At 44.7% G+C, this 57671-nt stretch carries 58 protein-coding genes and 2 tRNA genes (2 of these 60 running past the window's edge); 30 read left to right on the plus strand and 30 right to left on the minus strand.

Annotated elements, in window-relative coordinates; all coding sequences use genetic code 11:
- The 4 genes in view from AUJ82_02975 to AUJ82_02990 are tightly spaced (at most 39 nt apart) and all read right to left on the minus strand, a layout consistent with a single transcriptional unit that may run on beyond the window.
- Positions 1-874, minus strand: partial view of a 5'-3' exonuclease gene (locus tag AUJ82_02975; protein OIO60390.1) — the 5' portion only. The gene continues 5 nt to the left of window position 1, outside the view; the window shows 874 of its 879 coding nt (coding positions 1-874); the start codon lies at positions 872-874; its stop codon lies beyond the left edge, outside the window.
- Positions 875-913: 39 nt separating this feature from the next.
- Positions 914-2911, minus strand: coding sequence for a hypothetical protein (locus tag AUJ82_02980; GenBank protein ID OIO60391.1), 1998 nt, complete (start codon positions 2909-2911; stop codon positions 914-916).
- On the minus strand, positions 2898-4139 hold the full coding sequence (locus tag AUJ82_02985) for a hypothetical protein (protein ID OIO60392.1): 1242 nt from the start codon (positions 4137-4139) through the stop codon (positions 2898-2900). The genes AUJ82_02980 and AUJ82_02985 overlap by 14 nt, the downstream gene beginning before the upstream one ends.
- A gap of 4 nt (positions 4140-4143) precedes the next feature.
- Complete coding sequence (locus tag AUJ82_02990) at positions 4144-5610, minus strand: hypothetical protein (protein OIO60393.1); 1467 nt, start codon at positions 5608-5610, stop codon at positions 4144-4146.
- An 86-nt stretch (positions 5611-5696) separates the two neighbouring features.
- Here AUJ82_02990 and AUJ82_02995 point away from each other — a divergent pair, with 86 nt between their 5' ends.
- The 3 genes from AUJ82_02995 (at position 5697) to AUJ82_03005 (ending at position 9045) form a co-directional block, all read left to right on the plus strand.
- Positions 5697-7211: a glycine--tRNA ligase gene (locus AUJ82_02995; GenBank protein ID OIO60394.1), complete on the plus strand. Its 1515-nt coding sequence runs from the start codon at positions 5697-5699 to the stop codon at positions 7209-7211.
- A 157-nt stretch (positions 7212-7368) separates the two neighbouring features.
- On the plus strand, positions 7369-7866 hold the full coding sequence (locus AUJ82_03000) for a hypothetical protein (GenBank protein ID OIO60484.1): 498 nt from the start codon (positions 7369-7371) through the stop codon (positions 7864-7866).
- 84 nt (positions 7867-7950) lie between these two features.
- Positions 7951-9045 carry a DNA polymerase III subunit delta gene (locus AUJ82_03005; protein ID OIO60395.1) on the plus strand — a complete coding sequence of 365 codons (1095 nt, stop codon included), beginning with the start codon at positions 7951-7953 and terminating at the stop codon, positions 9043-9045.
- A gap of 23 nt (positions 9046-9068) precedes the next feature.
- Here AUJ82_03005 and AUJ82_03010 read toward each other — a convergent pair whose 3' ends face one another.
- From AUJ82_03010 to AUJ82_03035, 6 genes are all read right to left on the minus strand, one after another.
- A complete protein-coding gene (locus tag AUJ82_03010; GenBank protein OIO60396.1) occupies positions 9069-9647 on the minus strand; it encodes a hypothetical protein in 579 nt (192 codons plus the stop codon).
- A gap of 168 nt (positions 9648-9815) precedes the next feature.
- Positions 9816-10535 (minus strand): hypothetical protein, encoded by a 720-nt coding sequence (locus tag AUJ82_03015; protein ID OIO60397.1) that lies wholly within the window; start codon positions 10533-10535, stop codon positions 9816-9818.
- A gap of 204 nt (positions 10536-10739) precedes the next feature.
- Complete coding sequence (locus AUJ82_03020) at positions 10740-11657, minus strand: hypothetical protein (GenBank protein OIO60398.1); 918 nt, start codon at positions 11655-11657, stop codon at positions 10740-10742.
- A gap of 51 nt (positions 11658-11708) precedes the next feature.
- The gene (locus tag AUJ82_03025; GenBank protein ID OIO60399.1) at positions 11709-12728 is read right to left on the minus strand and encodes a tryptophan--tRNA ligase; all 1020 of its coding nucleotides are present in this window, start codon (positions 12726-12728) and stop codon (positions 11709-11711) included.
- Between the two features lie 108 nt (positions 12729-12836).
- Positions 12837-12913: transfer RNA gene (locus AUJ82_03030), tRNA-Pro, on the minus strand.
- 18 nt (positions 12914-12931) lie between these two features.
- A tRNA-Leu gene (locus tag AUJ82_03035) sits at positions 12932-13018 on the minus strand.
- Between the two features lie 154 nt (positions 13019-13172).
- On the opposite strand from AUJ82_03035, the gene AUJ82_03040 reads away from it, so the two are divergent.
- Positions 13173-13769, plus strand: a complete 597-nt coding sequence (locus tag AUJ82_03040; protein ID OIO60400.1) for a hypothetical protein — start codon at positions 13173-13175, stop codon at positions 13767-13769.
- A gap of 77 nt (positions 13770-13846) precedes the next feature.
- Here AUJ82_03040 and AUJ82_03045 read toward each other — a convergent pair whose 3' ends face one another.
- The 5 genes from AUJ82_03045 to AUJ82_03065 all read right to left on the minus strand — a co-directional run bounded on the left by AUJ82_03045 (position 13847) and on the right by AUJ82_03065 (position 19857).
- Entirely contained in the window at positions 13847-14788 is a 942-nt protein-coding gene (locus AUJ82_03045) for an EamA family transporter (protein OIO60485.1), read from the minus strand.
- A 174-nt stretch (positions 14789-14962) separates the two neighbouring features.
- Positions 14963-15436, minus strand: a complete 474-nt coding sequence (locus tag AUJ82_03050; GenBank protein OIO60401.1) for a hypothetical protein — start codon at positions 15434-15436, stop codon at positions 14963-14965.
- A 147-nt stretch (positions 15437-15583) separates the two neighbouring features.
- The gene (locus AUJ82_03055) at positions 15584-16375 is read right to left on the minus strand and encodes an acyl-[acyl-carrier-protein]--UDP-N-acetylglucosamine O-acyltransferase (protein OIO60402.1); all 792 of its coding nucleotides are present in this window, start codon (positions 16373-16375) and stop codon (positions 15584-15586) included.
- Positions 16368-17702, minus strand: coding sequence for a UDP-3-O-[3-hydroxymyristoyl] N-acetylglucosamine deacetylase (locus tag AUJ82_03060; protein OIO60403.1), 1335 nt, complete (start codon positions 17700-17702; stop codon positions 16368-16370). Before AUJ82_03060 ends, AUJ82_03055 begins: the two co-directional genes overlap by 8 nt.
- Positions 17703-17808: 106 nt before the next feature.
- Entirely contained in the window at positions 17809-19857 is a 2049-nt protein-coding gene (locus tag AUJ82_03065) for a hypothetical protein (GenBank protein OIO60404.1), read from the minus strand.
- Between the two features lie 251 nt (positions 19858-20108).
- Between AUJ82_03065 and AUJ82_03070 the strand changes: the two genes are divergently transcribed.
- The gene (locus AUJ82_03070; protein OIO60405.1) at positions 20109-20480 is read left to right on the plus strand and encodes a dUTPase; all 372 of its coding nucleotides are present in this window, start codon (positions 20109-20111) and stop codon (positions 20478-20480) included.
- A gap of 3 nt (positions 20481-20483) precedes the next feature.
- On the opposite strand, the gene AUJ82_03075 is transcribed toward AUJ82_03070, so the two are convergent.
- Positions 20484-22145, minus strand: a complete 1662-nt coding sequence (locus tag AUJ82_03075) for a hypothetical protein (protein OIO60406.1) — start codon at positions 22143-22145, stop codon at positions 20484-20486.
- Positions 22146-22160: 15 nt separating this feature from the next.
- Positions 22161-22511, minus strand: a complete 351-nt coding sequence (locus tag AUJ82_03080) for a hypothetical protein (GenBank protein OIO60407.1) — start codon at positions 22509-22511, stop codon at positions 22161-22163.
- Positions 22512-22643: 132 nt separating this feature from the next.
- Here AUJ82_03080 and AUJ82_03085 point away from each other — a divergent pair, with 132 nt between their 5' ends.
- On the plus strand, positions 22644-23270 hold the full coding sequence (locus tag AUJ82_03085; protein ID OIO60408.1) for a hypothetical protein: 627 nt from the start codon (positions 22644-22646) through the stop codon (positions 23268-23270).
- On the opposite strand, the gene AUJ82_03090 is transcribed toward AUJ82_03085, so the two are convergent.
- The 3 genes from AUJ82_03090 to AUJ82_03100 form a co-directional block, all read right to left on the minus strand.
- The gene (locus AUJ82_03090) at positions 23267-24286 is read right to left on the minus strand and encodes a hypothetical protein (protein OIO60409.1); all 1020 of its coding nucleotides are present in this window, start codon (positions 24284-24286) and stop codon (positions 23267-23269) included. The two genes, AUJ82_03085 and AUJ82_03090, sit on opposite strands and share 4 nt — an antisense overlap.
- Positions 24287-24423: 137 nt before the next feature.
- Positions 24424-25914, minus strand: a complete 1491-nt coding sequence (locus AUJ82_03095; protein ID OIO60410.1) for a phosphogluconate dehydrogenase (NADP(+)-dependent, decarboxylating) — start codon at positions 25912-25914, stop codon at positions 24424-24426.
- Positions 25915-25966: 52 nt separating this feature from the next.
- Entirely contained in the window at positions 25967-27010 is a 1044-nt protein-coding gene (locus tag AUJ82_03100) for a hypothetical protein (GenBank protein ID OIO60411.1), read from the minus strand.
- Positions 27011-27071: 61 nt separating this feature from the next.
- On the opposite strand from AUJ82_03100, the gene AUJ82_03105 reads away from it, so the two are divergent.
- The 6 genes from AUJ82_03105 to AUJ82_03130 all read left to right on the plus strand — a co-directional run bounded on the left by AUJ82_03105 (position 27072) and on the right by AUJ82_03130 (position 31462).
- Entirely contained in the window at positions 27072-27284 is a 213-nt protein-coding gene (locus AUJ82_03105) for a hypothetical protein (protein OIO60412.1), read from the plus strand.
- A 557-nt stretch (positions 27285-27841) separates the two neighbouring features.
- On the plus strand, positions 27842-28078 hold the full coding sequence (locus tag AUJ82_03110) for a hypothetical protein (GenBank protein ID OIO60413.1): 237 nt from the start codon (positions 27842-27844) through the stop codon (positions 28076-28078).
- 107 nt (positions 28079-28185) lie between these two features.
- A complete protein-coding gene (locus AUJ82_03115) occupies positions 28186-28755 on the plus strand; it encodes a hypothetical protein (protein OIO60414.1) in 570 nt (189 codons plus the stop codon).
- A gap of 141 nt (positions 28756-28896) precedes the next feature.
- A complete protein-coding gene (locus AUJ82_03120; GenBank protein OIO60486.1) occupies positions 28897-29730 on the plus strand; it encodes a nicotinate-nucleotide diphosphorylase (carboxylating) in 834 nt (277 codons plus the stop codon).
- On the plus strand, positions 29727-30725 hold the full coding sequence (locus AUJ82_03125) for a biotin--[acetyl-CoA-carboxylase] ligase (GenBank protein OIO60415.1): 999 nt from the start codon (positions 29727-29729) through the stop codon (positions 30723-30725). Before AUJ82_03120 ends, AUJ82_03125 begins: the two co-directional genes overlap by 4 nt.
- Positions 30722-31462, plus strand: a complete 741-nt coding sequence (locus AUJ82_03130) for a hypothetical protein (protein ID OIO60416.1) — start codon at positions 30722-30724, stop codon at positions 31460-31462. Before AUJ82_03125 ends, AUJ82_03130 begins: the two co-directional genes overlap by 4 nt.
- A 9-nt stretch (positions 31463-31471) precedes the next feature.
- On the opposite strand, the gene AUJ82_03135 is transcribed toward AUJ82_03130, so the two are convergent.
- From AUJ82_03135 to AUJ82_03155, 5 genes are all read right to left on the minus strand, one after another.
- Positions 31472-32758, minus strand: a complete 1287-nt coding sequence (locus tag AUJ82_03135; GenBank protein OIO60487.1) for a glutamate-5-semialdehyde dehydrogenase — start codon at positions 32756-32758, stop codon at positions 31472-31474.
- A 169-nt stretch (positions 32759-32927) separates the two neighbouring features.
- Complete coding sequence (locus AUJ82_03140) at positions 32928-33533, minus strand: phosphoserine phosphatase (GenBank protein OIO60417.1); 606 nt, start codon at positions 33531-33533, stop codon at positions 32928-32930.
- Positions 33530-34099 carry a hypothetical protein gene (locus tag AUJ82_03145; GenBank protein OIO60418.1) on the minus strand — a complete coding sequence of 190 codons (570 nt, stop codon included), beginning with the start codon at positions 34097-34099 and terminating at the stop codon, positions 33530-33532. The genes AUJ82_03140 and AUJ82_03145 overlap by 4 nt, the downstream gene beginning before the upstream one ends.
- 62 nt (positions 34100-34161) lie before the next feature.
- Positions 34162-34599: a type II 3-dehydroquinate dehydratase gene (locus AUJ82_03150; protein OIO60419.1), complete on the minus strand. Its 438-nt coding sequence runs from the start codon at positions 34597-34599 to the stop codon at positions 34162-34164.
- 5 nt (positions 34600-34604) lie between these two features.
- Complete coding sequence (locus tag AUJ82_03155) at positions 34605-35360, minus strand: Nif3-like dinuclear metal center hexameric protein (protein OIO60420.1); 756 nt, start codon at positions 35358-35360, stop codon at positions 34605-34607.
- 43 nt (positions 35361-35403) lie between these two features.
- Between AUJ82_03155 and AUJ82_03160 the strand changes: the two genes are divergently transcribed.
- From AUJ82_03160 to AUJ82_03170, 3 genes are all read left to right on the plus strand, one after another.
- Positions 35404-37251, plus strand: a complete 1848-nt coding sequence (locus tag AUJ82_03160) for a hypothetical protein (GenBank protein ID OIO60421.1) — start codon at positions 35404-35406, stop codon at positions 37249-37251.
- Between the two features lie 293 nt (positions 37252-37544).
- The gene (locus AUJ82_03165) at positions 37545-37934 is read left to right on the plus strand and encodes a dCMP deaminase (GenBank protein OIO60488.1); all 390 of its coding nucleotides are present in this window, start codon (positions 37545-37547) and stop codon (positions 37932-37934) included.
- Between the two features lie 16 nt (positions 37935-37950).
- Positions 37951-38514, plus strand: coding sequence for a hypothetical protein (locus AUJ82_03170; GenBank protein OIO60422.1), 564 nt, complete (start codon positions 37951-37953; stop codon positions 38512-38514).
- Positions 38515-38516: 2 nt separating this feature from the next.
- Here the strand turns inward: AUJ82_03170 and AUJ82_03175 are convergent, their stop codons facing one another.
- The 5 genes from AUJ82_03175 to AUJ82_03195 form a co-directional block, all read right to left on the minus strand.
- Positions 38517-41759, minus strand: coding sequence for a hypothetical protein (locus AUJ82_03175; protein ID OIO60423.1), 3243 nt, complete (start codon positions 41757-41759; stop codon positions 38517-38519).
- A gap of 87 nt (positions 41760-41846) precedes the next feature.
- On the minus strand, positions 41847-43775 hold the full coding sequence (locus AUJ82_03180) for a tRNA (guanosine(46)-N7)-methyltransferase TrmB (GenBank protein ID OIO60424.1): 1929 nt from the start codon (positions 43773-43775) through the stop codon (positions 41847-41849).
- A complete protein-coding gene (locus AUJ82_03185) occupies positions 43751-44725 on the minus strand; it encodes an o-succinylbenzoate synthase (GenBank protein OIO60425.1) in 975 nt (324 codons plus the stop codon). Before AUJ82_03185 ends, AUJ82_03180 begins: the two co-directional genes overlap by 25 nt.
- Before the next feature lie 12 nt (positions 44726-44737).
- Positions 44738-46615 (minus strand): tRNA uridine-5-carboxymethylaminomethyl(34) synthesis enzyme MnmG, encoded by a 1878-nt coding sequence (locus AUJ82_03190; GenBank protein OIO60426.1) that lies wholly within the window; start codon positions 46613-46615, stop codon positions 44738-44740.
- Positions 46612-47970, minus strand: coding sequence for a tRNA uridine-5-carboxymethylaminomethyl(34) synthesis GTPase MnmE (locus AUJ82_03195; protein OIO60427.1), 1359 nt, complete (start codon positions 47968-47970; stop codon positions 46612-46614). The genes AUJ82_03190 and AUJ82_03195 overlap by 4 nt, the downstream gene beginning before the upstream one ends.
- A 109-nt stretch (positions 47971-48079) precedes the next feature.
- Here AUJ82_03195 and AUJ82_03200 point away from each other — a divergent pair, with 109 nt between their 5' ends.
- From AUJ82_03200 to AUJ82_03270, 15 genes are all read left to right on the plus strand, one after another.
- Positions 48080-48853, plus strand: coding sequence for an exodeoxyribonuclease III (locus AUJ82_03200; GenBank protein OIO60428.1), 774 nt, complete (start codon positions 48080-48082; stop codon positions 48851-48853).
- Positions 48854-48856: 3 nt separating this feature from the next.
- Positions 48857-49159, plus strand: coding sequence for a hypothetical protein (locus tag AUJ82_03205; protein OIO60429.1), 303 nt, complete (start codon positions 48857-48859; stop codon positions 49157-49159).
- Positions 49160-49467: 308 nt separating this feature from the next.
- Positions 49468-49896, plus strand: coding sequence for a hypothetical protein (locus tag AUJ82_03210; protein OIO60430.1), 429 nt, complete (start codon positions 49468-49470; stop codon positions 49894-49896).
- Between the two features lie 5 nt (positions 49897-49901).
- A complete protein-coding gene (locus tag AUJ82_03215; protein ID OIO60431.1) occupies positions 49902-50117 on the plus strand; it encodes a hypothetical protein in 216 nt (71 codons plus the stop codon).
- Between the two features lie 3 nt (positions 50118-50120).
- Positions 50121-50396 carry a hypothetical protein gene (locus AUJ82_03220; protein ID OIO60432.1) on the plus strand — a complete coding sequence of 92 codons (276 nt, stop codon included), beginning with the start codon at positions 50121-50123 and terminating at the stop codon, positions 50394-50396.
- A 24-nt stretch (positions 50397-50420) separates the two neighbouring features.
- On the plus strand, positions 50421-50840 hold the full coding sequence (locus AUJ82_03225; protein ID OIO60433.1) for a hypothetical protein: 420 nt from the start codon (positions 50421-50423) through the stop codon (positions 50838-50840).
- Between the two features lie 250 nt (positions 50841-51090).
- A complete protein-coding gene (locus AUJ82_03230; GenBank protein ID OIO60434.1) occupies positions 51091-52461 on the plus strand; it encodes a hypothetical protein in 1371 nt (456 codons plus the stop codon).
- Positions 52458-53663 (plus strand): hypothetical protein, encoded by a 1206-nt coding sequence (locus AUJ82_03235; GenBank protein OIO60435.1) that lies wholly within the window; start codon positions 52458-52460, stop codon positions 53661-53663. Before AUJ82_03230 ends, AUJ82_03235 begins: the two co-directional genes overlap by 4 nt.
- A gap of 12 nt (positions 53664-53675) precedes the next feature.
- Entirely contained in the window at positions 53676-54299 is a 624-nt protein-coding gene (locus AUJ82_03240; protein ID OIO60436.1) for a hypothetical protein, read from the plus strand.
- Between the two features lie 20 nt (positions 54300-54319).
- Positions 54320-54769, plus strand: a complete 450-nt coding sequence (locus AUJ82_03245; GenBank protein OIO60437.1) for a hypothetical protein — start codon at positions 54320-54322, stop codon at positions 54767-54769.
- A gap of 25 nt (positions 54770-54794) precedes the next feature.
- Positions 54795-55721 carry a hypothetical protein gene (locus AUJ82_03250; protein OIO60438.1) on the plus strand — a complete coding sequence of 309 codons (927 nt, stop codon included), beginning with the start codon at positions 54795-54797 and terminating at the stop codon, positions 55719-55721.
- 76 nt (positions 55722-55797) lie between these two features.
- A complete protein-coding gene (locus AUJ82_03255; protein ID OIO60439.1) occupies positions 55798-56226 on the plus strand; it encodes a hypothetical protein in 429 nt (142 codons plus the stop codon).
- 1 nt (position 56227) lies between these two features.
- The gene (locus AUJ82_03260; protein ID OIO60440.1) at positions 56228-56701 is read left to right on the plus strand and encodes a hypothetical protein; all 474 of its coding nucleotides are present in this window, start codon (positions 56228-56230) and stop codon (positions 56699-56701) included.
- Positions 56685-57530, plus strand: a complete 846-nt coding sequence (locus AUJ82_03265; protein OIO60441.1) for a hypothetical protein — start codon at positions 56685-56687, stop codon at positions 57528-57530. The genes AUJ82_03260 and AUJ82_03265 overlap by 17 nt, the downstream gene beginning before the upstream one ends.
- An 8-nt stretch (positions 57531-57538) precedes the next feature.
- Positions 57539-57671, plus strand: the 5' portion of a protein-coding gene (locus tag AUJ82_03270; GenBank protein OIO60442.1) for a hypothetical protein. 269 nt of this gene lie beyond the right edge of the window; only the first 133 of its 402 coding nucleotides appear in the window; its start codon is at positions 57539-57541; its stop codon lies off the right edge, out of view.

Consider the following 57671-nt stretch of genomic DNA (forward strand, 5'->3'; position numbering starts at 1 on the left):
ATGACACGAGATGATAGCGTTTCAATGCTTCTTTTTCGGTCGTTGTCATGTGCATTTCTCGAATGATGGCAAGTAACTGATCCACGTTTGGCTGTATGCCGTTATCGAGCTCTACTTTATGGCTCGTGTTAAGCCGGATCATTTGAATGTTTTGGCGCAGTTTGTCTGCGTATTGAGGGACAATAAGCTGGAAACGTGCAGGGGTTAAATAATTAGCCTTTGCGATAATGTTTTCAATAGAGCCGTATTCTTGGATCCATTTTTGGGCCGTTTTTGGGCCCACTCCCGGAAGTCCTTCAATATTATCAGCGGCATCACCTATAAGGGCTAAGTAATCTACTATTTGATGCGTTTCAACGCCAAATTTTTTGGGTACACCGGCAACATCCAGCTTTCTCCAGCCTAGCTTGGGATTAGCGGTTGGTGGTGGAAGCAGTTGTTCTATATTGCTCGTCAGACACTGGGCGAAATCCTTGTCTGAGCTGACGATGTAGACAAAGTCCCCTTTTTTCGCAATTTCTTTGGCCGCAGCGCCCACGAGATCGTCTGCTTCAATACCATTTTCCTCAATGAGCGTATACCCTAGGGCTCGAGTAAGCTCTTTTAAATAAGGAATTTGTTGCTGAAGCGGCTCTGGCATCTCCGTCCTATGGGCTTTATAGGACGGGAGGAGTGCGAGGCGTTCCGTAGAGCCTCCAAGATCGAAAAATATGGCAACGTGGTCCGGTTTTTCCATGTCCTCTAATTTCCACATGGTACGTACCCAGCCATGGATAGCACCGGTTGGAAAACCATCCTTGCGGGTGAGCTCCGGTACCGCGTAATAACTGCGAAAAGCCATATTAAAGCCGTCAATTAATAACCATTTTGCCATGGGTCTATATAATCCTAATTTCTCTTTTTGGTAAACGCTTTAAAGCGCGCTGCCCGAAATTCGGCTGTTGAGGCCTTCGGGCGTGACGATTTTAGCATCTTGAAAAATAGCGTTTTGAGGAACATTTCTCAACTGCTGGTTTTCCAGCCCGCCGCCCGCGGAAACCATATTAGCAGTAACGAATATCAGCAAATTGCGCTTTTGGTTGGTTTCTCCTTTAGACCTAAATAGTCTGCCAACACCTGGGATATCTCCCAAAATAGGCACTTTGTCCCGAATGCTTTTGATTTCTTCTCGCGTAAGGCCGCCCATGACGACTGTTGCGCCATCGTGTATCGTGACTTCCGTTTCAATTTCTCGCGTAGAGAAAATGGGTTGGAAAAATCCGGACGGTACCTCAACCATATTCCTGGCGCCGGCAAGCGCGACACTCTTACCGCCATATTCTACGAATCCCTCAAATTCCGTTACCTTAGGATCCAATCGAAGTGTAATGTTACAGTTGTCATCCTCAACGGTAGGGGTAACTTCCATCTCAACGCCCACGTTCTTATCCACAAAATCTCTTGGTGTGCCCGCTGTAATCGTTACGCCTGCGGACGTATTGGCGGCATTGAGACCGGCCATGCCAACATCAGACTGTATGTCGCCATAGGACTGCGGATAACGAAGTACTTGGGCAACCGTTATTTTGGCTGTCTTACCGGAAAGAACCGTGACTTTCGGCGCACTCATGAGATCCGAGCCGGTGTGCTGCTCTAGTGCGTTGATTAATAGTCGTACTTGCCAGTCTTCTATGATTCCTAGAAGCCCTGCGGCGAGGGTTGTGTTTGTGCCCAAGTTGACCGAATTTGGAAACGTGGGCGGTGCATTGCGAATAATGTGTGGCTCGGATCGGCCATCGATTAAGATTTGGCCGGTGCCTGAACTGCTGCTCGTAGCGAAAGCATTTGAAAGGCTACGCAGATTGTTGGAGTCTCCTAAATACGTGCGGGCAAAACGCTCATTAGCGTAGTTATTTTGGTGAATGCTCCACTTGAATCCAAGTTCTTCTAGCGCGCCTTGTTGAACTTCTAGGAATTTTGCCTCGATTTCCACTTGTTTCGTTTGCTTATAGCGCACCAATATATTCCGCATTTTTTCCAGATTTCGCAGGGTATTGGTGGCTATGATTTGAGTGCCGTCAAAGGCAAATACGGCTCCTTCCGGTCCACCGGAAGCTTGTTCAAACGGCACACCGGCGCGGCCAAAGAAGTTTTTCAAGCCTTGCTCTTCTTCTAGTTGAGAGATTTCGGATGCTTTGCTGCTGCTTTTCTTTCCAATTAATTTTATGACCGTTGCGCGGCTGATTGGCAGAAAATCTGTATTTAAATGAATAATAGGCCCTTCGGCTTTTTGAACCGTGATGACATCCTCTTCAATATCATACTGGTAGTGAACGGATCGCGTGATCAGGTCCAGTGCCTTGCCTAGGCTTAAGTTACGCAGATGAATCGTAACTTTTGGGTCATCGGCAATGGCATTTAATAGCACAATATTAATGCCCTTAAGGCCGTCTGCGGGATCAAATTTTTCCGAAAGCTCGGATAAAGAAAGAATCACTTGGCTAAGGGGGGCGTTTTGAAACACAATTTTAGGGATAATGATTTGGGACATTTTCTCCAATAGCGGATTTCTTTCAATAATTTCGATCTCAGCTGTGGCGATAGGAATCGCTTTAGGCCTTTCCCAACTGATGTCTACTTCCTGAATCATTCCCGCGCGTGTTTCTATATAATCCTTGTCCGCGGGGTTTATCGCATCTTCAACGCGTTTCAAATACTTTTTCGCGGTTTCGTTTTCGGGGTCTATCTCGAGTGCCTGTGTTAAAGAATCTTTAGCCGCTAAATAATCACCGACTGAGTATTGTGCTCGTCCCCTAAATAGATACTTCTTTAGCTCTTGAGCATTCTCCTGCTCCTCTTCTGTTCCGTGGGCAAAAAGCCCCAGTGCAAAAATAAAAACACTTAGGGTTATGAGGGTTTTAGCTCTCTTCATATGTGGTATTAATTTTTTGGGCGATAAAAGTTTCGTTGTCTGCACGCGAATATGTCCCGTGAGATTGATTAGGCGTATAGGGTGCTACCTGATGTTCAAGATCGTTTTGCTCATCATAAAAAACTGCTATTTGGGGAACGGTGCTGGTGCTTTCTGCTCTTGTGAGATGCGAAAAGTAAAGATCGGTTCCAGCGATGCGATTGCCTTCCTTTAGGTAAAGTAATTCGTGAGTGGTATTTGATTGAATAATGACGGTCGCAGAATCGAAACTTAAAATATCTTCGCTCAGATACCCCATAAGCGTGTATTGGGAGTCCAAGGTATTGAAAGGGCTCTCGGGCGCTTCTTCATTATTAGAGACTCTTTTTTTTAGCAAAAAATAAGTTCCTGCGTCTTCATCTTTTGTGATTAACGGTGGGCTAAAGAAGTGATGCGTGGCGTGAATTGCTTTTTCTTTGTGGATAATCGAGGGGCTAATTTTTTTTGTAGTATTAAAATCGATACAGTTGATTAGGATAGAAAAAAGCGTATTATGCGGTTTGGTGACGACCTGTCCCCAGTCTTTGGGTAGCGAAAATGGCTCGTTGTCTATACTGGCGGGGAATGTCTTGATCTCTGAAATGATGCAGGGCATTTGCATCGCAGTCATCGTGTCAATAAACTGGACGGCTGTGTGAGTGTCTCCAGTAAATTGAATTTCTAAGGTCTCCTCATTCTTGATAAGGCTGCTCGCTTCACGATTTTTAGTGTCAGAGGAAGCTTTTTTTATATTAACGATTTCGGTGGGTTTGGCTCTTAATAGCGCTTGGCTTATTTGTGGAACACACCTCGCTAACCCTGTGTTTTCTTCTGTGATCAATGCAGCGTAGCTACCTATGAACTCGTTCCCTAAAAGAACATTTTCTTCGTTAGCGAGATCAAGAAGTCTATTCTTTTCCTTTTCAATCTGAAGCCAATTAACGCCAGAGGGCTCATGTGTATTTTTTTCTTCATCTGATTCACTGAAGAATTCAGCCACGTGGCGTGAAATTGTTTCATTTATCGAGTCTCTTTGCGCGCTATGGTCTGGGAAATTTTTTCTCTGAAGCACGGCTAACTCGGTTGATGCCTTGTGTAGGCTCGTATTCGTTTTAGTGAGCTTTTTGTAGTTATAGACCGTAATCGCACTGCTCGTAATGATCGCTAGGAGCAAGATGGCTGACAGTACTTTTTTGGTTAACGCTGTCATCGCACTAGTTCTGTAGGCCTACTCGAAGGGCTAATGTGGTGATTTCAGAATCGTGGCCTTCAATAGAAAGCGACAACAGAGATCCTTTACCAAATGCTCCTTCCATGTCGTCGGCCATTTTTTGGATAGTTGATAAATGTTCTTCCTTGGTCTTGCCTAACGAAAGCATTTTGGTGCGTAACAGAATCGCATTCTGTGCCGAGGGAGCCATTGTTAAGCTTTCAATCCAGGCAAATGGGTGTTTTTTGAAAATTTCTTCTAGCGAAGACATGCGTGATTTCCAGGAGCTTTTAGCGATTGCAAGCGCGGACCACTCTTTTTGTTCATCTGCAAGGGCTTGAAGCTCCGATTCTAGTTGAATAAAAACGGCCTCTTGCTGCTTGATTTTATCCATGCAGGCTTTCACATCATTTTCATTTTCTAAAGCCAGATCTAGGCGATTGCTCACCACTACTTGTATCGAAAAAACAATCACAAGAACCGCGGCCGCAGTTGCAATCCAAGTGTTATAAAAGCTTTTATTTGAACGGGCGTTTGGTGACGTTAAGTTGAAAAAAGCTGCTTCCTTGGTGAGTATGCTGGCTCCAATAAGTTTAGAAATAACGGTGTTTTTATTAACAAGTTCTAGCGTCTTTTTTAGGCACACGTTGCCGCCTTTTGAGAAATCAAAAGTGTTGTTCTCGTCATCCGTAATTTTATAAAGCTTATTCGGCAAAGGGTAGCCCGTGTGTTTTTGAAATTGATCGCGTATTCGTGAAAATTCATTTTCAGGATCAAGTGTTTGGCTTGGGTTAACTCCTTTCCTGGCATAAAAACCCCTTTTGTAGTTGATGGTTATAAGGGTTTCGTTCGGAGCAGTTCTTACGATAAGGCAATCTTCCTCTCCCATCACGTAACGTGTGCTGTAATAATCTAATAAGGAGGCGGGCAGGATACCGGCTAGGGTTATGCCTGATTTTTTAAAGCCATGGATGAAATCACGGGCAAGCGTTCGTTTAATAGCGTAAAAATGGACATCTTGCCAAGGCTCGCCTTCGTGCACACAGGTTTGCCCCAGGTAAACATCATCCAGTAGGTAGGGCAGTCGTTGTTGAATTTCGTGTTTCAGAATTGTTTTTTGATGGCGTGCTTGAACTTTGGGTACGCGCATCCATTTGAAAAACTCATATTCTAAGGGGAGTACTGCGTAAGTTTTTCCGGGCATGTTTAATTTACCCCAGTTGGCCTCAATGTATTGGGCGGCCATTTTTAACCAATCATCCGCAGTGGTCGCGAGGCTGTTAAATGGAATTTCCCGCCATGCCTCTACGCTCAAGCTACCTTTTGTGTTGTATACCGTTCCAATTCCTATAAAGGAAGGGTCGCAAATGAGGATATTTACTGTATCACGGAATAACATTAAGGGGGCGCTTGGGTTCGGGGAATGAGATAACTCAAAAATACTATCAGTAGGCACCCGGTACGCAAACATTTTCTAGATAGAGCCTTGCTGGGTAGCGAGACCAATGGGCTATTATCCTTGACCCCGAATGCCTTACGTTTCATCATAAAAGCCTTATGGATACCAATACACGTACAATGCCAACAATGGATAATATAGTAGCCTTATGCAAACGCCGCGGGTTCATTTTTCATTCTTCAGAGATTTACGGCGGTATAAACGGTTTTTTTGATTACGGTCCTATGGGCTCAGAGATGCGTCGTAATATTAAAAATGCTTGGTGGCAGGATATGATTCAGGAGCGGGATGATATGGTCGGACTGGATTCTTCCATTATCATGCACTCCAATGTATGGAAGGCTTCCGGCCACATCGAAGGATTTTCAGATCCTATGGTGGATTGCAAAGAGTCTAAATTGCGTTACCGCGCGGACCAATTATTCTTCGCTCCTGTCAGTGTAGATGATGATGTTATCGGTTACGTGAGTGTTCTGGAATCTGGCACGATGCAAGAAGAGGCAGACAAAGCCGCCGAAGCACTAAAGCGTAAGCTCGCTAAACAGGGATCATTGAAGGCGGTTGCCTTAAAACCGTTTACCGAAGCTAAGCCAGAGGAGTACGAGCTTGTCCCCTCCCCTGCTACGGGAAAACCGGGCTCATTGACGGCTCCTAGGGATTTTAATTTAATGTTTGAGACGAGTGTTGGCGCTATGCGTGACGAGTCTTCTATCGCCTATTTAAGACCAGAGACCGCTCAGGGTATTTTCGCGAATTTCAAAAACGTGGTTGATACAACTCGCGTGAAGGTGCCTTTTGGTATTGCCCAAATCGGTAAAGCTTTCCGCAATGAAATCACGCCGCGCAATTATATTTTCCGCTCTCGTGAATTTGAGCAAATGGAGATCGAATACTTCATTCCCCCACAAGATGATGCTTGGGAAAAGTTCCATCAGGAGTGGGTTGATGCGAGTATGGCTTGGCTCGTTAATATGGGCTTGGATCCTAAATTATTAGATAAAGAGGTACACTCAGTTGATAAACTAGCTCACTACGCAAAAGCTTGTACCGATATCGTGTTCCAGTTTCCTTTCGGAAAACAAGAACTCCAAGGCATCGCGGCTCGGGGTAACTATGACCTTATGCAGCACCAGGAGCATAGCGGTAAATCGCTTGAGTATTTTGATGAAATTACAAAAGAGCGCTACGTGCCGCATGTGATTGAGCCTTCTATCGGGGTGGATCGCCTCTTCCTGGCACTCATGTGCTCGGCTTACCAAGAGGATGAAATTGATGGCGAAAAACGCATCGTTCTAAAATTGCATCCGCGTGTCGCTCCTATCAAGGTGGGTATTTTCCCGTTATTGAAAAATAAACCGGAGCTCGTTGCCGTGGCGGAAAAGATATACCAGCAGCTGAGAAAGCGCTGGAATGTTGCTTATGACGCTTCTGGAGCGATTGGTCGCCGTTATCGCAGAATGGATGAAGTGGGTACGCCTTTTGGTGTCACCATAGACTTTGAAACCTTAGAGAATAATACCGTTACATTGCGTGATCGCGATACTACAAAGCAGGAGCGTATCAGCATTGATGACCTTTTGCCTTTCTTGCAAGCGCGTATTGATGGTGAATAGCTGTCATCTTTAAACGTACAAAACAATTTCGGAGGGGCCTTTTTAAGGCCTCTCTTTTATTTCATGAGCAGGAGTTGCGTTTGACGTATAGTAATAATTGTTTGTACTATAACGCTATCCCCTTCTCATGAAAGAAAACAAAAACCAAACAGACCTCTTGAATGACCTTCAATCCCTTAACGTAGGCGACTTAGCTAAAGATGTCTTTGAGCTTCTTGTTGCCAATCAAAAGAAGTTTGCAGTTGCTGAATCTTGTACGGGTGGGCAATTAAGTAACGTAATCACAAACATACCGGGTATTTCTGCTGTCTATGCGGGAGGGGTTTGTTCTTACATGAATGATATAAAAATCAATGTCTTGGGAGTGCCGGAAGATGTGATTGGTCAATTTGGCGCGGTCAGTGAAGAGACGGCTCTTGCAATGGCAACAGGGGTTGCCAGGCTTTTTCGTGTGGATTACGCGGTAAGTACTACCGGCTATGCAGGGCCGGAGGGTGGAGATGCTCGTAACCCCGTTGGTACGGTTTGTGTCGGGGTTTATTCTCCGAAATCCGAATATGTGCGGAAATTTAAGTTTTCGGGGAATCGGGAGGCGATCAAGGCCAGCGCGGTTAAAGCGGCTCTTGTCTTGTTAATTGAAGCACTGCAGGCGTGAGGAATTAGGGATAAATCTTTATCGTTTGCATTGGCGATGGGATGTTTTAGGATAACTCATTAAGTTTTTTAAATAGTTTATAATATGGCAAAATCGGCATGTGCGTTTATTTGTGGCAATGATGACTTCCTGGTCGATCGTGAGGCGGAGCGTATTTATAAGGAACATACCCAAGGTTCTGAGGGTTCTTTTTCAAACGAAACCATTAGCGGAAGCGTAAACAATATGTCCGATGTCGAGGCCATTGTGAAGCAAGTCCGCTTAGGCATGCAATCTATGTCTCTTTTTGGGGAAGATAAGGTGATATGGATTAAGGGGGTTAATTTTTTGGCAGATACCCCGACTGGTCGAGCCGAGGGTACGAAAACACTTGTGGAGGATCTTCAGCAATTGTTATCAAAAATCCCTGCCGGAGTCTTTGTCGTCATTTCAGCTTGCCCGGTAGACCGGCGAACGAAGCTTTTTAAATGGTTTAAGGATAATGCGGACTTCACCTACCTCGAGGAGCAAAAGAACAACGCGTCTGTCCATGAGGTCATCCAGTTGGAATGTAAAAAACTGGATATTAGTATCTCCGCGGAGGCCAAGGATATTTTGATCAATAAAGTGGGGGGGAGCACGCGCCTTGCTTGTAATGAGCTCCTTAAATTGGCTACTTATAATGGCGATGATAAAAATATCACACCGGCCATGGTGTTGGAGCTGGTGCCGGATTTTGGTGAAAGTGATTTTTTTGAGCCCGTGGAAGCCTTTTTCTCCGGTGACACTGCCTGGGCGTTGGATTCCCTCAATCGTTACTTTTTTAACAACAATGATGCTCGCCCTATTATAGCATCGTTGCAAAATCGTAATCGTTTGCTCATTCAGTTGAAAATCCTTTTAGAGGCACAAGAAATTCGATTTGATAACCGTGGTGGCTTGGATAAATCCGCTTTTGATCGTGCTAAGGACGCGTATGCCAAGTATTTTGATGGCACAGATGCAAAGAGCAGCTATAACGTGTTTACCCAAAATTTGTGGTACCTGGGTAAATTAGCTCAATCTACGCGGCAATTATCCATGAAAAGGTTGATCGATTTTCAGTCCGCTTTCCTTAAGGCCTTCGAGCAATTAATATCCTCGTCTGCGCCGCAAAAAACGATCCTGGAAACTCTCTTTTTAAGCTGTCTGGCTGAGTAATGAAGGGGTGCTCGCCGGTTATACTAAACGCGGAAGCCTTCAATCAATTGCTCAATTGTCTTAATCGTACGCGTTAAATAATCAATTTTAATGCGCGCGAGGTCGACAAGTTGCATGTATTGCTCGATAGACTCTGCGATATCATTCGCATCATCACCGTTACTCTTTAGGTAGATCTGGTTGCACTCAACTAAAAGGGGCTTGATCGTGTTATTGATGTAATCGATCACATCTTCGATCAATGTCATGTAAACAGGATCCTTTTCCAATTCAGCAGCTACCTTTTCGTATTGATCACCCATGATTATCCCTAAAAATTGAGCATTGGTGTGCGCGAAATCATTCACTGTGCGTAAGAACTTTTCATTACATTCCTGAAAACGGCTGATCTCGGGTACGATGCCATTACGCTTAAATTGTAAACTCTGGGATTCATCTCTAAATTGTAGGTTATTATCCCCTTGTGCTGCAGACTCTATGTTTGTTTTGGGGAGTGTCACGTCAAACGCATAAAGGAATGACAAATCTTGTCCACCTTGTGCTAATTTAGCCAATTCATCTGAGGTATTGTCGAATTTGATATTGAATCTTAAGTTTAACATAATTTTGACTGGGTTGTTTTGATAATTAATTTTAAAATTTAATTAAGATTTAATTATAACTAAATTATTAATAAAATTCAACTAAAATAAATTATAAGTTAATTATAAGTTCTTCGGCCAAACAAAAACCGCCCATTTCAGGGCGGTTTTTGTTTGAATTTTTTTAAGTTAGATTACAGCTACGTTCGCTTTTTCTGTTACCCAGTTGTAGACGAAATCCTCAAGGCTCTCGGAGCTATTGGGTCTGTAGACGAAATCCTCAAGGTTCTCGAAATCCTCAAGCTTCTCGGAGCTATCGGTTCTCTTGTCATATTCCTCATGCAATTTATGAAAATCAATGTTGTCAATGTTCACACCTTCATTCTGAGCCCTGGTTAATCCCTTTCGGATCTGTGTAGCTACACTGTCTTCTGTGAAGAAATTATAAATTGAAGAAAATATATCCGAGATAACAGATGAATTTTGCGTTCCCGTTTCGCTGTCTGTGGAAGTTTCTTCCCTATTCTCCTGAGGAGCATTTTTGCGGCAAAGTTCGTCGTATTTATTCTCACCAGTAGCCATTTTGTAGCCAATACAGGCTAGGGCTACGACCGCACCCGTAGCACCACCGGCCACCAATGCTCCCATTGGTCCTATAGTCAATCCCCCGATAACAGCAGCAATACCGCCTGCAGTAGCGCTTAATGTCGTGATTCTTAGCCCTGTATTGAGGCCTTCCGCTTCCGACCAGTTATAAATATCCTTTACGGCATTAGCTACCCTGCTATTTTGCATAGACTTCGTTAAGTCAGTGAGGGCTTTCCCGTTGAACAAATTGGCTATGCTCTTTGGAAGGCCTTGGAACATGAATGGATGATTGGTTTTTGTGTTAGATTGTGTTTTGTTCATAAAGTTAAATAATTAGTGATTCTTTACCTAAGTTATTATGAATTAATTATTAATATTTTCAACTTAAATATAAAACTAATTTAATTATAAGGCATTGACGCATTCGCTCACCCTATAATCGATCCTATTGCGCAAAAAAGAGCCAACCCATCACGGTTGGCCCTTAATAAAACGAAATCAATAATATAAAAACGGAAAACAGTGCTAGAATCGCACGTCTACTTCACGCTCTTCACCGGGAATGAGGCACAAGGGCTCTCCCGCGGCAGCAATTTCATCATTTTTATAGATGCGGAAGGTAACGGGCTCCTGAAGATTTGGCGCGGCCCATTGCCATTTGCCCATGCCTAAAAATTCCATGGGCATTCCTTTATCCCAGTTGAGTCCTCCGCCTTCGCCACGTATAAATGGTTTATTGCCAATCCCGAACATGCCGCGCGCTAGAACTTTGCTTAACTGGCCGCAGGCATCAACAACTGCCGTTGGGATATCTTCAGACTGGGCTGCATCATCTTCAAAGCGCTCTGCTTCTTCTGATTCCCCATCATTATATTCGGCCTCTTCGACAGTATCCGCTGCCTGGAAATCGATATCGATTAACGTTTGAACGTTTTCGTTTTGTGGCTCTGCTTCCCCGACGGAGCAATCCATATCCGCGTCGAGTTGAGGTGAACCGTTAGCCTCCTCTCTAGTGTCTACGAGACCGGCTTGCGCCTTCGGCGAGTGTTGAATGGTTCCCTCTAATACATCAACATAGCCGTCCAAGCGTTTCAGTAGGCCTTCCATATACATGGTAACCCGCTCATTACGTTTAACATGCTCATCCAAGGTGTTTTCCATGGCACGCATTTGGCTCATCAGGTACTCAACGCCTCTTGTCTGCATTTTAGCTCGGTCTTCAACTTCTTTCGCTTTCAGGCGTTCTCTCGCTTGGTGTTCAAGGACAAAGGGCATCGCGAAAAACATTGCGCCAAAAAGCACGCATAGGATGCTCCATAGTGCCATTCCGGCAGTTATAGGGCCGTTACCTTTAAAGGCAATGACACATGCCAGGAGGACTAAAAAGATATTGCCGAGGTAAAACGGCCATTTAGAGAGGGTTAGTTGCTTTTTCTTGCTCATCGTATTTAAACTGTTTGGGTTAATTTTATATAGTATTATTGTTAAAAGGGTTTAGCGGGCGCGTTCCAGGAATCCTGTCTTGCGATACACTTTGGCCAACATCTTGTAGGCTTTCTTTTGTGCTACTTCAGCACCGTCTTTTATAATGCTTTCCAGATGGGCTTTATCTTGTTTGAGCGTTTCATACTGCTTTTGTATGGGTGCCAAAAGCTCAATCACGGCTTCTGCAACCGCGGCCTTAAAGTCTCCGTACCCTTTCCCAACAAATTCTTGTTCGATGTCCGCAATGCTTCTGCCGGTTGCTAAGGACATGATCGTGAGTAAGTTGCTGACCCCGGGTTTATCGGCTGATTTCACTACCTCGGAGCCGGAATCTGTCACCGCGCCTAGGATTTTCTTGCGCAGTACATCGGGCTCATCCCACAGATAGATGACACCATGTTGATTTTTGTCAGACTTAGACATCTTACTCGTTGGATCTTGTAAGGACATGATTCGTGCCCCGTCTTCTGAAATGGCAGGCTCTGGCACTTTAAACGTGTCGGAATAATGGTTGTTAAACCGTTGCGCAAGATCTCTAGCGAGTTCTAGATGTTGCTTTTGGTCATCACCCACGGGCACAATGTCGGTATGGTATAGTAATATATCTGCGGCCATTAAAACCGGGTAAAATAAAAGACCGGCATTGATAAACGCACCCCCACCCTGGCGTTGAGATTTGTCCTTAAACTGGGTCATACGTTCTAATTGACCCAATGGGGTCATGCATCCCAGTACCCAGGCAAGCTCTGTATGTCCCGAGACATGTGATTGTACAAATATGGCGCATTTAGCTGGGTCTAACCCGCAGGCTATGTACTGGGCCACACAATCTAAGGTGTTTTTACGTAGTTCCGCCGCTTCTTGCGGAACGGTTATGGCATGCAAGTCCACAATGCCAAATAAACATTCGTTGTCATCTAAATACTCGGTCCAACGCCTAATAGCGCCTAAATAATTGCCTAAATGGAGTTTTCCTGTTGGCTGCGCGCATGTTAAAATAATTTTTTTGTCCTGTTTTCCGTCTGCCATAAAGCCCTTTATCGAATCAGTTTACTGTCTTACGGCATCCTATCAACGTTATTTTCTCCCCAAATTAGAAGTGAACTTGGGGGTGAAATGATTTTTCTTAAATTAAAATGGTCGGGCCGGTGAGATTCGAACTCACGACCCCTTGCACCCCATGCAAGTGCGCTACCAGGCTGCGCTACGGCCCGAACATAATAAAAAAGAAATGGTGCCCAAAGGGGGAGTCGAACCCCCACTCCCTCGCGGGAAGTGGATTTTGAGTCCACCGCGTCTGCCGATTCCGCCATCTGGGCATTTGAAGAGGTTCAAAGATCGCATTAATTTTTTTTAAACGCAAGCTTTGTCTTTCAAGAAGCAAAATTTTTTCGCCAGTACCCAATAGGCATCTTTTTATGTGGACATTTTTATTTAATTAGTTATAATTTATTAAAGTTAATATTAAATATTATGAAATTAATGAAATCACTTAAATATATATCTTTAACGGTCATAGCGTTTTCTGTTACGCTTTTTTCATTTGCGGGTGAAAAAACTTATACTGTGGGAGGCCATGCTGTATCGGTAAACGATCACTACCTGTCCGGCGCTATGCTGGTAGCATTACCTGCTCCTAAAATTGATAATTCCTGGTCTGCTATGGCAAAATTGCCGTATCAAGGCGTAACCGCTATGTTCAGTAGCATGCGCAGTCAATACGAAGGACAGATTAAGCAGCTAGCCAATGATATTCCTTACCTCACCTATGTGGCCAGACGCGAGTTAGACCGTAATCAGGTCGAATCAACAACGGATGCCATCAATGAATTGATCGCCAATATCCTTCACGATAAACGCAGGGCAATTGGCTACGAGTTCAAGAGTATGACACCGGATTACCTGCAGGCATCCATTTTTAAACGTAATATTAAGAAATACAACGATCCTTACGGCCCAACCATCAGCTATTTACGCGCTCAGGGTAAAAACTGGAATGATATTATCACAAGCGCATGTAAGCCAAATGGCGGTGACTTGTCTTGGTTAAATTTGGGCAAATGGTTCTAATAAGCCTTTTTCAATAACATAAAAAGCCAGAGGAAATTACCCCTCTGGCTTTTGTGTTATAAAGATTAATAGAATGACTATTCCACGGGCACAGGTGCTTCTTGTGCTGTCGCTTCTGGCTTCCCTTCTTGCTGTTGGCTTTCTCTCTCCCGCTTCGTTTCATAATAAACAATGAATAGCGTACTCGGAATAATGACAACTGCGCCTAAAAGCGTCATAAACGCCGGTACCTCTTGGAAGAACAAGTAACCGGTTATACCCGCGATCACTAGCTCAAAATAGCGGAATGGAGAGAGCGCGGATGCATCCACTGCCGCAAATGCCTTTAGTAAAAAGAATAAGAGCAAATTACCGCCACACCCTAGTCCAAAAAACAATAGCCATTGCTGGGTTGTAGGCGCTTGCCAGACATTGATCGCCGGGATAAGCCCTAGCAGCATAGTGACCAGCGCAGAATAGAACAACATGCTTAACATCGTTTCCTTAACCACAAACTTCTTATTCGTGACATCTAATGCCGCAAACATCAACGCAGATAATAGGAGCAGAAGCGTCATCGGGTTAAAGTTGCCCTCGCTTGGTTGTAATACAAGGATCACGCCCGCAAAACCCGCAATAGTAGCGATCCAGCGTTGCCATCCTACTCGCTCACTCAGGAAGAAAATGGCTAAGATCAGAACGAAAATAGGAATCGTGAAATTGATAACCGTGGCTACCGTAATCGGTACAATGGACAGGCCATAGACCCAAAGGGCTATTCCGCCATAAAGTAACGCGCCCCGCATAATATGCACTCCCGGGCGAGATGTGGAAAAGGATTTTTTTCCAAAATAGATCATGAAGGGGATTAATACGATAGTCGCAAACAAAAACCTTAAAAAGGTCACCTGCATCGCATGCATATTGCTGCCTAGGTGTTTCGTGAATACATCGTTTAAGTTACTGACCATCAGGCTGAGGGTATACCACATAATGCCTATCAGATAAGTGTACCGGTGTCTTTTATTGAGAATTTTCATAGCGCTCCTTTTTGATATATCTAGATATATTGATCTGTTGATGCTGATGGTTTTTGGGTCACTTGTCAAGCGAGCAAACAAAAAACCCAAGTTTCTTGTTTTACTTGGGTTTTTTGCTTAAATCAATGCAGTTGAGGGCACTGAAAATCTTTTTACAATCGAGGCCTGCTTAGTCTATATTTTTTTAAATGCATCGGGATTTAAAACTTCCTCTAAGAAGGTATCAATGTCGAAATCTTCAACGGATTCCGTATTGATTGCTTCGGAAAACAAATCAGGTATATTGTTTTCCGAAGTAACTTGACAAATATGTTGGGCGATTGTTTCTTCTTCTCGTTTCAGGTTAATGCCCAATTGCATTTTAAAATCATTTATGATGCCAATTTTGCGTTGCACCTTTTCTACAACCTCATTATTTTTGGCTGTCTGTAGGTACTGTTCGTGCACGATACCCAAGTTTGTTAAGAAGTCGTAATCATCCTTTGTGGCAGTATTTACATTTGATCCTTTAAGTATCCCCTTCACCACTTCTTTAAACGTAGCTTTTGGGTGAAGCCACTCGGGGTTCGACTTTTTCTTAAGGGGTTCTTTGTCTAAATGATTGTAATTGGCTGGCTTTGTTACACGTGTGCTTATTTTGTTATTCATTACTTAATGGTAGTTGTTATTATCGTGTAATATGCGGCCAGTTTTATTCATGGCAAGGTAAAACTGGTCACGAATTCGCTCATAAGCCCTTGCGTGGCCGCATTATTATTTCGCACATTGTTACAGCAATAAACTGAGGCTTACTGCTTAAGCCAATCCACGTTTGCTGTTTTCTATAAACTTTAGTACGCGTTGTACTAGAGGATGGCTATTGCTGCTATCGTTTTTAAGCGTTTCTATTGCTTGAGCCCGGTTTAGGCCCTTGCGATAAAATGTTTTGTAAATCATGCGTATGACGGCCATGTCTTCTGGGGTAAATCCAGAACGCTCTAACCCAACTTTATTGAAAATACGTACACAAGCAGGTGTGCCATCTGCAATCATATAGGGCATAACATCTTGTACGACCTTAGAGCTAGCGCCTAACATGGCATAATCTCCGATGGCGCAAAATTGATGTACACCGACGCCCCAGCCGACATTTACATTATCAGCTACAGTAACATGCCCTCCAAGCGCTGCATGGCTACTCATCACCATGTGGTTTCCCACAATACAATCGTGTGCAACATGGCTATAAGCTAAGAGCACATTGTTGTCGCCGAGGATGGTGTATTCGTCATCGTAGGTCGCGCAGTGCACGGTTACAGACTCGCGAAACACGTTTTTATTCCCGATCTTGAGCCCGGGACAGCCCCCACGGTACTTTAGGTCATGTGTTTTTGCTCCAATATAAGCATATGGAAAAACTTCATTACCCTCACCCATTTCCGTTCTGCCATCAACGGAAGCATGGTGATGTATATTGTTGTCGTTGCCAATAATTGCCTGAGGGCCAATATAGGCATATGCGCCAATAGTGACGCCTTCCCCTATTTGGGCGCCCTTTTCAATGACCGCGGTCGGGTGAATGGTGTTTGATAAAGTTGTACTAGGCATTGTTGGCATCCATTACAGTGAACATGACTTCCGCAGAAGAAACAGGCTTGCCGTTGACCTTGCAGACACATTCCGCAACCCCCAAAAGGCTTCCTCGCGCTGCTTTTTCTTTGGTCATCTTGGCGTGAATTTCTAATTGATCTCCGGGCTCCACGGGCTTCCTGAATTTGACTTTGTCGCAACTCATGAAGAGTGCCACTTTGTTTTCAGCGCTCGTGCGGCGCAACATCAGCATTCCGGCAGCTTGTGCCATGGCCTCTACTTGCAATACACCCGGCATGACGGGTTGCCCTGGGAAGTGGCCCTGGAAATAAGGTTCATTGATGGTAACATTCTTAATAGCGATAAGCTCATCATCACCCTTGATCTCGATCACGCGATCGATCATCACAAACGGGTAGCGATGTGGCAGGGTGTCCAGTACGCGGCGTATATCCAAGCTGGTTTCTGTAGCTAAAATGGTTTTGGGAAGATCGGCTTTAGCGCCTTTGCGTTTCTTATTTTCTTTTTGATTTAATAAGGCCTTGGTAAAGGCAGCATTGAGTGCATGCCCAGTGCGGACTGCTATGATGTGCGCCTTAAGGGGCATGCCTAGTAGGGCAATATCGCCAACGATGTCTAGGATTTTATGCCGTACCATCTCGTCTTTAAAGCGCAGGGGCTCTTTCGACAGGATTTTATCGCCTTTAATCACAATGGCGCAATCGAGGCTACCTCCACGTATCTTGCCCATTTGGAGCAATTTTTCAATGTCCTCGTAAATCGTAAACGTGCGTGCCGGCGCTATATCGGCAATATAGGTTTCCGGGTCAATATCTATGGAAAGATGCTGGGTGTGTATTCCACGGTCATCCGCCGATGTGCAGGTAATTTTTAACCCGTCATAGGGCAGAGCGATAATAGAACGGTTACCTTCAGAGAGGCATACAGGCTCGGTTAGCGTAAAATATTCCCGGTCTTTATCTTGCTCAACGGGTTCGGCTTGTTGGAGTAGGTTGACAAAATGTTTTGCCGAACCATCTAAAATGGGGGGCTCGGACGCATCAATTTCAATCAGGACATTATCAATGCCCATGCCGTTTAACGCACTTAAAACATGCTCAATCGTGTGCAGCTTGGTGTGCCCTGATTGAATGGTTGTTCCTCGTATCAAATCGGTTACAAGATTGACATCCATCTTGAGTTCCGGTTTGCCGTATAAATCTTTGCGACGGAAAACGATACCGTGGTCTACCGGAGCAGGATAGAACGTCATGTGGACATCTTCGCCTGTGTGCAGGCCTTTCCCGTTTATTGTGACTTCACGTAATATGCTTCTTTGCTTCATGGGCTAGCCGTTTGAAATAGAATTATTGTAAACTACTAGCCCAAAATGTAAACCCGAAAATAAATGAAGTTCGAGGATCACTGTTTGTCTTACCAATTAGCCAAAATTAATAGCGATTCCAGACTCTGTTCCATAAAGAAAGGGCTGGTGGGTTTGCTAATAGCTTTAGGAAATCCCGCTCTTTTGGCGCTTCTAGAACGATTGCTGCCATGTTTTCATGAATTTTATTAGCTTTAGAACTGTCTCTAAATAGGTTCCATGCGTCTTGGCTTTGTTGGATGGATTTAAACACATTATTCGCTAAGCTATCAGTGGCTGGAATATCAGAATTCTTTTTTTCAATCTCAAGCTGCTTTTGGAAGAACGCAAACAGGAAATCGACAAGTCGCTTTAAATCTTCGGCCGTTAACGTACCATTGATGAGTGCGGCAATAATGGCAGAGTTTGTCATCAGGTTGTTTAAAATTTCTCCTTTGGATTTTGTTCCCCAGGTAAAGCTTGGCATCACTCCATGCCCGCCTTCTCCCTTGTCGCGGCCCTTTGGCCTAGGGGCTGTTTTAACAGTGGAGAAATAATCATCCATTTCCCGTGCTCTTTTCACTAAAGCAACCTTTTCGTCATTTTGTAGCGCGTTAGTGTCCAGCTTTGTCTGGATGTTTTTGATAAATTCCTGCCAAGATCCTTGTGAACTGGATTTCCAGTTGGTGGTCACTCGTTTGATCGAGTCAATAAATTCACTATGCTCTCTTAGTGTATCTATCTTCTCTATCTCTTTTTTCTCTATCTCTATTCTCTCTTCATTTGTCCATCCAACTTCTCGTCCTAGTACTAGAGGTTTTGGATTCGGCACAAGTGGATTAATTATTTCGGAATTTGTTTTTGGCAACGGGTTAGGCCCAAAGAAGACGTCGTTCCTTTTCTTTATAGGAACAATTTGATCAACTATTGGATCTAGGGGCATCTCATTTTTTAGTAATTCGACTTCTGTTTTTGGTAAAACCTCTTTCACGACAATTGGCTCAACTATTGTATTATTTGGGAGCATCTCTACTGGCTTCTTTTCAACAACCTTAACCTCTGCTTCCACATTATATTCTAAGAGTTTTTTATTTTCAAAACGCGCTGTCTTGTCGTTATCGCCTCCTGTTATTTCCTGCATTTGGGTAAACGCTTCGAATACTTCGGGGTTTATTTCTACCTTGATTTTAGAAACCCCAGATTTCCAAGCTTCGTTGCTTTGTTTCTGGAAAAATGTGTTATTATTAAAATTCGGATTCTTAAAGTTCTCTAAAAATTCCGGGCCTATCTGCCAGGTAACAGTTGTCCCTTCCTGTTGGGAGCCATCGCCACCATTGCTGTCGTTGCTGAGTACGAGTTCCTGGCCGTCAGCGTTGTCATTACCCGTACCTTGAATCAGGTCAAGTTCCTTTTTCTTATTGGGATTGACGAAGGTGATCTGGTAATCGCCGTTTTCTAATTTTTCAATGGGTAATTTCGATTGCTTAAATAGATTAACACTCTTATCGCCGTTCACCTGGATTTCCGTGTTGATAGGCGTAATATTATCATTAACTGTTGTTAATGTTCCGTCATTACGCTGTTCTTGCAATACACTGTCCCCATGAAGCTTCGTTTCGTTAAGCATCTTGTCTGTATCACGACCTACATTCTTGAAGTTAACGGGATTTAAATTTTTACTGATCTGCTTAAGAATTTCAGGCTTAAGCGTGTACTCCACCTCTTTCGGGTTGGGTATAAGGGTTATTGCTTTACTTGTGTTAACTAACGGGTTGTCCGCCTCTTTGTTAACTTCTGCGGTGTTGTTTTGGATCTTCTCGGTTTGCTCGATAACGTCGTCATTTAAATTATAGTCGATATCGGTATAATCAAATTCTTCGAATGGGGTATCATCTTTTTTGTTACGATTGATATAGTTATTCACGGAACGCATAATCCCACTCTTATCGTAGTATTCCGATTGCAATTCATTAAATTTTTTAACATCAAACTTGCGCAACCCGCCCTCTTTCTTGAAGCCTTTCAATAAAAGATCTTTGCCGCTTTCTTCAAAGGAAATAGCATTGGGATCGTAGGTTACCTTTTCTCCTGAAATGAATTTATAGAATTTGTTTGCTGTATTTGTAACGTAGTTCATGTGCTTGGAGGTATAATTATATTATAACTATCTATATTATCATTTTATTGCTATACTGTAAAGCATTTATTGATCATCCACAGATGATTTTTTAGTGACTACTATCTTTTTATTGTGTAAAATAAATACATAAGGAAGGCCTGCAGGCATCGGAGCATTTAAGAAGATCTATCGCTCCAACACAAGACTTGTACCATCACAGCGTTTTAGGTTTGCCTCTAAACGCAGAAGCTGTTTTCGTTTTAGGAGTTATGGATAAATTAGAAGAAATTTTCAAGTTACAGTCTGAGTTAAATAAACGCATAGGTGTAAACGTAGAAAGCCTGAACGAAGAGGGTAAGGCTCACTGGCTTTTGAATTATACGCGCGCCATGCAGCAGGAAATGGCAGAGTTAATCGATTCTGTTCCCTGGAAATGGTGGGCAAAGTACCAAGAGTTTGATCAACAAAACGCTAAGGTCGAAATTGTAGACTTGTTTCACTTTCTGATTTCCATGGCTCAGGTCATGGGCATGTCCGCGGATGATGTTTACCAAGCCTACTTGAAGAAAAATCAGGTCAATCACGAGCGCCAGGAGTCCGGATACAAGGTAAAGGACGAAAACGACTCCAAGCACATTTAAGCCTTATTTGTGCCGACCGTGCCTTAGGATATCCCATACCAGGTACAATCCAATAACGCCGGAGAGCATAAAGCCAACAATGCCGATCGAGGGGTAGCCCCATATAAAGGGCTCTACTCCTGTCGTAATTACAGTCGATGAACCAATAATGAGAGCGGCAATCACTAATGCCATCACGATTCTATTGGCAGACGTGCTTAACGTCTTTTCAAGCGAATCCAACCCTTTGTGGTGAAGGGATATTCCCAGTTTGCCGTCTTCCAGATTTCCTAATAAACGCTCAATCGCACCGGGGAAATTTCGTAGGCGCGTAATCCCTACTTGGCAAGACCAGTAAATTTGTTGCAGCAAATTAGTAGGGTTCCAGCGTTCCCAGGTAAGCTTTTTTAAGAAGGGGGCAGCAATTTCGCGAACATCAAAGTCAGGGTCAAGTGTTTTGCCGACATCCTCAATGGCCATAACCGCTTTACCCAGCATGGCGTAATCTTTCGCTAAGTGTAGGCCGTTTACCCCCAGTACGAAGAGTAAATCAGTGATCACACGTCCAAACGGCATATTATGCACTTCCAGATCCTGATACTTTCTTAAGATGAAGCCGACTTCTTTTTCCAGCTTGGATTCATCCATGCGTATTTTTCCAATTGCTTTCGCAACCGCTACTTGAACCACCTTTTCGCTGTCCAACGTGGCAATTGCTGAAAACAGGTCTGCTAAAAAATAGCGCATCTTACGCGTCAAATGGCCTATTTGCCCCCAATCAAGGAAGCACAAGCGGCCGTCATCTGTAAGTATTATATTTCCGCTATGGGGGTCAGCATGAAAGAATCCTGTGATCACGATTTGATGAAGTACAGATTTTGCGCCTATATTCGCATACTCATGAGCCTCTTCTTTTGAAAGAATAGCTTCTTCAGGAGAGCAACCGCTTACCCACTCTGTAATCAATATTTTACTCGTCGAAATGTCTTCGTAAACTTTGGGCGCAAATACCTTTTCTTTATACGGGTTTGTTCGATTAAAATACATCGCGTTGCGTGCTTCGATGGTATAATCGATTTCGTTCATCAACGCCCTGGCTGCTTCTTCTATAACCGCAGGTAAGTCGTAGGGCTTAAGGTCATCAACGCGTTGGTGGATCTTGCGGGCAAACCAACCCATGATCTCCAGGTCTGAACGCAAGGCTCTTATGCTGCCTGGTTTTTGTACCTTGATAGCAACCTCTTCGTTATTACGCTTCAGGCGGCCCCGGTACACTTGCCCTAAGGAAGCACATGCCACCGCTTCTTTATCAAATTCCGAGAAAAGATCTTCAAGGGGACACTGTAGTTCTTCTAGTAATACAGGCTCGATGACTTCAAACGGCAGTGGTCGTACTCCTTTCCGTAACTTTTTAAATTCACGGATCAGCGGTTCCGGTAAAACGTCTGAGCGGGTGCTCAAGAGCTGAGCAAACTTAACAAACGTAGGGCCGAGATCTTCGCAGGTAATACGAATGCGCTCCCATATATTGTGGCGTTCTTTTCGCTTCGGAACAAAACGAGCCAACCACGTTGATGGCAAGTCCAATTGTTCGAGCAACTCATCAAAACCATTACGAATCAGTGTCGCAACGATTTCTTTTGCGCGAACGACATTAGAAATGATCGTGATGGTCTTAAACGCCACTCTGTATTTTTGGGTTTACTTGGAGGTTTGCTTTTTTGGCGCTGCTTTTTTTACGGCTGGCTTTTTTGGGGTTGTTTTTGATTTGCCTTCTAACGCATTTACGCGCTTTTCGAGCTTTTCAAAATCCTTTTGGCAGGCAAAATTAGCTTTATCGAGTAGGTGTTTAAAATAGTCCTGTATTTCTTTACTGGACTTATCAAACTCCTTTCTGCTTTCTTTTACCATTTTGTCAATGGACTTTTTAGCGTCTGTGGCGCTTATTTTACCTTGCTTAACCATTTCTTCCAGAGACTTTTCTAGTTTGTCTTTAGTAACAACAGTTGCGCCAAGGCCTACAAGTAACGTTTTTTTGATGTATTCGAGCATAACATCTTCATTATCCGGTACTTTCTTTTAAAATACAACTTATTTTAAAAGAAATACTTTGTTTGTGTCAGAAAATATAGCAAGCCCCTTTAACCTTTACATTCTTGCCTTCCCCTTGCTTAATAAGCCCTTATGATTACGTATTTATTGGAAGTTTTCGCGATCTTGTTTGTCGCGGTTGGCCCGATTGATAATGCCGCTATTTTCGCGGGTCTGACAGCTAACCATACTCCCAAAGAGCGTAATCGGATGGCCTTGCGGGCTTCTTTGATCGCCGGTGCGATTCTCATCGTTTTTCCTATCATTGGGGATCAGTTGCTGCATCTCTTAAATATTCAACTCTACTCCCTTCAGGTAGGTGGCGGTGTACTCTTGTTTTTAGTGGCCATCGATATGGTAATGACGGAATATGAAAACGGAGAACAAATGCGCAAAAAGCACGCGCATACGGATTATTCCGTATTTCCGTTAGCTATACCGCTCATGGCTGGACCGGCAACAATCATCATTTCCATGAACTTGTTTGCCAAAGCTTCCGGAGACTATGCGTCCCAGGGGATAGTGCTAGCGGTCATTGCGCTTCTTATGCTCATGTCTTATATCGCGTTTTTAGGAGCCGGTTATATCGTGCGCTTTTTAGGTACAAAGGGCGCAGAAACCCTTACTCGCGCTCTGGGTGTGCTTTTAGGTGCCCTCGCCGCAGAGCTCGTGATCGAAGGTCTACGTTCTTCCGGTTTGTTTATGGCAATAACAGGCTAAGCGAGAAGTTTCAGCGCTAATGGGCGAATTGAGTCCCAATAAAGATACGTGAGGCCGATCGCACAAACAAGCAAGGGTTCAAAGTAATCTTTGTAATGTTTTTTCTTTTCGTTGAGCATCATATACATGGCTGTAACAGAGCCGATAACGCCCCATAGGATCGGGCTTTTCATGAAGCAGGTGAGGATATCGATTAGTACGCTTTTTAAAAGACTGTGTATCGCTCCGTTGATGCCGTCATTACTGTCATTATAATAGCCATTACGCATAAGGGTGCGAATAATGCTTTTTAGGGGGGTGGCTATATGCCCAGGCATCCCTATGTCCGTGATTTTAGTAAAGATCCATGCCAGCACACTTGCCGCTACTTCCACTCCTATCCAGCCTCTAAATACACCTTTTATGACACTTTGAGCTACGGATTTTAGCAGCTCGTAGCCTTTGATGAGCTCCCCTCCGCCGCAATATAAAAACGAAACAATATATTCTTGGACTATCGGGTCTTTTACGGTGTCTTCGAAAATGCTAACAAAAAAATGGTTTTGTGTTTTTTCAGTTGTCTGTGTGATAAACTCTTTTGCCAGTTCTAGATTGGGTTTGTTCGTGGGACTATTTTTGCAAAGGTCTATTAATGTGCCTAAATGTTCTCCTATCATCACATCGCTTAGCGAGGTTAGCTGGATTGTATGCTCAGTTTCTAGCGTCAGCGCTATACTGGAAATGGATTCGTTTTCAGTGTTTTTTGTATCCGTTGGAAATACAGCTTTCACCCACGCTACTCTTTTTTCCCACAGCTTTTCTTTTTGTGAAGTATTATACGTTCTCAACCATTCCATTGTGGGGTTACTGAAGGTATCTTTACGCTGAAAAAATAGGGCCACAGAATTTAAAATTATTTCTTTTATACCCCTTATACTGAACATACTCATTCGCTGGGGCGGCATCGGAAAGGGGTTTTTATTAACGTTCTTTTGAATGAGGTTGTAATAAGACCCTTTGCTGGATGCTCTTTCCATAATTAAGTATATCTATAATTAGAATGGTTATTGTTTGTGACGACTTAGTATGGAATAAGTATTTAGCCATATAAGCGCCATTGCTAGCATCTAATGCTAGGTAGCAAAACCATTTTGTCCAGCCAGAATTCTTTTTACTAGGCCTGGACTGCTTCTAACCAGTCGTAATGGAAGAACTCGCCGCGGGGAGAATCAACCCGCTCAAAAGTGTGCGCACCGAAATAATCCCGTTGGGCTTGAAGCAGGTTTTGCGGCAGCTGTGCAGACCGGTAGCCATCAAAATATGCCAGCGCGGACATAAATGTCGGCATCGGAATGCCTGCTTCTATACCGAGCGAGACAACTTTACGCCAATTCTTTTGGCTTTTCTCAAGCGCGGCTTTGAAGTAGGGGTCAAGGACGAGGTTCGCCAGGTCAGACTTTTTTTCATAAGCCTCAGTGATTTTTTGCAAAAAGGCCGCGCGTATAATGCACCCGCCGCGCCATATTTGGGCAATCTCGCCAAAGTTTAGCTTCCATCCGTACTCTCTTTCCGCTTCTTTCATAAGCGCAAACCCCTGTGCGTAAGCACATATTTTAGAGCAATAGAGCGCGTCATGAATCGCTTGTATGATCTCTGCTTTCTTTTCTTGAGGATACTCCCCTTCAAATTTAATTTCTTGAGATGCCGCAACACGTTCTTCTTTAATCGCACTCATGCAACGAGCAAAAACAGCTTCTGCGATCGTTGGAGCCGGCACCCCCATATCTAAGGCGCTAATAGAAGTCCATTTGCCTGTGCCTTTTTGTCCTGCAGTATCCAGGATAGAATCTACATAAGGCTTATTGGTCTTAGGGTCGCGTTGGCGTAAAATATTTGCCGTAATTTCGATCAAAAAGGAATCCAATACCCCAGTGTTCCATTTTGTGAAAATGTCTGCCATCTCGTCTGTAGAGAGTTTTAATAACTCACGCATCACGTGGTACGCCTCGCAAATCATCTGCATGTCCCCGTATTCAATGCCGTTGTGGACCATTTTGACGTAATGCCCCGCGCCGTTTTCTCCAATATAAGCTGTACAGGGAACGCCTCCCGTCACCGGTCTTCCGGGGGCTGCCCCTTCGATCGGCTTTCCGGTCTTGTCATCTACTTTCGCCGCGATGGCCATCCAAACTGGCTTAATCGCATTCCAAGCTTCTTTCGAGCCGCCTGGCATAAGGGATGGGCCAAATCGAGCCCCTTCTTCCCCTCCGGAAACGCCGGAACCTACAAATAATAGCCCTTTTGCGGCTAAATCTTTTTCTCGTTGGATCGTATCTGTCCACTTAGCATTGCCGCCATCAATAATAATATCTCCTTTTTCGAGCAAGGGGGCGACTTCATTAATCACCGCGTCCGTGCCCGCCCCTGCTTGCACCAGAAGTACAATCTTGCGAGGGCGCTGTAACGATTTTACAAAGTCTTGGAGTTCTTTAAAGCCATACAAGCCGCCTGGGGTATCCGGGTTTTCCGCTACAAACTTTTCCATCTTGGAGGTAGTTCTGTTAAACACAGAGATCTGGAACCCGTGGTCCGCTATATTGAGGGCAAGATTTTGCCCCATAACTGCTAATCCAATTAGGCCGATGTCGGAAAACTCTTTTTTCATCTTAAATAAATCAGGTTGATGATGATAATACTGAGGTTGGGTCTACTAGTACTTAAACATTTTTACGAATATCCTGCAAGAACCGATCCACGTCCTCCGCTTTCGTACACCAGGAGCACACAAATCGCCACGCGCCAATTTTAGGGAAATCATAAAACCGCCAACCATCATCCAGTAATGCTTTTGCTGTTTTTTCCGGCATGCTTGCAAAGAGAATGTTTGTTTCCACGGGGTACAGTAGTTCAATTCCTTCAATCGTCCTTAACCCTTTCGCTAAATAAGCTGCCTGCGCATTTGCGTTTTTCGCGTTTTGCAGCCACACTTCGTTTTCTAGTAACCCTAGCCAAGCGGCTGCTTGGTAACGCGACTTCGAATATAATTGCCCGGTTTGCTTCTGCCGCCATCCAAACTCGTTTGCCAATTCTTTGTTAAAGAAGACAATTGCCTCTGCCATGGTAGACCCGTTTTTCGTGCCTCCAAAGCTCATGACATCTACCCCGCCCTGCCAGCTTAATTCCCTAGGGGTTACTTTCTGCTGAGCGATTGCGTTAAAAAAGCGGGCTCCGTCCATGTGCACTTTCCACCCATGCGAATGAGCTTCTTGGCATAGGGTTTTAATCTCTTCTGGTGTATACACAAGCCCGACTTCTGTAGATTGGCTAAAGGAAAAGCAATTTGGTTTTGAAGAGTGTACTCCGTGCGATTCATGGCAGATTTTGGAAATGTCCTCTGCTTTAAACTTTTTTAAATTATCCCCGTAACAGAAAATTTTTGACCCGTGGGTAAAAAACTCCGGTGCTCCGCTTTCATCCACTTGTATATGGGATGTCGGGTGCGTAATAATGCCATGGTAGGGTTGGCAGATCGTGGATAAACTAAGGGCGTTCGCTGCTGTTCCGTTAAACACAAAGTACACCTCGCAGTCCGTCTCAAAAAATTGCTGTATCTGTTGCCTGGCTTCATGGCACCAGTTATCTTCTCCATAGCTCACGGCAAACCCTGTACTCACCGCCGTAATTTTTTTCAAAACCGAATCGCACGCAGGGCTGTAGTTATCACTGGCAAATTGTAGCTTGTTGTTATAGTCCGATGTCATTATATATTAAGGATAGTCGCTTGATCGTTTTTATTATTCTACTTGTTTTAACGTCAATGTCATGGATTATTTTATCGGTTTCATAGAGTACATAACGACTCCTGTGGCATGGGTCGTAAATTCTTGTTTTTGCATTGATCAAGAACTTACCCGTATCGAATCCGCGGTTGTCCCTGCTTCTAGGCGTAGGAGCCGAACAAAATCCTATCCGCCGCTCGAGCTAAAGGATACACAGATTACAGCCAGAGAGATCAGCCCAAAGGACAAGCATTAGGCCGTCATAAGACGAAAAAAGCCTTGAATTTGGATTGCGGTATGCTAATTTTTGTTTGCAGTGCTATTGTGTATAGAGGGTAAGTGGCAATATTAATTCATGATAAATAAAAACAATGATAGTTCCAGGGAGCTTTAAAATAAGCGATTCTAAAGACTTGTCTCTCCTGCTAGAGATGACAGCTGTTATAGGCAAAACTATCATCATAGAATCTGGACGAAAAGGCGTTCGTTTTGTCCGACATGTCGTGAGGGCAATCCCTCATCGCCGAACTGTTCCCTATATACCACTGCAGCCGATCATCACTCAGCACAACAATAATAACACACCATTATTTCAGCGGACTATTATCAATCCATAATATTTGGATGGTTTTTGAAAATTCCCCGAGGTATTCCCTAAAGGGAATATAATAAACGGTGCAACAAATTGCATAAACCAGCTTTGTTCCAGAATAGTCTTGAACTCGTTAGGTTACGCATGTAAGCTCATGCCCTTTATACTGTTTGCGAGGATGGAAGTATAAGATGTTAATTTAACATAAATAAAGACAGATAATGGTTATTGGCCTTGATAAAAAAACTTATAAAGATGTGTCTTACACGATAGGGATGGCTGCATTTGCATGCGCTACTTTAGTTCTTGAAGCCACTCAGGGTGGGGTTCGTTATGTTCAGAATGCATTCGGGGCAATCACTCGTCGCCGGACTGTCACGACGGTTCCAGTCCAACAGCAGCAGGTCGATGTACCGTTATGGCAACGCGAGGCTAAATCGGAAAAGGAATTTCTGTAAGCATTACTGATTTATCTTCAAATTCAGGCACCCTGTCGTACTACAATAATACGACAGGGTGCTTTTTTTTAGAGCTTTGGGCTATAATATATAATAAACTAAAATCTATGACACAACCCAACCACACGCCCCATTTGTGGCAACCTGTAGGAGAAACGGTACACTCCGAGTGCCGAATATATTCCGTTTACTGCCGGCGTTATCAACATCCCGTGCGCAAGTCAGAGGACGATTTTTATGTGCTTAAATTTTCGGATTGGGTGCTCGCGCTTCCTCTTACGGAGGACAAACAGATCATCCTCGTTAACCAATTTCGTTTCGGCTCAGATGTCCTTTCTTGGGAGCTTCCCGGCGGAACGTTGGATGAAGGTGAATCTCCAAGCCAGGGAGTCGTTCGCGAACTTTTAGAGGAAACCGGTTATGCGGGTGATGCCCCACTGCACATCGGCTCTTGTTCGCCTAACCCAGCCTTACAAGATAATAAATCCCACTGCTATCTCGTGCGTAACTGCACTTACATGCAAGCGCCTAATTGGGATCACAACGAAGAGCTGGAGATAAGGCTTTTCCCGTTAGAGGAAGCGTTTGAGATGGCGCTCGATGGTCGCATCCACCACACGTTGTCCATTACCTCGCTTTTCTTTTTAAAAGAATATTTGCAAAAAAATCCGCTTTGAATAGAGTATTTATTCATGGCACGCGATGTCTCTCTAACACCCTCAGATCCTATCCGCGATCAGCTTTTCAGGCAACTCACTTGGGGTGAGATCGACCTCGATTATCTTAAAAAGATGGCTCGGCACGCAAAGGCTGAGGACATGGATGGTGTTGGTTTAAAGCATATCTCAGAATACCATGGCGACTTAACTACCCGGGCTCTCCCTATAGAAGGGGATGCCACAGGCTCGGCTCACATTATCGCTAAAGAGGCTCTTCGCCCTTGTGGTCTGCTTTTCCTGCAAATTATTTTAGACTGCTATGGCAAAGGGTGCACCGTTTCCCTTAAAGTAAAAGAGGGTGAACCGGTTCCCGCCGGTACTTGTCTGGCAGAAGTCACTGGCCCTATCATGGTGTTATTAGCCGCAGAGCGCGTTTTGCTCAATTTCCTGCAACATCTTTCCGGCATCGCTACCCAAACCGCCAAATTCGTCCAAACCCTAGGAGATTCAGAGACAAAACTCCTCGATACGCGCAAAACAACGCCTGGTTTCCGGGTGCTTGAAAAATATGCCGTTGCGTGCGGGGGCGCTTGGAATCATAGAATCGGCTTGTTCGATCGCATTATGTTAAAGGATAATCATTTTGCGGTATTGGTAAATGACTGCCTTCCCAAGGTGAAAGAAATGGTGCGCAGTGCCCGTCGAGACTACCCGGGAATCGCTGTCGAAATTGAGGTGGATGCGGTTGAAAACATCGTTCCTGCACTGGTTGCAGAGCCGGATATTATTTTGTTGGATAATTTTTCTGTTCCCGATATCAAAAAGGCATTAGAGATTATTAATAAACAGGTCTATACGGAAGCAAGCGGTAATGTTAATTTGGATACACTGCCTGAATTAGCCCACCTCGGTCTGGATTTTATTTCATGTGGCGCGCTCGTTCACCAAGCTCGCTGGTGCGATATTAGCATGGATTGGAATATTGCGTTATGAAGCATAATTTGGATACCCAGTTGCTGGTTTGCTTTTTAGAAAAGCAGGGTGAGTTTATTTCAGGAGGCGCCTTGGCAAAAAAATTTGATATTTCTCGCGTCAGTATATGGTCGCACTTGGAGAAATTGCGTAAGGAGGGTTTTGAATTCGATGCCGTTCAAAATCGTGGCTATAGCCTCGCATCCGTGCCTGATGTGCTTCAGGGTAGCCTTCTCAAGGCTTACCTCCAGCGGTGCGATTGCGCCATGCCTGTTTTTTTTCATGAGGTGGTTGATAGTACCAATACCGAGGCGGAGCGCCAAATTGCAGCAGGTTTAGATGTTCCTTTCGCGGTTGTCGCGAAAAAAATGACTGCTGGTAGGGGGCGATTAGGTCGCTCTTGGCAAAGTGATAATCCCGGTAGTCTCTACCTTACGTTCGGCTTTAAGCCAAGACTGGCACCGCAGGCCATGCAATGCTTCTCCCTATGGATGGGGATTAATTTTTGTCGTTTCATAAAAAACTATACCGGCCTGGCTGTTTCTATAAAATGGCCAAATGATATTGTTATTCAGGGCAAGAAAATTGCGGGCATGCTCGCGGAGGCTCGTATAGACGCGGATTATACGCGTGATATGATTTTTGGTGTGGGTATAAATATTAATGGTCCTCTCGCTCGTTTTCCTAAGGAGCTGCAGGATAAAGCAACAACGCTTGAGGTTGAGTCTGGCCATCCTTTCCCGATCAATCATTTTGCCGCTCGTTTTATTCAATGTGGGTACCATGCCTATCAGGCGTTTGTTGAAAACCCAAACCCGCCGGAGTTATTCGATTTATGGAACGAATACGATTTCTTGCGTGGTAAAAGCGTCACCGCGACAACACGTACGGATGCGTTTTCTGGAACTGTATCCGGCATAGACGAAAATGGCCATTTGTTGCTGGATTTAGGCGATGGCTCGGTAAAGAAGCTGTCCGCGGCCGACGTCAGTTTATCTTCTTCTTATCAGGCATGAAAATATTGTGTATCGATATCGGAAATACGAGCACTCAATTTGGTGTGTTGGAGGATGGAGTAGTTCTGTTTTCGGAACGCGTTAATACGCACGAAAATGCATTTTGCCATGCTATAGAAAACGCATTAGCACTCCCTTTCGAGGCAGTTGCTTATGCTTCAGTGGTGCCTCTAGTAAACGCGCAGCTGGAGCTTTCATTACAAAAAACAGGTCTCCTTCTCTTTCAATTGACGCATGAACAGTGTGTGGGGCTAACCATTAATTACCCTCGACCGGAAGAAGTCGGGCAGGATAGGCTCGCAAGTTGCATCGGTGCTCAAAAATATTATGGCTCACCTACACTTGTGATTGACTTAGGTACGGCCATCACGCTCGATTTTGTAACCGATGGAAATGTGTACACACCGGGCGCCATTGCTCCGGGTTTGTCTATCATGACGGATTATTTTAACGAAAAAACAGCTCTTCTTCCTCGTTTGTTTCCGCAGGATTTACTCTACGTCCCTGATTCCGTGACATCGACAGAGGATGCCATGGCCATCGGGTGCATGATCGGTTTTTCGGGTTTAATTAAAGCACTCATCGAACACGCACTTAAATCACAGCCTTCAGGCATGAAAGTTGTCGCAACGGGAGGTAGCCTTAAGGTTATCCCCAAGTCCTGGTCAATCGATATCGATTATGACCCTGACCTTACGCTTAAGGGTTTGGAAGAGGCTTATCTCAGGTTTTATTAACAGGAGCAGTTACTCTCTGACTTGCCCGTTTCCACGTATAACATATTTATAAGTACACAAATCACGTATTCCCATGGGGCCGCGCGCGTGCAATTTATCGGTAGAGATGCCAATTTCGGCGCCAAACCCAAATTGATTACCATCAGTAAACCTTGTTGAGGCATTCCAGTAAACGGCCGCAGAATCCACGCTTTTGAGGAATTTTTGCGCCGCTTCTTCATCTTCTGTCACGATTGCGTCCGAATGCCCGCTGCCATAAGTATTAACGGCCCGAATGGCATCTTCGACTGAAGAGACTATTTTAACCGATAAAATTAAATCCAGATACTCGGTGTGGAAGTCCATTTCTGTGGCTGGGTGCAATGGTATGTTGATGTCGTTGCAAAGAATAATGCCTTCGCAAACACCGTCTAGTCTAAGCTCAACTCCTTTTTCGTGTAATGCTTGAGCAAGCCTGGGAAGCGCCTTGGGGGCAATGTTTTTATGGATAAATAAGTTTTCCGCGGCGTTGCACACGGCAGGGTTCTGGCATTTTGCGTTTATTAATATAGATTCTGCCATATCCAGATCCGCGTCTTTATCGATATAGATCGAGCAAACGCCTTTAGAGTGCTTGATAACGGGTATCTTGGATTCCTCTATAACAAATTCAATTAACGCTTCGCCGCCTCTGGGGATCACGCAGTCAATATAACGATTGAGTTTTAAAAGTGTCTTTATGGCTTCTCTATTTACGGTGGGTACCATTTGCACGGCGCCTTCAGGGAGGCCGCTTGATTCAATGGCTTCTTCGACCGCTTTGGCTAAAATTTTATTCGTATTAAAGGCTTCACGGCCACCGCGTAGAATCACGGCATTCCCTGCTTTTACGCAAAGTGCGGCACAATCAATCGTAACATTTGGCCTGGATTCATAAATCACGGCAACCACGCCGATCGGTACGCGTACCTTTTGTATGGCTAGTTGATTGGGTCGTTTAATCAGTTCTAAAATTTCACCTACAGGATCCTTGAGCGCACGTATGTCTTTTACGCCATCAATTATCGCGTCAATTTTGGCATCGTCGAGTGCTAGTCGGGATACCATTTGTTTACCAATCGCCAGGGATTCGCCCATTTCTACGTCTTTTGCATTGGCTTCAAGAATGGCACTTCGGTTTTTTTCTAACGCGTCCGCAAGTTGTTCCAGGAAATCATTTTTGTTGGCATCGCTTATAGTAGCCAATGCCAATGAAGCTGCTTTAGCTTTTTTGGCTAGCTGCTCCATTTGCTTCACCAGGTCGGTCTCTTTGCTCATATAGTTTTCTAGAACCTTCATATTGTTCCTTTAGAAGAAATTTAAGTCCGTTGATTTCATCGCAAGACAAATATTGGGTAGGCTGTTCCCTTGTCTCTCAACGGTCTCAAATAACCCCCAAAAGGTCAACTTCTTTCAAGTGAATACCGCAATGGGCTCAATATGAGCCTTAAGCTTCTAACTGTTTTGCGATTTGTGCCAACAGGTCGTCATGATCATACGCCACCGGCAAATTGGGCTTTTCTTGTAATAAGCTGTCCGGGGGGCAATAGAGGATGCCGTGATCCGCGCTTTCTAGCATGGTGATGTCGTTATATGAATCTCCTGCCGCAATCACGCGATAATTTAGCTTTTGAAAGGCGTGAACGGCCTTTCTCTTTTGATCTTCCAGGCGGAAGCAATAATTCTCAATCCGGCCTGTCCCGTCAATCTGCAAGCTGTGGCAAAAAATAGTTGGCCAATCCAATTTCTTGAGTAATGGTTGCACAAACTGCTCATAGGTATCGGATAAAATGATCACTTGCGTCATCGAACGCAATTTATCTAAAAACTCTCGTGCACCTTCCAAGGGTTCCATTTCTTCCACAACATCTTGGAATAGTTGTATGGTAATACCATGCTTGTCCATCAGTTTTAAGCGCGCGCTCATCAGGGTATCGTAATTCGGTTCGTCACGGGTAGTTTTGCGGAAACCTTCTTCGCCGGTTTTATCGGCAACTACTTTCCATATCTCAGGGATCAATACTCCTTCAAAATCTAGGCAAACAATATTCATTCTTCTGTTTTGTTGTACTTAATGTTGCAACCATAAGGTCTGGTTTCCGGTATAGCAACCGATTTTTTACGAATGGCTTTTTCAATAGCGGCTTTAATATAATTACGTCCCTTCCCCACTTCTTTGGGGTCTGTGGTTAATTTGTCATCAACCGCTCCTTTGTAAATGACTTTCCCGTCTTCGTTAATAATGAAAATCGTTGGTGTCACCGTGGCACCGTACGATTCCCCTACTTTACCGTCCGTATCGAATAAATAGGCGCTCGGCGAGGCATGGTTTGCGATCAGATAATCGTTTGCTTCTTTATTAGCTAAATACCCTCGTTTCCCCGGCGCGTTTGAATTGATCATATACCAGGCAATTTTGCTTTTCGTATACTTTTCTTGAAGCTCTTGCAGCACGCCTTTCTTGTAAAATTTGCTTACGTACGCACAGAGCGGATCATGCCACTCGAGTATAACAATCTGCCCTTTGTTGTCCGATAATGTTTTGACTGAGCCTTGTGCGTCTAGTAACGAAAAATCGGGCGCGTCATCTCCAATCGCAACTTCAGCGTGTAGGCCCATTACGGAGGCCAATATTAGAATGTTTAATAGGATCGTTTTTATTATACTCACTAATATTTTAATTAATAATTTTGCGCTAGATAGGTCATTCCCATCACGTACCCCTCGAATCCCAGTCCGGTAATAACTCCAACGGAAACGCCCGCGGTATACGAATGTTGGCGAAAGCGCTCTCGCGCATAAATGTTAGAGATATGTACTTCTATAAATTTCAACCCACTGCCCGCAATCGCGTCTCTTAAAGCGATACTAGTGTGCGTATAAGCTCCCGGGTTAAACACAACGCCGGTTACCTTTCCGCGCCAATGTTCTATTTTGTCGATTAACTCGCCTTCAATATTCGATTGATAACACTCAACTTCAAAGCCCAGGGGCTTGGCGGCCTCACGAATTTCATTTTCAAGATCCGCAAGCGTTTTGCTGCCGTAAATAGCGGGCTCTCTCTGTCCTAATGCCCCCAGATTCGGGCCGTTTAATATTCCTATTTTTTTTGTTTTCATGATTTTTATAGGGGGCAGTCGGTTGCTATAAACTCCCAGGGTAACCCAAATTTATTAGCCACTTCTTCTGCCAGGCGACACACCCCAAACACTTCTGTGTGATAATGTCCGCAGGGGTATAAATTAAGCCCGAGTTCCTGCGCCACCGTAAATTGGTGTTGTCTTAATTCTCCCGTAATAAAGGTGTCTACGCCATGTTTTAATAGCTGGTCGACAGAAAGATCCCCACTGCCGGAACATATCCCGATGCGTTTGATGTTATCCGATCCGCATTCGATTTTTTTAACCGTGTCGGGAAACAGTATTTCCAATTTCGCCACTAACGCTTTTCGAGAGGTCACGCCTTCGGCGATTACCCCAATCATATTGCCTTCGTACTCCAAAAACCAGTCAACGATGTTGAGCCCCAATTTTTCCGCAATCGTTACGTTGTTACCGATTTCTCGATGGCAGTCCAGGGGTAAGTGGCTTCCATAAACGGCCAGATTTCCTTCCATGATCGTTTTGTACTTCTGGTACAGGGGGCCGGTTATCGGTTTATTATCCCGCCAGAATAATCCATGGTGCGTGATCAAAAAATCAATTCCTTTCGCAATTGCTTCTTGGCAGGGGCCATAGCCGGCATCCACCGCAGCGCCTATTTTACTTACTTTCCCGTTATTTTCAAATTGTAGCCCGTTAAAGGAGCCGGAAAAATCTTTTACTTCGTTGCGTCTAACGCGTTCATCGCAATACGCGACTATTTTTTTTAAATCAACCATTTGGATTGTCTTCTTATTTTTTGTAAATTAAATTTTTATTATCATGAAGTTAATCCCCTATCTTAAAAAAACCGCCCTCTGTTTGTCTACGTTTTTAATCACCGCTATCCCCGGAGCCTTATTGGCACAGGATACTGCGGCAACGAGTCCGCTACCAAAGATGACGGGTAATTTGTTTGGAGATATCTCCGCCACGGATACTGCGGCAACGAGTCCGGTACCAAAGATGACTGCCACTAAAATGGCGGCATCATCCGCTTTGGCCACTTCTGCCGAGCCCTATGGCTACATCCGCCTAAAACCTTTACAGACTTCTTTAACACGAGCCATGTCCATGATACGGCAGATCTACCCTGCCCAGCAACAGGAAATGGTCGAAATCATTCCTATGATCTTTTTCGGTTTTCTTGGTTACCCCGAGTTTCCTAACCTTTCCTCGGATACCAATCTCACGCTCTTCTTTTTTGAAGATGAGAATGTTCCTAACTTAGATGAAAACCCAAGTACCCAGCATATCTTATTTTTAGTCAAAATCGGCAAAAGCGCGGGCGAAATTAAGCAAAAGCTCGATGACATGGATTTCTACTACGTCCAACACAACGACTGGTTGCTCATCTCCGCCGATAAGCCTTTTATTGATTCCGCTTTTGATTTCGAGGCTCTGATTGCCATTAACCAAGCCCCTTTAGCGACTGATCTAGATGGCCATTTCTTTGTTCAAAAAACATCCCCTCTCATGGCTCCCGATGCTCAAAGCAAGCCTTCTATGATTGTTTCTGAGGACATGAAGGGTAAACCGTTCTATGCCTTGTTGGCGAGCATCTACGATCCTCTCGATGATAATATTGATGAATTTTCTTTCGCCTTAGACTTTGCACCAGAGGCACTTATGTTCTCTTCTTCTCTCAAGGCTATGCCGGGTAGTCCCGAAGCTGCCCTTTTCTCGCAAAAAACAGGTATGCCTTTCCCGGTTGCGCGTTACTTTACCGATGATCACTCTTGCGTCTTCGCCGGCCAATTTGATCCCAGCGCCGTTGTTACTTATGCAGACTACTTGTTCGCAAGATTCGAAAAAATTGATAACGCGGACTTCCAAACTTTCCTCGCTGCCTACAAACCGCTTTTCTATCGTTTTGTTTCATCCGCTCAAGGGCCTTTTGCTGGCTCGGTGGAAAACATGGATAGCGAATCCGGTGCCGTTGTCGCACTCAGTGGTTCCTACAATGATGCTGTATTCCTCGATACGTTCTCTCAAATGAAGGAAAACGTGGTACCCAATTTTAACAAGGCATTCGGTTCCCATATCAAGTTTGATTATACCCCTAATATCAGCGCTTTTTATGATATTCCCGTCCACTACGCAGTGGTCACCGAACAAGAAACAAATGATGCTGGGCAAATGAGCACTCTTTTTGAAAGACGTCGCTACATAGCCTCCATAGATGGGGATGCCCTTATTGCTAACGACCTCGAGCCTATTCATAACTTGATCGAGGATATGCGGGTTAACTTCGTGGCTCCCAATAACTTAATGGCTGTCTTTACGCCTAAAAATGGTGTCCTGGCTCATTACCAAATCAATAGTAATATTTTGATCGATACCATTCGCAACAATAGTGAGGAGGTCACTGCTCCCGCCAATCAGTCGCCAAAGGACATCGAAAAAATGCCGCCAATCGAGGGTGTCGTCATCACAGCTAACAATACGCTAACGATTAAAACGCAATGCCCGGTAAAGAGTCTTGCTGCCATTTACAAGGCGTTCGACGAGGTCTATAATGAAGAAATGGAAGCGCTCAACGAGGATGACAGTTTTGAAGGAGAAGAGGTTATGATTGAAGCGGAAACAACGCAGCAAACCGCTACTGCCCCAACTGCTCCCGCTAGATAGGTTTTAATTCAGCTCTTTGCACGCAAGGAAAGGGTATCACGCTCTTTCCTTTTTCATTTGCTGACGGATCAGTGAATTGCTGCCTTCAAAGATAGAAAAATTAACCTTTTTAACATTAAATTTGGCCTCAAATTTGATATCTGTTATAAATCGTGCTAAATTAAATAACATAGGTAATGAACGTTCTCCCTGATACTGTGAATTCAGAATACAGCCCAGATACGCCGGATTTGCTCGGCGAATTTTATTCCGTTGTGTCCAAATGGCCGCGTCCTTCTTGGGATCAATACTTTATGGCCACTGCGATGCTTATTGCGTCCCGATCCGCTTGTGATCGTCTTCACGTGGGTTGCATCCTCGTTTCAGAGGGGGATCATAAAAACCGCATTATCGCAGCTGGTTACAATGGCTTTCTGCCTGGTGCACCCCATAATTCCGTTGTCAGAGATGGGCATGAGCTCGCTACTGTCCACGCAGAGCAAAATGCGATCACGGATGCCGCTCGTAGAGGTGTTACTGTGCAGAATTCCCAGGCTTACCTCACGCATTACCCTTGTGTCCATTGTTCCAAAATGCTCATCGCAGCTGGCGTAAAAACAATTAAATATCACTTTGATTACAAAAATGACCCCTTGGTCCAACAATTGCTTAACGATTCTCGTGTTCCGATCACCCAACTCTAACTAGAAAGGCCCCTTCATGGACTCATCATTCGACTTCTTTCCAGATCTAGCAGGCTCGCTCCTGATCGCCCACCCCGGCCTCCATGATCCTCAGTTTAAGAAGTCCGTAGTCCTCCTGTCCGCATATAACCCCGGTGCCGGTGGCCTGGGGGTCGTTATCAACCGCCCGCTCCACCTCACGCTTGAGGAATATAGTAACTCCTTTTCGCACAGCCCATTGGCTCAAGTCCCCATTTACGAGGGCGGTCCCGTAGGATCAGATCAGATCATTTTGACCGCATGGCAATGGTTTAACGAGGAAAAGGTCTTTAAGCTCTATTTCGGTATCCCCGAGGCAAAGGCCGTCAAACTTCTTAAATCGGATCCCAGTATCGAAATTCGAGCCTTCTTAGGCTACTCCGGTTGGACTGATGGCCAGCTCGAATTTGAACTCCAGCACCATAACTGGTTTCTCTCTTCCATTAGCGGCTTGCATGTGCCTTGCGATGAAAAACACCCGCTTTGGAGAGAGATTATCGGCCAAATTCATCCCGAGCTGCTCTTCTTGGCAGACGCTCCCGAAAATCCTTCCGTTAACTGATTTTATGCAGGCAGCGGTGCTTTACTCGCGGAATCGAGGCCCTTTGTCTTAAGGCGAAAGTTCTGTAAGGCTTTCACGACATCTTCTACGCGAAAAGGCTTCGAAATATAGTCGTCTAGCCCGGCCTCTATACACTTTTGGACGTCTTCCGTAGATGCGGCTGCTGTCATTGCGATAATATACGGTTGTTTGCGATTTCCTAAATTGGATCGTATCCATCTCGTTGTCTCAAGCCCGTCCATTTGGGGCATATACATATCCATGAAAATAATGTCATAAGAGGCGCTTTGTACCATATTGATTGCGTCCAGGCCGTTACTTGCGGCTTCTATGTGATAGCCTAACTTCTCCAATGTCAGGAGTGTCACTTTCTGGTTAACTTTGTTATCTTCCACAGTCAGTACTCGCATATCATTTGGTTCCGTTCGGTGTGCTTGGAATGAATAAGGGTTTAGTCCTCTTGTATGACCTTTCTTTCTTAAGGTGAGCACATCCGCAATTACAGACAGTAAGGGTGTTTTACGAATGGGGGTGCCTAAAAATGCTATATTGAGTATATGTTGGCAGCTCTCTCTCGTTTCTTTCTTATGTTTAGGGTGAGTGATGATAATGGGTATATGCTCCGTTATCGAATTTGATTTCAATTGATCAATCAGGTCTAATAGATAGGTCTTTCGCCCCGAGTCTTTAATGATGATTAAATGGCATCTCGCTAACTGCTTTGCTTTTGTCAGGCAAGCCTCGCTGTCTTGAACGCTATGCGTGTTTGCACCCCACCCTCTTAGTGAAGTGGACAAGCTAGCGGCGCTGCACCTATTAGAATCTACAATGAGTATTTCTTTTTCTTTCAATAGGGTCGATTGTAGTTGGTTTTCTTCGTTAGAAACAGGGTCGCCGAGCTTCGTACGCATCGTAAAGAAAAACGTAGTCCCTTTTCCTTCTTTGCTTGTAAACCATATCTCGCCGCCCATCATTTTTAGTAGCTTTCGGCAAATTGTTAGTCCTAAGCCGGATCCGCCATGTTTCCTGTTTGTGGATTCGTCCGCTTGGGAAAATGCTTTAAATAAATGCTCATGAGCGTCTTCTTGTATTCCAATGCGGGTATCTCTTATAGAGAACTTCAGGGTAGCATCTTGCCCGTCATATTTATCCAGTCCTACTTTTATACAAACTTCTCCTTCCGGAGTGAATTTCAGCGCGTTGCTAATCAGGTTAATGATCACTTGGCGCAATCGGCTAGGATCCCCGCGCAGGCGCGTTGGTACCGCTTCATCGATTTCATAAATTAATTCGATTTCTTTTTCTGCCGCTTTGACGGAAAACAAATCAATGCTATCTTCTATACAGGTCACCAAATCATACTGAATGTCTTCTAGTTTTATTTTTCCGGCTTCTATTTTTGCAAAATCTAATAGATCATTCACGATTTCCAGGAGCGCTTCGCTGCTGTTTAAAATCGTATGCACGTAATCTTTTTGCTCAAGCGTCAACGAAGTGTCCCCTAGTATCGAGGCTATTCCCATAATGGCATTCATGGGCGTGCGTATCTCATGGCTAATATTGGTCAAGAAATTTGTTTTTGCGGCATTTGCCAGTTCGGCCTCCTGTGCCATGTGTTGCGCGTATATCATGCTCTCTTCTAGTCTATTATTGGATTCTTCTAAGGCGCTTTCCAGGTTTCTTGGCGAGCTTTTGCTAAACTCACTCGCCTGCTCTTTATCCGCAATCGGCTCTACGTTCATTAAATACCCAATGATTTCGTATATTTTTCCGTAGGGGTCTTTTATTAAATGCATCTCATCGCGTACCCTCAGGTATCCTCCCGTGTTGTCTTTGAATCGATACTCGCAGGCGTAGGTGCTATCTTCGCTATGCATCAGCTCACTCACTTTTTCCAGAAAAACAGGCTGGTCCTCGCTATGTACTAGTTTTAGCGCAAAAAGTGGGTCTGCTAGAAAATCTTCTGCCCTATGCCCCAAAATTTTTTCAACGTTCTGGCTCACGCGGGTCATCGCAAGTTCATTCATAGGGTGGCAGGCATACGTTGCCACGGGCGATAGGTCTATGATGTCTTTTAAATAATCAATTTCTTCTTTAGCGTATTGCTTGCCGCTTACTTGCTTTGTTACGTCCTCTAGCGTTCCTTGATAGCCCGCAATATCGGCGCTTTCTCCTGCGTGTCGCGGTTTTCCGCTAACAGTTACAATGACTGCACTTCCTTCTTTCGATAATAAATTGAATGTATAATTCGAAAACGCTCGTCTTTCTTGCTGAACGCGTTTCAACCGTTTTTTAATGTTTTCACTGTTCTCGTTATCTGCTAAATCGAATAATTTTTTGCCTTTTATGTCGTTAGATGAGTATCCTAATATCGCGCTGGCAGCTTCTCCTATCTTGATAAACTTCCATTGTTCGTCTGCTTCCCAACTGAGATCTAACGGATTGGTCTGCTCCGTTTTCTTTCCTTCTATATTTATCGTAGTGGGCGCTTGCATCTCCGTTATGTCCATGATCACCCCAGTCCATATGCGTCCTCGTCCTATTTGTGTCTTTTCCGCGGATACCATTTCCTTTACAAATCGTTCCCCGCCGTCTTTCTTTCGCACTCTATAGGTAACGTTCCATCCTTTCCCTTCTTGTATCGAGCATTTAACTACGTTTTTAACACGATCAATATCTGAGCTGTTAACTCTATTCCATATTTTATAAATGTCCTTTGCGCCTACCTCGGTTTTATGGCCCATAATGCGGTGAAACTCGCTGCCAACGTAGCTCACCATAGGTTTCCCGTCATCCATCTCCATGATTTGGAACACTGCCGTGGGTAAATTTTCTAGCACGTCTTGCCAGCCGTCTATGGCGGAAATTTCTTGGCCTTTGCTGTACTCGGTAACATCCCTGAATATTCCGTAGACGTTCGTGCCTTTCGTTTCAATATCCCTAATCGGCGCTAACACAATATCAAACACTTTGTCTTCTCCGCGCACTTTTATCTTTTGTAGGGTATGTATGCTTTGTTGACTGCAAATTGCGCGTTTTACGTGTTTCGATATGGCGTCTTCTTCATCTCCTAGTAGCTCTCTTGCTTTCTTGCCTAATATGTTTCCGATATCAGTGCCTAGATAGCTTTCCGCCCTCGAATTGGCAAACTTGTACCGCGAGTCTTCATCAAAAACAAAGAGCATATCTGCCGCGGAAAAATAGGCATCAGCGGCATTTGTTCTTTCTTTATTCTCTCCAGGCATCTATCGGGGTGGGGGTATATAGCTGTGGTGTATCTTTATGTTTAGAAAAGGATTACATATAAAGCAATAAAAAAATATCATTCCGTATTACTTATTAATAATACTGGCCGGTCGACGCCTTGCGATAACAGATCTATGCTTGTCGGCTAGTTTTTGAAAAAAGGTTTCTTGCTCAAATGGCCATGTCGCGTCCGTGTCTTCTCGCCAATGCTGGCTGCTGGCTATCTGCTCCTTTGCCCACTCATAATAACCGTCGTGATCTGTTCGTATAAATAATTGCGTTCCTTCCGCACTATATGTGGCAATGGACTCCAGGAAATTTGCCTGTATCAGCCTGTTTTTTTCATGGCGTCTCTTTGGCCATGGGTCCGGAAACAAAACGAAAATCTTCCCCAGTTTTGTCTCTTCTGGTAACGCTTCCAATAGTTCGTTTCCTTCTGTTTTCACGAATAATACATTATTAAGGCCTCTTTTTTGGCGTTTGTTGTCCGCTTTTCTCAGGCGCTTTGCTAGTATATCGACGCCTACGCAGAATTCTTTAGGGTTTGCTTGGCCATAGGCTGTCAAATAATCTCCGTGTCCACACCCAATTTCCAGAGTAATTTCACTTTTGCCGTTTAATAGCGCTTTCAGCATAGCTTTTAATTGGCTGTGTCGCGCGGCAATTGCGTTTTCTAGGTTAATAAGGGAGCCGCTCTGTTCCGTTCTATTCTCTAAAACGATTCTTCGTGCCATGACGCGGTCAACTTTCCCCGCGTCATTCAAGGGAATCCTCTCAACGCAAACCCATTCTTTTGGTATCTTGTATCGCTCTAGTTTTTCTTTAAGTAGTGTTGTGAGTGTATCCGAATTGCAGATACGTTCATCGCAGACCACAAGCGAGACGACTTTTTCGCCCCACTCCTGGTCTTGTATCCCGAAAACGAATACGTCTTTTATTGCGTTTAATGCCCGAATGGCATCCGCGACTTCTTCCGCGTCAACTTTCTCCCCTCCGGTGTTGATGATATTGTCATCCCTGCCTAAAATGATAATGCTGCCTTCTTCATTAATCATTCCGCGATCATGTGTGTCGAAAATTTTATTCCTCGGCTCTAGGCTTGGGTAATAGCCTTTGTATACAGGACCAGTGATTTTAATTTTGCCTGCTTCCAATGGTTTTGTATTCAAAATACGAATACCGAAATCCCCTAAGGGCTCCCCTACTCCATTACCGCCTTTTAGGAACGTCTCCGGATTCATCGCGGTTGCCATGGATGCAGTCTCGGTCGCGCCGTAACAGATGGATATTTTTAGCTGTGCCGCTCGTGCTTGCTCAAGTAGTGTCTCGTCCGTCTTGGCGCCTCCTAAGAAAATGCAATCAAATTGCTTCAGCCATTGCTCCCCTGTCTTGTTTTGCAATAGGCGTCCCATTTGCGTGGGCACCAATGAGGTCACGTAGCCCTCCCCTAGCCTGGGTAGATCGTTCGGGTGTTTTATTGATTTATTATCAATAAATGCGATATCGCCACCGCTTATGACTGCGCGCACGGCTTGCATGAGCCCGCTTACGTGGTAAAGGGGTAATAGGCATGCCGAATTAATTGCGCCGCCGCCTAAAAATGTCTGTGTGCCCTTGGCTGAGCCTTTTAAATTCTCCCAATCGTGAATAACGAGTTTCACCCCGCCTGTGCTCCCGCCTGTCGGGATCATGATATGGCCTAAATGGCGATTTTCCTGGATCTCGATCCCGTAAGGCTCGCTTCCTGCTTTGCTGAATAAATACCCGCCTTTAACGATGCGTTTAAAGTGCTCCCATGTATCGTAGCTCCAGTCTGCATTTGCCAAAAAAACAGCTTCTCCGTTCAATATTCCCGCAAATAGCGCTCCTAAAAAGCGCATCGGGTCGTTTTCGGCAACGATCACATTGCCTTTTTTGGCTTTTAGCTGCAATTTTTGAAGGGCTTCGGCTATATAGGGCTGCAATTTTTTCCAAAATGCACCTTTTTCATCTATTTCCAGCGTGCTCGCGTCCATATCTCTTCCTTTTCTGCTTCAGTCATTCTGCCATAATATAGTTCACAGCCCTCTCCATGGCAATACATCCCGTCTCGTTCGAAAAAGTCACTAGTCCCAAAGCCCACTTTATGGTCGCAGATTGCGGGTATGGCTCCTAGGCTCGCCTCAATGCCAATTGAGCTTTCTAGCACGGTCGAATATACCATGCGTTTTAGTATATCGTCATCAAGCTCCCCTACCCTATCGAGGTCGCCCATTGTGCTTGGTTTGGCTACATATAGCCCTTTAAATCCTGATTTTTCTAGTTCTAGTATGTCTTTTATGGAGCCAATCGACTCATCTAATGCTATTGTTGTCTTGAAATTTTGGGAAACCGCAATCATTTCTCGTTCAAGGCCTACATTTAAGGGTTGTTCAAGGAATTCAATCCCTTGCAGTTCTTCAAGTGCTTCCATCCACCACATAAATTCGCTCATAGAAAGCCCGCCATTAGGGTCTAGTCTTGCCTTGGCGCCTAGGCTCACTAATTCTTTGATGCCTTCTAATTCAATTTCCTTAGCCTCACGAGTGAGCTTTAGTTTCAGGTGCTTAATTCCTTCTTCTAGCCTTTTTAAGCCTTCTGTTGTCGACCCTACTAGTATTACTGTCTCAAACTTACGTTCTTTCTTCTGCTGAAAGTCACCAATCGCGGCTCGCAGTCCGAATGTACTGCAGGGGTATGTCCCCCACCCCGCGCTAATTGCATTAGCATCGATGTTTCCGGAAAAGGAGTCCAGTAATTTGATCGCTTCTGCAATGCTTTCTGTTCCGAACCACTCCAGTGGCGCAATTTCACCATACCCGCGCCTGCCGTTAGGGTCTGTTAATTGTATTATAATTCCTTCCCTATACTTCCATAGCCCGCTGGGGCTTTTGAGGGGCTTTGTGAAGCGTCTCCTGTAGGGTTTGTATTTAAGGCCGAACTTCATGGGGTCTCTCGTTTAGGCATTGATCATGACCATGAGTAGGCTGATGTCCGTTGGGTTTACACCGCTTATTCGGCTTGCTTGAGCCAGGGTTTCAGGTTTTATAGCGTTTAGTTTTAGGGCACTCTCCGTCCGTAGGCCTTTTATTTGCAGGTAATCGGTGTCTCTTTTGAGTTTTATCTTCTCTAGATGAACCATTTTTTCTAATAATCGCATCTCTCGCTCTAGGTAACCGCGGTATCTGGCCCTGTATAATACTTCTTCCTGGGCTTCTTTGCTGATTTTTCTAAATTCTTCAGGCAGTTCAACGCTTTCTAGGTTCTCGCATTTGCGAATGTTGTCACCCCAGGTTCCTCCTTTGCCTTTTTCTGTCTCGAATCGATTTTCCCATTCCTTGATTGCCGCAAGTTTCGCTTCTGTGCGCTTGATTCTGGATTCCGGCATCAAGCCGTGTTCCTTGCAAAGGTGAATTAATCTTACATCAGCACTCGCGTGGTTGAGTAATAGCCTGTGCTCTGCCCTGCTGGTAAACATGCGGTACGGCTCTTGGGTTCCTTTGGTCACTAGGTCGTCGATTAGTACCCCTATGTAGCCCTCGTGGCGCCCCACGATCAGTGGCTTTCCGCCTCTGCTTTTTTCAGCAGCATTCACGCCGGCAATTAATCCCTGGCACGCGGCTTCTTCGTAGCCTGTGGTCCCGTTGATTTGCCCTGCAAAGAATAGATTTTCAACTTTCTTAGACTCCAGTGATGCGTAGATCTGTGTTGGCTGTGCGTAATCATATTCAACCGCATAGGCCGGCTTAAGCATGATTGCGTTCTCCAGCCCTGGGATTGTTTTTAGAAATTCTATTTGCACATCAAAGGGTAGGCTAGTGGATAGGCCGTTAATGTACCATTCGTCCGTGTTAAGCCCCTCTGGTTCCAGAAATAGTCTGTGGCCGGATTTGTCGGCGAAGCGCACGTACTTGTCTTCTATGCTGGGGCAATACCGCGGGCCTACACTTTGTATGCTCCCGTTGTACATGGGGGATTTTTCGAGGTTGTTGTTGATAACCTCGCCCGTCCGCTCGTTTGTATAGGTCATCCAGCAGGACGTTGTGCGGCTCCCAGGAACCCAGCCGATGTACTGTTGGTCAAGATGTTCCACGTGGAACAATTGCTTAAAATCGTTACTGCCTTCGGCGTAGAAGCCAAATAGGGTGGGGGATGTGTCGCCCTTCTGCTCTTCGCACTTGTTTAGGTCTATACTTGCTCCGAGTATTCTCGCGGGGGTGCCTGTTTTAAGGCGTTCCAGCTCGATTCCGGCGTCCACGAAGCTTTGCGAGAGGGTCTTTGCAGTTATGTCGCCTATCCGGCCGCCTTCAGTCTTGTTTTGGCCGATATGCATGAGTCCGCGTAGAAAGGTTCCTGTCGTCACAATCACTGTTTTTCCATAAAAGTTTACGCCTAATCCTGTCTCAACACCTACAACTTTCCCGTTCTTATAGATGAGTCCTGCCACCATCGCTTGAAAGAGGGTTAGGTTTTCGGAGCGTTCTATAATGTGCTTCATGCGAAATTGGTACGCTTTTTTGTCGCATTGCGTCCTGGGTGCTTGTACGGCAGGACCTTTGGAGGCGTTTAATAATCTATATTGTATGCCGGTCACATCTGCGTTTACGCCCATTTCCCCGCCTAGCGCGTCCACTTCTCGTACAATGTGTCCTTTGGCTTGCCCGCCTATTGCGGGGTTGCAGCTCATCTGCGCGACGGTGTCGATATTGCCGGTTAAGAGTAATACTCTTGTTCCCATGCGAGCAGCAGCCAGAGCCGCCTCGCAGCCTGCGTGTCCTGCTCCGCAGACAATTACGTCGTACGGGTTATTTTCGTCGAATGTCAGTCCTTTTCTCATTTCCCAATGCAAAATGTGCTAAATAATTTATCTAATATCTTCTCGTTATCAATTTTTCCGACAACATCCCCTAAATGCTCCAGTGCCTCTCTCAGTTCGCTGCTGGCTAGCTCAGTTGGTCCCTTTTCTTTTATTAACTTAAGGCCTGCCTCAACGCTTTCTTTGGCGCGCATGAGTGCGTGAGCATGGCGCGCGTTCACCACAAGGGTATTCTCGTCTAGACCGTTTGTTCTTTGCTCTAGCCGCTGCTCAAGGGCTTTTCGTAGCTCGCTTAGGCCGTCACCTGTCTTTAGGCTGAGGGATACATGCTCGCATCCGCTTATAACTTCGCTTTGGTTCTGGTTCGTGGCTAGGTCAATTTTGTTTTTAAGTACAATTGTCTTTTCGGGTGTAAACTCTTTTGTCACTTCTTCGGGCAGGGTGGGGTAGGGTAGGGATTGGTCTATTACGAGCAAAAACAGGTCGGCTTCATGGCTTTTCTCCATTGTTTTGCTAATGCCTATCTTTTCTATGTCACTTCCCGCCTCATGCAGGCCTGCTGTATCAATGATTCGAATACAGTGCTGCCCGATCATGATACTTTCGCTGATAAAATCTCGCGTTGTCCCGGGTTGTTCGCTCACGATGGCTCTTTCTTCCCCTAATAGTGCGTTTAATAGACTGCTTTTTCCCGCGTTTGGCGCTCCTATGATAAGTGTTTTTACGCCTTCGTTTAGAAAACTTCGATAATGGCTCGTAGCGATTAGAGTGTCTAAATCATTAATCGTTTTGCTCAGTCGTATCACGTTTCGGGCCTCGTCTTCGGGTGGGAGGTCATCTTCCGGAAAGTCCACGAAGGCTTCTAGTTCAGCAATTGTTTGCGCCAGCTCATCGGTAAAATATTCTACTTTTTTGCCTAGTCCTCCTCGCAATTGCTTTTGAGCGGCTTTTAACGCAAATTCGCTTCTCGCGGTAATCATGTCGGAAACGGCTTCGGCTTGGCTCAAATCCATTTTCTGGTTCAAGTACGCTGTCCTTGTAAATTCCCCTGGTCCCGCGTGCCGACATCCCCGTGCCATCAGGTCCTCAAGTACTTTTTGCACAATCAACGGGTTGCCGTGGCAGTTGATCTCTAGCATGTCTTCCCCTGTGTAAGAGGCGGGTCCTTCGAAATAGGTATAAAGTACATGGTCCAGGGGGGTAGCTCTTTTATCGCGGTACGTTCCGAGCACAGCTTTCCTGGGGTGGGGGAGGGTGTTTGCTCCAATCGCTTCTTGGGCGATTCGCTTACACTCCGGGCCGGATAGCCGCACCACTGCAATCGCAGATTCTCCGCGTGGTGTTCCTAATGCTACTATCGTATCTCCTAATGGCATGCGCTTTCGTTCCCGTTAATTTGAAATGCTTAATGATAAATAATTTGTCATTACTTGTCAAAGCTCCAAAATTGTCTTATTCTTATCTAATATTCACTTTTTTCTTACTATGTTACTTGTTTCTTGGAATGTAAATGGTCTTAGATCCGCAATGCGTCAGGGTTTTGAGGCTTCTGTTGCATCAATGCAGCCTCAGATCCTCTGTCTCCAGGAAACCAAGCTCTCTCATGACGTTTGTCCGGACTTAGCACTGGATGCTTACCCTTACAGAATCTTCCATCACGCAGATAAAAAGGGCTATTCCGGTACGGCCATTATCTCCCAAATCGAGCCGCTTTCATATTCGTTGGATTTCCCTAAATCCGCCAAACATCCTCATCCTAGCGAGGGGCGTGTGATTACTGCCGAATTTCAGGGTTTTACTTTGGTAAATGTCTACGTTCCGAATTCGCAGCGTGGGCTCTTGCGTCTCCCGTACCGTGTCAATCATTTTGATCCCGACTTTCGAGCCTATTTGACGCACCTGGCTCAGAAGAAGCCTCTCATCGTCTGTGGCGATTTCAACGTAGCTCACACGGAACTCGATCTCGCTAACCCGTCTTCCAATCGCAAAAATGCTGGCTTCACGGAGGAGGAGCGTAATGGCTTTACTGCGCTTCTCGATGCTGGTTTTATTGATGCTTTTCGCTCGCTTAACCCCGGAAGGCCGGGCCAGTATTCGTGGTGGACTTATCGTACTAATGCGCGTGAGCGTAGTATCGGTTGGCGTATAGATTACTTTCTGGTTTCTCAAAATTTAAAATCTGATATTAAATCCGCTTCAATTTGTACAAACATCTTTGGCTCAGATCACGCGCCTGTTAGTCTGGAGCTTTCTATTTAAGCCATGCCTATCTATTTATATCAAATTGTTCATGATGATGGTTCTCTTGGCGATATTATCGAGATTGAGCACCACATGGATCGGGGGCCTCTTACTAAAGATCCTTGGACGGGTCAATGTATCAGGAAAGTGTATACGGCTCCTAATATCGCTTCAAAGCACACTCCTGGCAAAACGCGTACGCTTCTAGATAATAAAAATATTGAAAATGCGGGTTTTACTAAGTATGAACGCGACAAATTAACGGGAAAATATAACCGTATTGTGGGTGATTCTGGGCCAAAAACACTTGATCCAAATCAATAATCGTCATTTTTTGCGTTAATTTTTTCAAAATCAGTCAGAATCTGGGCTATATTCGCTAATTATAACCTCGTAATGTGCGTTTTTTCTCAAAAATCCCGGCCTGATTTCCGGAGAAAAGGGGATAAAAATAGCCATTTTTAGTGAACATATGTTTATAAAAACTAAAGAAAAATCAACTATTTTTTAAAATCATCCCAATTATCCCAATTATCCCAATTACCGAGTGGAAAAATACTTGACACTTGTGTATAATGGTTGTCCCGCTTTTTCACTCACCCCGAATTTCGGTAAACCCTAAATAACCCACAATGTCATATATCCCTTCAGAACTTATTACCCTATTTGGGTCATCCATTATCGGAAGTATCATGCGCCTCTGGGGTATGGCCGCGCAGTCGCGGCACCTCGAGCGCCTGTTCTTCCTGAAGCAGAGTAAGATCATCCATGAGGCGCGCATCTACGAAAACCCGGCTTTTCAATGGACGCGTCGTCTCATCGCTCTTTCAGCTGTTTTCTCCATTGTCGTTTTTCCTAAGCTGGTTGCGGTTTTTCTTCCGGAAATTCCTATCCACTTGGGCTACCCTCAGCTTTCCGGAGGTTTCCTCTTCTTCTTCTGCGATATCGAAAAGATAAAGTGGGTGGAACTCTCCGGTCTCGTCATAACCCCGATCGATACTCACTTGGTGGCGGCCATTATCGGCCTCTACTTTGGGGGTTCGTTCATCAACGTCCGTTAACTCCTATGAACTCGTTAAACTTAACTATCGTCATCTTAACCATATTCGTCTTGCTGTTTCAAATTCGTGAATACGTGAAATTTAAGCAGTTCGACTATCTGGATAAATTGATTCGCAAAAATTCAGAGCACATCGCCGCTCTCATCGTCCAAACAAAGCTCATTCACCAACGTCTCACCGAACTCACTTTTAAAACCGATAAAATTCAAGAAAGGATTTAACCCATGAATAATAACCAATTACTGTTGCGTCACGCTATTCTCCTACAACTCGAGGCCGCCTACCCGGGTAGTCTCCCCATCGAAACTGTCCGTCAAGGGGTTTGTGTTGCCGGGTTTAAGTTGGATCAATGTGTATTAATAAAAGAACTACACTATTTGATTGAAAAGAAAATGATCACGACAAGGCAAAATACGCTTAGTCCTTCCGCTACTCGATATTCACTAACTGCTGATGGCAGAGATTACCTGGATTCCCAGGGTCTGGTCGCTGCTTTCTAGGCTATTAACTTCACTCTGTTTATTATGGAAACTAAATCATCATCAATGCCGGGGCCGCAGTTTGTCAGTCATCTCGATTCGCTTCGGCTTTCCAAAAAGCTTACGGATGAGGTCATGGAGATCTGGAATCCTGGTCACCATGCTGCCGGAGAGTCAATGTCTGTCGCCTGGGATGCCGTATTCACGTTCTTTTGCGAGGATAAAAATAAGGATCTCGATTTGGATTCTCTTCAAAAGCTTGCCAATATCATGCAGCGTTTGGCGTGTAGTCATAAATCGCTTCGGAATTTGGAGATAAAGGTGCGTGAGCACCAAATTCGCGAAGAGGAATTCGAGCAGAAGAAGGAATGCGTGCGAGCCGCGCTTAACTCAGTTCGTGAAACAAAAGATGGGTTGACGGAGGCCACTCTCCTGCAGATCGAGGAACAACTTAAACTTCTATAACGTCTCATTATGCCCTCTTAACTCGTTACCCTGGAAATAAGCCCTACCCTAACTATAGCCCTCCTGACTTTTCAGGAGTGGTCGTCTGAATCGCGATTGGCGCAGTAGTCCACTCGTTACGGCATCTGCTGCGTCTCGCGTTTCAAGAATCTCTTATGTCTACGCGCTTTCTCATCGAGAAGTGCGCAGGGGCCCACCTTTGTTATCTCTAATCTCAAATTATTCTTAAACTCAAAATCTCTCAATTCTCATGGAAACTTTTTTTCTTCCTTATCAACAGCGCTGGATTCAGGACACTTCTCGTATTAAGTTGATGGAAAAATCTCGTCAGATCGGTATCTCTTGGGCCACGGCCTATAGCGTTATTCGTCGTCAATCGAGTGTCGGAAATGCGCTCGATGCTTGGGTGTCTTCGCGTGACGAACTTCAGGCAAAACTTTTCTTGGAGGACTGCAAGGCGTTTGCTAAAACGCTACAGCTCGCGGCTACAGATCTCGGCGCTTCTATCATTGATGAGAGTTCGCGTTCTTCTGCTTTTTCGCTGAAATTTGCTAACAACACGCGTGTCCATTCGCTTTCTTCAAATGCGGATGCTCAAGCGGGAAAGCGTGGTTCGCGTGTTCTGGACGAGTTTGCGCTCCATCCGGATCCTCGTCTCCTCTATAGCATCGCCTACCCTGGTATCACGTGGGGCGGTCAACTCGAAATCATTTCAACGCATCGGGGTAAGGATAATTATTTCAACGCGCTCATTCGGGATATAAAGTATAATGGAAATCCAAAGGACATTTCTTATCATAGAGTGACGCTTCAGGATGCTCTGGATCAGGGTTTTCTTTCTCGTCTTAAGCAAAAATTGCCAAAATGCGATGATCGCCAATCTATGGATGAGGCGGCTTACTTTGATTACATTCGTTCCGCGTGTGCCGATGAGGACTCTTTTCAGCAGGAATATATGTGCGAGCCCATGGACGAGTCTGCTTGCTTTATTCCCGCCGAATTGGTTTTTCCTTGCGAATATACGCCTGATTATAACTGGGAAATTGATTTCGCAAACTCGGGTCGCAATCCGCTTTTTCTGGGTGTCGATATCGGCCGAGATCACGATCTAACAGTCTTCTGGCTTCTGGAATCGATCGATGGTGTTCTGTTTACTCGATCCATTTTGTGCCTAGAAAGGGCAACTTTCGATCTCCAGGAGAAATATTTAAATGACTATCTCGCACTCCCCAATCTTCAGCGTGCATTTATCGACCAAACGGGTATCGGTCGCCAGTTTGTCGAGGTTGCCCAATCTCGTTTCGGCCAAAGTCGTGTTCAGGGAATTCACTTCACGAGCGTTAATAAAGAGCAAATGGCTTTTGATGTGAAGAAGGCTTTGGAGCAAAAATCACTTCGTTTTCCTGAGGACAAATATATTCGTTCAGACTTTAGATCGATTCGTAAGGAGATTACTTCAACCGGGGGCATTCGTTTTACGTCAACTCGTGGGAAGAATGGTCACTCGGATCGTTTCTGGGCACTCGCTTTAGCGATAAGTGCCTCGAAGGAAATGTATCCCGAAAGTCATTACGAATCAATATCTCGCAAATCAATTAACACAAAGAACTACTCATTATGAAAACAAGCTCAATTATTCCAAACTCACGTTTCCGAAATTCATATCGATCGGGAATTAACCCCATTCGTAATCTCACGCCGCAGTCGCTTGTTCGTGTGCTCGATGCTTTTCAGGGGGGTAATTTAGCTCCTGCCGCGCTCGCTTGGGATGCCATCGAACGCCGCGATGATCTCTTAAAGGGGGTTGCCGCTAAGCGAAAGAAGTCTGTTGCGCGCCTTCCCTGGAGTGTCCTCACGGTCGATGATTCCGAGGAGGCTCTCATGCATAAAGCGGCTCTTGAATATTTTTATAACAATCTCACCTCTACCAATGCTTGCGATAATAATGAATTTGGCGGCTTCTCTCTTTTGGTTAAGCAAATGATGGATTCGATTGGTAAAAAATACGCGGTTCATGAAATCGTTTATCAACCTAACGCAACAACCGGAAAGCTTACGGCGTCGTTTCGTTTCGTACCGCTTTGGTTTTTTGAGAATAAAACCGGCCGATTGCGCTTTCTTAAATCGGACAGTTCTCAGGAGGGTATTGCCTTAGAGGAGGGTTCTTGGCTGGTGACAGCGGGCGATGGTCTGATGGAATCTTGTTCAATTGCGTATTTGTTTAAGCATCTTCCTTTGCGTGATTGGTTGGTCTATTGCGAACGTAATGGCATGCCGGGCGTCAAGGGCACAACGGATGCGATTCCGGGAACTCCGCAATGGGATTCTGCCAGAAGTGCCGTACTTGACTTTGGTTCCGAGTTTCACGCGCTGCTTAATAGGGGGACGGATATCGAGCCCATCGACCTAACCGCTCGCGGAGAGCTTCCTTACCCTAAGCTTGTAGAGCGCATGGATCGCGCCATGTCAGCCCTTTGGCGTGGCAGTGATTTGTCTACCATCTCTCGCGAGCAATCAGCAGGTGCTTCTTTGCAATCGGAAGAATCAGCGCTTCTGGAGGAGGATGATGCCGCTCTTGTTTCGGAAACGCTCAATATTCAGGTAGATCGTTTCGTGCTCAAATACTTGTTCGGTGTGGAGCGTGGTAAGGCCTACATTCGCGTGAATTCAAATAATCACTACCAATCGCTTAGGGATTTGGAACTGTATCGCAGGCTTTGGGAGATGGGGCTCGCTATCCCCGAAAACAAGCTTCGCGAGCGTTTTAGTATCCCTAAGCCGGATACGAAGGATCAAGAGTTAACTTCAAATGAAACGGAATAAATTGTCATGAATATGTTAAGTAAAAGAATTAAGTTAAAAAAGGAACTGGCAACGTCTGTGTGGTTTCATGTCCAGTCGTACGGAAACTTTCCGTATGAAAATGGTACAAAATGCGTTAATTCCTATAGCGCTTATCTGGTGCTTGCTAAGTTTCACTCAATCCTAAGTCTAGTGCTTCGCTATTTTAAAAAGCTTCCTGTCGTCTGTTTGGAGAATTCTAAACAAAAAATTTGCGGCAGAATATCGGATCTCGAAGTTCGGCATGATGGTATCTGGGTTCTGGTTTCTTTGAATCAAAATGGCTGTCGTCTGTATCATACACTTAAATACAAGATGGCAATCCCGTCATGGAGAATGAAATGTATTGGAAATGATACTTATGAGCCCGATCGATTGCTTTCTGTTGAATTGGTTCAATATGCCCAGTCAAAAGAAATAACGGAAGGTGTACGTCAATTTTCTCCAAAAATTCCGATAACAAATGATGTCGCGAATTCGCGCAAGCGCAATGAGGGTAATAACTATTTCCTTACGCTCGTTAATGCGCGCATGGCGGAAACTGGAGAGGATTACACCACAGCTTGGCGCACGGTTAAAAAGTTGCGTCAGGACATTTTTGAGGAATTTTTTCTCTAAACTCAAACCCAAACAAAAGTATGAAAGAAGAACAAAATAACACAGCAAATAACATCGGTAGTGTATCCACGCATGCCGAAGGTAATCTCACCTTCAAGGCGGCTGAAAATATAAACACAAAATATATTTTTGGCGCTTTCAGGGGAGCTCAGGGGCAAATCGCTTCCGCTACCGTAGGTGATGTTTCAAAAGGTGATCGCGCCATTTGTGTCATCACGGATTGTGGAAACCAGGGGGATTTGGTCAATGCCCAAATTCTTGGTTCCAACGCCGGTACGATGAAAATTGTCGCAGGCAGCAAAATCGTTGCAGGTGACCTCTTGACGTCCACTCAGGGCGGCAAGGCCATCAACTACAAATTAATGCCTAAGGGGTTATATCACATTTATGGAATCGCTATCACGGGCGGTTTCGAAGGCGGTATGGTGGAGTTTACTCCAACTCTTGGTCTCGAAAAGGAAAATAAGTAAAACACTCACTCTCAAAGAAAATATTATGGAACCAACTAACGCAAATAAAATTGAAACTGCATCTGAGTCTCGCTTCAGCGCCGCTCATTTCTCGGAAGCTTTGACAGCTTATTCAACTGGATGGAAGGATCCTGAAAATTTGGCTGCAATGCTGGATTTTATTGCTCCTTCTGTTCCGGTCGGTCGCCGTTTCGAGTTCAAGAAGCAAAACAACGCGGAGGCCTTTTTGGCGGAAGCGGACGATGTTCGCGCTATAGGAAGTTCCTTTAAGCGTATCGAGTATTCGGGCACATCTGTAAATGAGAAGACGATTAATAAGGGGTTAACAATTCGCGTCGACCATGACGAGGTCATGGGTGATGACTGGCAGGAGCGTTACGTTCAGTTGCTTGTTCAGCGTCTTTATCGAAATGAAATTCTTCGTGCGATTTCGGCGTTAGATCAATCCGCTAAGCTTACAAAACTGCAGTGGAGTAAAACGAGTAACCCGGATGGCGACTTAAGAAAGTCCATAATCACAGCGGCTACTGCCAGTGGTGTTCGTCCTAATCGCATCTTGTTTAGCGAGGGTTCTTGGGATGCGCGTGCTTCAACTTATGAAAGTAAGGATAATGCTGGCGCGTTTCGTTCTGCTGATATATCTCCTGAAGAATTATCACGTAAATTGCTAGTCGATGATGTTCGTGTCATTCGATCACGCTATCAGGCGTTATCGGGGGGCAAGTTGCCGATGGCGGAGAATGCTGTTTACGCGTTCTTTGGTCAAGCAGCTGTCACAAAGGATGAGCCTTCAAATATCAAGCGTTTTGTTACGCCTACGGATTCAGGAAACGATTTCCGTGTCTACTTGGAGGAGCATGCTAAGTACACAGATATTTCTGTGGAGCATTACTCTAATATCGTTGTTACGTCAGATTTGGGTATCCAAAAGCTGGTGACAACTACTGTCTAATTATATCGTTATCCGGCTCGCTGGTCGGGCCGGATAATTTATTCTCGTTACCTAAAAAACCTCAAATTAAAATACTATGAATTCCACAGATTGGATACTTATTAAACCCAATGATGTCTACGATTACCTTGCGGCACCGCAAGTTGAGCTCCTTCGACAGCGAGCGTTAACGGAGGGGCAATCAGACCCGCTCATCGAAATTATATTAGACATCGTCATGTTCGTTCGGCTTCACCTGCCGCCTATGCTGCAATCGAGCCAAAAGCAAGCGCTCATTCCTAGAGAGCTTAAGGGCTGCGCTTGTAGACTTATTGTGGAGGCGCTTCAAAGTCGAATCCCAAATATTCGTCTTACCCCGGATCAGGTTCGTAATGCTAATAACGCGCGCAAGCATTTGTTGGATATTGCAAAGGGCGCTATTCGGTTTAGTTCTTTCCCGCAGGCCATAACGGCTCACCGGGTCAGTAATGCTCTCGTAACTCGTCAACATCTGGGAGGGCTTTAATATGAATAGTTTTTTAGAAGACTTGCAATACGATATCGCGCGTAAGCTTATGAGGGAATACTCGGGTATCCCTGTGTTTGCCTACACAGCGGATAATCTTGAGGTCACTTTGGGAACTTCTTTTGGTATGAGTCTTGTGGTAATGCCGCCTCTCCCTAAGCGCGTTGTTCCAAATCTGCCGGGTCTTGCGTACGAAAAATTGTCTATTCGTATTCGTGTTATTGAAATACCGTCTACAAATAGTACTGGCTATAGACCGCTCGGTTTTGTTGAGGATATGTGTCGTAAACTGAATCACTGGATGCCCGCTTTCGAGGGGGTGGAAACTCCTTTGGTTATTTCTGAGGAAAATCCTTGGAAGGAAATTCGCGACCCGGAAAAAATGGGGCGCTTTATTCTCGAAGCTGAATTTACTCTTTCAGCGTATCCTAAAACCCCTTACGTAAGGAAACTATATAATGAAAACGACTATTAATGGACTATGCAAAATCACCTACAAGGGAGAAACGTTTTACGCTGTAAAAGGGGTCTCTATAATCACGGAATGTGTTTATAGTACGATCAATACCTCTGTTCAGGGTGTACAACGCGTTTGCCGCAATTTAGTAACGGAAGTTTCTTTTATCCCTGTTTTTGAGTGGACGGATAAGCGTTTTGATACGCTTTTTCCTTACTTTTCAAACTGTTGTGGTAAGAGTATCTTTCAATCGTTTAGCGGCGAACTCGTTATAGAAACTATCAGTGGAGATGTTGTTACCTTTTCTAGGGCAGCGGTTTCGCGAATGCCTTCACTGGAGTGGGGCTCAGATAGGGTCTTTGGTGAATTATCACTAAGATCTCTTGGTGCTCCTGTCTCGTCACGTTCTACAGCCTACGGGTTTAAGAACATAAAGCCTAAAGAGAAAATATCTCTCGCTTCGGGGCCTTTTCAGGTCTCATGGGGAAACGAATCATTAAGTAGCGCCATTGCTGCGGAAATCGCTTTTTCATTGGATTTGGAGAAGGTATTTTCAGATGAAAGTGGAGTTGTAGATTATGTCATTAAAGAGATGTCATCTCAGATTAAACTTGATCATTATTATGACCGAGATGCCGCTTTTGCAGAGCGACATTACAGGCCTGGGCAATCTCTAATGAGCCTTGCTCGGCCAATTCGTCTAGAATCCACTAATCTTGCTTGCATTATCGAGGATGTCTTTCTCGCCAAGCGAAAAGAAACGTGTGCTTCTGGAAGACGCGTACAAACGCTCCATGAATCCCTTTGCGACTCATCGAAGAGAACTTTCAAGCTAACCCAGAACTAGAAAATAAAATGAAAATCATATTTGATAAATTAGAAATTGCTCGTGGAACCGCATTCAACGAATCCCCTTATGATTTATATATTAAGGGGGGTAAGGAGATTCAGGTAACCCAGTCCTTGCGTGCCAAAACAATCAAAACAA

Source organism: Verrucomicrobia bacterium CG1_02_43_26, assembly GCA_001872735.1.
GTDB lineage: Bacteria > Verrucomicrobiota > Verrucomicrobiia > Opitutales > CG1-02-43-26 > CG1-02-43-26.

Bases quoted from the DNA above. Each gene is read 5' to 3' on its own strand.
- AUJ82_02980 (OIO60391.1), bottom strand. From the start codon at position 2,911: ATGAAGAGAGCTAAAACCCTCATAACCCTAAGTGTTTTTATTTTTGCA.
- AUJ82_02985 (OIO60392.1), bottom strand. From the start codon at position 4,139: ATGACAGCGTTAACCAAAAAAGTACTGTCAGCCATCTTGCTCCTAGCG.
- AUJ82_02990 (OIO60393.1), bottom strand. From the start codon at position 5,610: ATGTTTGCGTACCGGGTGCCTACTGATAGTATTTTTGAGTTATCTCAT.
- AUJ82_02995 (OIO60394.1), top strand. From the start codon at position 5,697: ATGGATACCAATACACGTACAATGCCAACAATGGATAATATAGTAGCC.
- AUJ82_03005 (OIO60395.1), top strand. From the start codon at position 7,951: ATGGCAAAATCGGCATGTGCGTTTATTTGTGGCAATGATGACTTCCTG.
- AUJ82_03010 (OIO60396.1), bottom strand. From the start codon at position 9,647: ATGTTAAACTTAAGATTCAATATCAAATTCGACAATACCTCAGATGAA.
- AUJ82_03015 (OIO60397.1), bottom strand. From the start codon at position 10,535: ATGAACAAAACACAATCTAACACAAAAACCAATCATCCATTCATGTTC.
- AUJ82_03020 (OIO60398.1), bottom strand. From the start codon at position 11,657: ATGAGCAAGAAAAAGCAACTAACCCTCTCTAAATGGCCGTTTTACCTC.
- AUJ82_03025 (OIO60399.1), bottom strand. From the start codon at position 12,728: ATGGCAGACGGAAAACAGGACAAAAAAATTATTTTAACATGCGCGCAG.
- AUJ82_03040 (OIO60400.1), top strand. From the start codon at position 13,173: ATGAAATTAATGAAATCACTTAAATATATATCTTTAACGGTCATAGCG.
- AUJ82_03045 (OIO60485.1), bottom strand. From the start codon at position 14,788: ATGAAAATTCTCAATAAAAGACACCGGTACACTTATCTGATAGGCATT.
- AUJ82_03050 (OIO60401.1), bottom strand. From the start codon at position 15,436: ATGAATAACAAAATAAGCACACGTGTAACAAAGCCAGCCAATTACAAT.
- AUJ82_03055 (OIO60402.1), bottom strand. From the start codon at position 16,375: ATGCCTAGTACAACTTTATCAAACACCATTCACCCGACCGCGGTCATT.
- AUJ82_03060 (OIO60403.1), bottom strand. From the start codon at position 17,702: ATGAAGCAAAGAAGCATATTACGTGAAGTCACAATAAACGGGAAAGGC.
- AUJ82_03065 (OIO60404.1), bottom strand. From the start codon at position 19,857: ATGAACTACGTTACAAATACAGCAAACAAATTCTATAAATTCATTTCA.
- AUJ82_03070 (OIO60405.1), top strand. From the start codon at position 20,109: ATGGATAAATTAGAAGAAATTTTCAAGTTACAGTCTGAGTTAAATAAA.
- AUJ82_03080 (OIO60407.1), bottom strand. From the start codon at position 22,511: ATGCTCGAATACATCAAAAAAACGTTACTTGTAGGCCTTGGCGCAACT.
- AUJ82_03085 (OIO60408.1), top strand. From the start codon at position 22,644: ATGATTACGTATTTATTGGAAGTTTTCGCGATCTTGTTTGTCGCGGTT.
- AUJ82_03090 (OIO60409.1), bottom strand. From the start codon at position 24,286: ATGGAAAGAGCATCCAGCAAAGGGTCTTATTACAACCTCATTCAAAAG.
- AUJ82_03095 (OIO60410.1), bottom strand. From the start codon at position 25,914: ATGAAAAAAGAGTTTTCCGACATCGGCCTAATTGGATTAGCAGTTATG.
- AUJ82_03100 (OIO60411.1), bottom strand. From the start codon at position 27,010: ATGACATCGGACTATAACAACAAGCTACAATTTGCCAGTGATAACTAC.
- AUJ82_03105 (OIO60412.1), top strand. From the start codon at position 27,072: ATGGATTATTTTATCGGTTTCATAGAGTACATAACGACTCCTGTGGCA.
- AUJ82_03110 (OIO60413.1), top strand. From the start codon at position 27,842: ATGGTTATTGGCCTTGATAAAAAAACTTATAAAGATGTGTCTTACACG.
- AUJ82_03115 (OIO60414.1), top strand. From the start codon at position 28,186: ATGACACAACCCAACCACACGCCCCATTTGTGGCAACCTGTAGGAGAA.
- AUJ82_03120 (OIO60486.1), top strand. From the start codon at position 28,897: ATGGATGGTGTTGGTTTAAAGCATATCTCAGAATACCATGGCGACTTA.
- AUJ82_03125 (OIO60415.1), top strand. From the start codon at position 29,727: ATGAAGCATAATTTGGATACCCAGTTGCTGGTTTGCTTTTTAGAAAAG.
- AUJ82_03130 (OIO60416.1), top strand. From the start codon at position 30,722: ATGAAAATATTGTGTATCGATATCGGAAATACGAGCACTCAATTTGGT.
- AUJ82_03135 (OIO60487.1), bottom strand. From the start codon at position 32,758: ATGAGCAAAGAGACCGACCTGGTGAAGCAAATGGAGCAGCTAGCCAAA.
- AUJ82_03140 (OIO60417.1), bottom strand. From the start codon at position 33,533: ATGAATATTGTTTGCCTAGATTTTGAAGGAGTATTGATCCCTGAGATA.
- AUJ82_03145 (OIO60418.1), bottom strand. From the start codon at position 34,099: ATGGGCCTACACGCTGAAGTTGCGATTGGAGATGACGCGCCCGATTTT.
- AUJ82_03150 (OIO60419.1), bottom strand. From the start codon at position 34,599: ATGAAAACAAAAAAAATAGGAATATTAAACGGCCCGAATCTGGGGGCA.
- AUJ82_03155 (OIO60420.1), bottom strand. From the start codon at position 35,360: ATGGTTGATTTAAAAAAAATAGTCGCGTATTGCGATGAACGCGTTAGA.
- AUJ82_03160 (OIO60421.1), top strand. From the start codon at position 35,404: ATGAAGTTAATCCCCTATCTTAAAAAAACCGCCCTCTGTTTGTCTACG.
- AUJ82_03165 (OIO60488.1), top strand. From the start codon at position 37,545: ATGGCCACTGCGATGCTTATTGCGTCCCGATCCGCTTGTGATCGTCTT.
- AUJ82_03170 (OIO60422.1), top strand. From the start codon at position 37,951: ATGGACTCATCATTCGACTTCTTTCCAGATCTAGCAGGCTCGCTCCTG.
- AUJ82_03175 (OIO60423.1), bottom strand. From the start codon at position 41,759: ATGCCTGGAGAGAATAAAGAAAGAACAAATGCCGCTGATGCCTATTTT.
- AUJ82_03180 (OIO60424.1), bottom strand. From the start codon at position 43,775: ATGGACGCGAGCACGCTGGAAATAGATGAAAAAGGTGCATTTTGGAAA.
- AUJ82_03185 (OIO60425.1), bottom strand. From the start codon at position 44,725: ATGAAGTTCGGCCTTAAATACAAACCCTACAGGAGACGCTTCACAAAG.
- AUJ82_03190 (OIO60426.1), bottom strand. From the start codon at position 46,615: ATGAGAAAAGGACTGACATTCGACGAAAATAACCCGTACGACGTAATT.
- AUJ82_03195 (OIO60427.1), bottom strand. From the start codon at position 47,970: ATGCCATTAGGAGATACGATAGTAGCATTAGGAACACCACGCGGAGAA.
- AUJ82_03200 (OIO60428.1), top strand. From the start codon at position 48,080: ATGTTACTTGTTTCTTGGAATGTAAATGGTCTTAGATCCGCAATGCGT.
- AUJ82_03205 (OIO60429.1), top strand. From the start codon at position 48,857: ATGCCTATCTATTTATATCAAATTGTTCATGATGATGGTTCTCTTGGC.
- AUJ82_03210 (OIO60430.1), top strand. From the start codon at position 49,468: ATGTCATATATCCCTTCAGAACTTATTACCCTATTTGGGTCATCCATT.
- AUJ82_03215 (OIO60431.1), top strand. From the start codon at position 49,902: ATGAACTCGTTAAACTTAACTATCGTCATCTTAACCATATTCGTCTTG.
- AUJ82_03220 (OIO60432.1), top strand. From the start codon at position 50,121: ATGAATAATAACCAATTACTGTTGCGTCACGCTATTCTCCTACAACTC.
- AUJ82_03225 (OIO60433.1), top strand. From the start codon at position 50,421: ATGGAAACTAAATCATCATCAATGCCGGGGCCGCAGTTTGTCAGTCAT.
- AUJ82_03230 (OIO60434.1), top strand. From the start codon at position 51,091: ATGGAAACTTTTTTTCTTCCTTATCAACAGCGCTGGATTCAGGACACT.
- AUJ82_03235 (OIO60435.1), top strand. From the start codon at position 52,458: ATGAAAACAAGCTCAATTATTCCAAACTCACGTTTCCGAAATTCATAT.
- AUJ82_03240 (OIO60436.1), top strand. From the start codon at position 53,676: ATGTTAAGTAAAAGAATTAAGTTAAAAAAGGAACTGGCAACGTCTGTG.
- AUJ82_03245 (OIO60437.1), top strand. From the start codon at position 54,320: ATGAAAGAAGAACAAAATAACACAGCAAATAACATCGGTAGTGTATCC.
- AUJ82_03250 (OIO60438.1), top strand. From the start codon at position 54,795: ATGGAACCAACTAACGCAAATAAAATTGAAACTGCATCTGAGTCTCGC.
- AUJ82_03255 (OIO60439.1), top strand. From the start codon at position 55,798: ATGAATTCCACAGATTGGATACTTATTAAACCCAATGATGTCTACGAT.
- AUJ82_03260 (OIO60440.1), top strand. From the start codon at position 56,228: ATGAATAGTTTTTTAGAAGACTTGCAATACGATATCGCGCGTAAGCTT.
- AUJ82_03265 (OIO60441.1), top strand. From the start codon at position 56,685: ATGAAAACGACTATTAATGGACTATGCAAAATCACCTACAAGGGAGAA.